The organism is Liquorilactobacillus satsumensis (genome assembly GCF_964065465.1).
Classification (GTDB): Bacteria; Bacillota; Bacilli; order Lactobacillales; family Lactobacillaceae; genus Liquorilactobacillus; species Liquorilactobacillus satsumensis.
In genome coordinates this window covers 2133848-2191518 of record NZ_OZ061606.1, presented here as the reverse complement: position 1 = coordinate 2191518, position 57671 = coordinate 2133848, and the positions used below count along the sequence as shown (strand labels likewise).

The window sequence follows — 57671 nt, the reverse complement described above, 5'->3', positions numbered from 1 at the left end:
GTAACACATCCCATGAACCTCTTTGCAGGACTGCTTGCAGATTTTCTCCGAACATGCGCGGTAAATTTTCAATCAAGCCGCCGCCAGTAATATGACTGATACCATTAAGTAACCCTTGTTCGATGAGCGGCCATAATGTTTTGACATAAATGCGCGTTGGCTCCAACAACTCAGCAGCAAGTGTTTTGCCCCCTAAGATCTCCGGCTTCTCATTAAAATCAAGCTGATGTTCTTTGAAAACAATCTGACGGACTAAGGAAAAACCATTTGAATGCAGCCCGCTCGAAGGCAGTGCGAATAATAGATCCCCTGCTTGAGGACGTGTCTGTGTCAATAACTCGTCTTTTTCTGCAATTCCAACTGCAAAACCTGCTAGATCATATTCTTCTTTGGAATACATATCCGGCATTTCAGCTGTTTCACCGCCATTAAGAGCCGCATGAGCTTGTCTGCAACCTTGTGCAACCCCTTTTACCACTGCGGCAATCCGTTGGGGATCATTGTGTCCAACAGCAATATAATCCATAAAATATAATGGCTGGGCGCCTTGTGCGAGAATGTCATTTACACACATTGCGACACAATCAATCCCAATGGTCTCATGAATTCCAGTCTGTTGTGCAAGTAACAATTTAGTCCCCACTCCATCGGTACCCGAGACAAGAATAGGATGTTTCATCGAACCAAGCGCTCCCAGATCGAATAATCCACCAAAAGAACCGATCTGCCCCAAAGACCCTGGACGTGTCGTACTGGCAACTGCTCCTTTTATTCTGCGAACTAGTTCATACCCTGCGTTAACATCAACTCCGGCTTCTTGGTAACGGCTCATGCTAAACAACCTCTCTTTCTTGCTGCTTCTTCAAAGACTTTAAATAACCTTCACGATAGTCATACAGCGGTGTTGGGTATTTTCCATCAAAGTAAGCAACACAAAGCCCGCCATTAGGTAAGTTACGTCCTTCTGGAAGATCAATTGCTTTAATTAGATTAGGTAGTGATAAGAAAGACAAAGAGTCCGCTCCAATCAATTCACAAATTTCAGGAACAGTATGGTTAGCAGCAATCAATTCAGAACGTGTTGAAATATCAATCCCATAAAAACACGGGAACCGCAGTGGTGGAGATGCAATTAGCATATGCACTTCCTTAGCACCCGCCTCACGCAAAAGTCGGACAATTTGGCGACTCGTCGTTCCACGCACGATTGAATCATCAACCACTGCAACTTTTTTTCCTTCGACAACTCCGCGAACTGCAGAAAGTTTCATTTTTACCCCGCGCTCACGTAATTGCTTTGTTGGTTGAATAAAAGTCCGTGCCACATACTGATTCTTAATTAATCCCATTTCATAAGGATGCCCGCTTTCTTCCGCATAACCACTTGCCGCAGACAGTGACGAATTAGGGACACCTACTACCATGTCAACATCAACTGGTGCCTGACGTGCTAACAAGCGACCCATTTTCTTGCGTGCATTATGCACGGTTACTCCGTGAATAATTGAGTCTGGACGTGAAAAATAGATGTATTCCATTGAACAAATTGTCAGTTGCGTTTTAGGGGTGTACGAATCAATATGCAACCCTGCTTTATCAATCGTAATTAACTCGCCTGGTTGCACGTCGCGTACAAATTGTGCACCAATTGTATCAAGTGCACACGTTTCACTAGCGACCACATAGGCTCCATTTTCCAAGCGTCCAATCGACAGCGGTCGAAATCCATTCGGATCAAGTGCTGCATATAACCGGTTATTACGCAAAAGCAAGAAGGCAAAACCGCCATGAACCTCATTTAAGCTTTGCTTGAGTGCACTGACAAAATCCATTCCCATTTTTTGCCGAATAAGATGGACTAAAATTTCAGTGTCGGAAGTAGATTGAAAAATTGCACCGCCTTCTTCTAATTGCTTTTTAAGCGTTGCTGAATTCGTCAGATTACCATTATGCGCCAAAGCGATGTCTCCATCACCAAAATGAAACAGAAAAGGTTGTACGTTTTCAAGGATATTATTACCACTGGTTCCATAGCGGACATGACCGATTGCAACGTCGCCTACAAGAGCGTCCAAATTATTTTCATTCGCAAAAACTTCAGCCAACAGGCCCCGGTTACGGAAACGGTGCAGCTTTTCGCCATCACTTGAGACGATTCCAGCGCCTTCTTGACCACGGTGTTGCAAACTATGAAGTCCAAAGTAGGTTAATTGGCTCGCCTTGGCTGCGCCAAAAACACCAAAAACACCACACTCTTCATTTAGTCCTTTGATTTCATAAGGCATGGTATTGCTTCCTCCCAGAGTTTTTTTGCTTCTTCTAAATCCAACACAGCTGTGCCATCCTGATACTTGAGTGCAAGTTCCCTTTTGGCCGTAACTTCTCCAAGTAAAACTGCATCCGTACCCAGCAACTGCTTAAAAGCGGCAACCTTTTGAGGTGCTACACTAACAACAAATCTGCCTGGCGTTTCACTAAAGAGCTGTTCACCAGCAAATGGAACTGCAAGTGACAATCCCAACTGACTATGCAAAGTCATTTCGACCAGCGCAACAGCCAGTCCGCCTTCACTCAAATCATGCGCACTTTCAAGCAGTCCCGCTTGATTTGCCTGCAATAATTTGGCTAATCTTTGGACCGCAGTTGTCAGTGAAAAATCATTCAAGCTCCCGCTAAGCTGCCCGGTCAACATCTTTTGGATTTCAGTTCCGGCAAAATCATTCCCAGTCTCTCCCACCAAAAACAGCTGACTGCCGACCTGCTTAACTGTCGGAGTCAAATACTGATGCACATCTGTCAACAGCCCAACCATTCCAACCATTGGAGTGGGATAAATTGCGGTTCCATTACTCTCGTTATAAAGAGAGACATTACCGGAGATAACCGGCGTATCAAGCTGCCGGCAAGCAGCAGCCATTCCTTTAACTGCTTGATGCAATTCCCAATAAACCTCTGGATCATTAGGATCACCGAAATTAAGGCAATCGGTAATTGCTAAAGGTGTAGCTCCGCTAGCTACCAAATTTGTTGCAGCTTCGAGTACAGCAATTTTTCCTCCTACGAAAGGATCGAGATAGACGAGACGTCCATTTCCATCAGTCGTAATTGCAATCGCCTTATTTGTTTGTCTGATCCGAATAACCGCTGCATCACTTCCTGGTCCTACCACTGTGTTAGTTCTGACTTGTGAGTCATAGGTTTCTGTAAAGCTCTTTTTAGAAGCGATTGTGGGTTGTTGCAACATTTTACGCAGCGTAGCAGCAACTGCTAATTTTCCAGGGTGCCATGCAGGTTTGCGGCTTTGTGCCAGCATTCTCGCCGGTTTTTTTTCGCGGCTGCTTTCCTCCAAAACATCGTCTGTCAGACTTGTAACAGGAATATCAGTCACAATTTCTCCCCGATGCCGCAACAAATAGTTTTTCTCCTCTGTTACTCTGCCAATTACGACTGCATCTAAACCAAAGTTATGAAAAAGTTCTTGTACCTGTTTTTCAAAGCCAGCCCGTACGCATAAGAGCATGCGTTCTTGCGACTCACTCAGCATGATTTCATAAGCCGACATTCCGTCTTCACGCTGCGGCACATTATCTAAGTCAAGTGTCATTCCGCTACCTGCCTTAGATGCCATCTCACAACTCGAAGAAACCAGCCCAGCAGCTCCCATATCTTGGATCCCGACCAGCCAATCTTGGTGCTTGCTCGTCAGTAACAAACATGCTTCCAGCAGCAGCTTTTCCATAAATGGATCACCTACTTGGACGGCAGAACGTTGCGTTTCTTTTTCATCACTAAAGTCTGTAGACGCAAAGGTGGCACCATGAATTCCATCTCGCCCTGTTTTAGCACCCACATACATCACAGCATTTCCGACACCTTTAGCTTGTCCCTTTTGCATTTCGCTTTGTTCAATAATGCCAACGCACATAGCATTTACAAGTGGATTATCAGCATAACATTCATCGAAGGTCATTTCTCCACCCACAGTAGGAATTCCCATGCAATTACCGTAACCGCCAATGCCTGCCACCACTTCATTAATCAAATACTTGGTGCGTGAATCCTTGATTTCGCCAAAGTGCAACGAATCAAGTAATGCAATTGGCCGCGCCCCCATACTGAAAATATCACGAATGATTCCGCCGACGCCTGTTGCGGCACCTTCATAAGGTTCAACTGCCGAAGGGTGATTATGACTTTCAGCTTTAAAAACAATTCCTTGTCCATCACCAATGTCAATAATACCAGCACCTTCTCCAGGGCCTTGCAAAACACGTGCATTTTTATTAGGAAATTCGCGTAAAACTGCTTTTGATTTTTTGTATGAACAGTGCTCACTCCACATTACGGCAAATAGACCTGTTTCAGTATAATTTGGCAACCGGCCTAAAAGTTTTTGAGCAATATAATCATATTCTTTTTCGCTAAGTCCCCATTCAAGATATGGTTTTTTTTCCTTAATCTCTTGTGGACTCATTTCCAACTCAACGGTCATTAGCGGATTGCCTCCTTTTGATATCCATTGCCTGCTAAGAGTGCAGTGAAAACTCGTAGTCCATCAACATTTCCTAACAGTGCTTCGACTGCTCGTTCTGGATGCGGCATCATGCCTAAAACATTCCCGGTTTCATTAATAATTCCGGCAATGTCATTTAAACTTCCATTCGGATTTTCATCAGCATACCGAAAAACTACCTGATGTTTGGCTTCTAATTGTGCCAATACATCTTTTTGCGCATAATAGCTTCCATCTGCATGAGCGATCGGTAAATAAATTTTTTCTTTTGCTTGATATTGATTAGTAAAGGGAGTTTCATTGTTTTCAACTGTTAATGCAGTGGTTTTGCAGATAAATTTGAGCCCGTTATTTCGTTTTAATGCACCTGGTAACAGCCCAGCTTCCGTTAAAATCTGAAAACCATTGCAGATACCAAGAACAGGCTTCCCTGCTGCTGCGAATCTCACAACTTCAGGCATAATATTACTGAAACGCGCGATTGCACCACACCGTAAATAATCCCCATAAGAAAAACCGCCTGGAATCATGACTGCGTCAAAACCCGCTAAGCTTTTTTCCTGGTACGAAACATATTGTGCAGTTGCACCACAAACGGAATGCAGTGCTTCGAAGAGATCAACATCGCAGTTAGAGCCTGGGAAAACAATAATAGCGATTTTCATTGTTGTTCCTCCAATAATTCATAACGGTAGGTCTCTAAATTAAAATTAACAAGTAATTGTTCTGAAATCTCACTAACTGTCTGCGCAACACTCTTAGTTGCTGGATCAAGTTGAACATCAAAAAATTTACCCACATTTATCTTTTCAACTTCAGGATGTCCTAAACTCTGAACTGCATCCGTAATTGCCTGACCCTGTGGATCAAAAACCGACTCCTTATATGTGACAAAAATACGTGCTTTGACCGTCATTTGTTGGCCTCCTTGCCTAATTTTGCTTCCAACCGGTTGAGAACTTCCTGATAGACAGCAGTTAAATCTCCCAAGCTACGGCGAAAAACATCTTTATCCATGTGCTGCTTACTCTTAGTGTCCCATAACCTACAATTATCTGGCGAAAATTCATCGGCTAGAATCACTGTACCATCTTTTAAGCGCCCGAATTCAAGCTTGTAGTCGACCAACTGCAAATCAATTGACGCAAACAACGGTGTCAATAACTGATCAACTTTACGTGAAACCTGCCACATATACTCGATTTCTTTTTCAGTCGCAATTTTCAAACCAAAAATTTGTGAGTTATTTATAAATGGATCATCTAATTCATCACTTTTAAAGTAGGATTCTTCAATTGGAGCTGCAAATTTCGTTCCTTCTTTAACATTAAAGCGCGTAGAAAAATGTCCTGCAGCAACGTTACGTGTAACCATTTCTAATGGGATAATCTGCACTTTGCGGACAAGTTCTTCGTCATTTGAAATCGTCTTGATAAAATGAGTATTCACACCTTGAGCATTCAGGTACTTGAAAATTAAAGTTGAAATTAAATTGTTTAGCCTGCCCTTGCCTTCAACTTCTGTCTTCTTTTTGCCGTTTAGTGCGGTTGCCTGATTAGTATAAACAACTCGGAGGACATCTTCATCCTCAGTTGTCCACATTTGTTTGGCTTTTCCAGCATAAATCATTTTTCCCATAATAATCTGTCTTTCCTTTCTTCAAAAAAACGAACTTTAATGTCATTGTTAGGTAAGAACCATCGCTATTTAGTATAAAGATTAACAAGCTTACCGACCCACGTCAAGTAGTAAAAGACGAACTATTTAAAAAAAGTGTCCAATCACATTTTTATTTACTCCAATAAGTCTTTCAATCACATAAAAATCGTACAAAATATAAGCAAAAAACGAACTATTTTTAATATTGGGAGGGGAAAACTTGGATAATTACGCTCAGCACAAATCTCTCTATAATAAAATTAAAGAGTGTGACATAAGTCGGGAAAATTTGAGTACTAACTCGAAATTACGAACATAGCGAGTACTTTGCTATGAGTAATTCGAAGTTAGACGGAGAATTTTGACTTATGGAACACGTTTATCCGGAATAAAAGAGAGAGTGTGACATAAGTCGGGAAAATTTGAGTGCTAACTCGAAATTACGAACATAGCGAGTACTTTGCTATGAGTAATTCGAAGTTAGACGGAGAATTTTGACTTATGAAACACGTTTATCCGGAATAAAAGAGAGAGTGTGACATAAGTCGGGAAAATTTGAGTACTAACTCGAAATTACGAACATAGCGAGTACCTTGCTATGAGTAATTCGAAGTTAGACGGAGAATTTTGACTTATGAAACACGTTTACCCGAAATAAAAGAGGGGGCTGGGTCAAAAGTCCCAAAATAAAGAGCTTCGCCAGAAAAAGTAGTAATTTTTCTGGCGAAGCTCTTCTGATATAATAGAAAATAAAAAAGCATTGGTCGCACCCAACACTTTTAAAAACAATACCCTTACGAAAGGATAATCAAAATGCACAGTAATTATAACATAAATCAGACCGTACTGAGTATTTCAACTGCTTGGGAGCCAAAAGAAAATCATCCTGCCCGGATGATTAACAAAATCGTTGAGTCACTCGAACTCAATGATCACTACCTTTTTGGACGTCCACGTAAATACGACTTGCGTGTTCTTTTAAAATTAATTATATTCGCGTATACCAAAGGAATTTTTAGTAGTCGTCAGATTACTACTCTGGCAGAGGAGAATCTCGCAGCTCGTTGGTTAACGCAGGAACAAGTGCCGGCTTACCGTACAATTTGTCGTTTCCGTGTTTCAACTGAGGTTGAAGTTTTGTTAAATCAATGTCTTCAGAAGTTAACTAAGTTTTTACGTCAACACAATTTGATTACCGAAGTAACCTTTATTGATGGAACCAAAATTCTAGCAGATGCCAATAAGTATAGTTTTGTTTGGCGTAAAAATACGGTACGGTTTGATAAACTCAATCGCGCCGCGATTGTGTCTCTTTTGCAGGAATTAAAAGTGGCGAAATTTAATTGCCAAATTCCAGCAGGAACTGAACTTAGTCTAGAAATGTTAGATGAAGTTATTCTGCGCTTAGAGAATAGCTTAGAAGATCTGGATAAAAAAATTGAAAAAGACCATATTTCCCCAAATCCTGATAAGGCCAGACGGCGAAAATTGAAATCAGTAAAGCGAAAACTTAAGTTACGTCAAGCAAAGTTACTAGAACATAAAAACCAACTTGGAATTTACGGTAAACGTAATAGTTATTCGAAGACAGATCATGATGCAACCTTTATGCGTGTTAAGGAAGATCCGATGCTTAATGGGCAGCTAAAACCTGCTTATAATCTTCAAATCGCCACGAGTGGACAGTTTGTGACTGCCTTCAGTATTTTTCAAAATCCAGGAGATACCAAAACGCTAATTCCCTTTTTGCAGCAACAAAAACAAGCTGGAACTTTAGGTAGATACGTTGTAGCTGATGCAGGATATGGTTCAGAACCAAACTACCAGTATCTTGAAGATGAGCTGCCGGAACACACGGCACTGATCCCATATGGGACAATGCTTAAAGAAAATAGTCGAAAATGGCAGAGTGATGACCGCAAGGTTATGAATTGGAAATACCATCCTAAAGATGACTATTTTATCGACCCACAAGGAGTTAGATTTAGTTTTCATGCTTATCGCAAACGCAAAGATAAGTATGGTTTTGAACGTGAATTTAAGGAATATATAGCGAATAAATACAATGATACTTTTCAAGTTGACCAACAGGCTTTCACCAGCGGTGGAAAGCTTCGTAAAATAAAGATTAATGAAACTTGGGAATATTTCAAAGCTAAAGAACGAGCATTGCTTTCAAATCCTCAAACTGGTTCCATTTATGGACAACGTAAAATTGATGTCGAATCAGTTTTTGGCGGATTGAAGGCTTGTTTAGGCTTCAAAAGATTTATGGTTAGAGGCCTCAAAAAAGTAAAAAAGGAAGTAGGAATTGCCTTGATAGCGATGAATATCAGGAAATTGGTGGCAAGAGTCACCAATTATACTTGTTTTTTAAAACCAAAGAAGAGATTGTCGAAAATCCCAGAACGATTTTCGACAATCTCTTTTATTTTAGAGGACTTTTGACCCAGCCCCCCCTAAAAAGGATAACTAATTATTTTATTTCAACAGGTGCATAGTACGCATCACTTAGGTGTAGCTTGCAAGCTACACCTTCACGTACTTCACAATCTGGTTTCTGTTTACTGATCCAGCCCAACACGTGCAAAGATATCATCCACATGCCGTAAATGCCAGTGATAATCAAAAGCATCATCCAAATCGGCTTTTGAAAGTCGTGCGGTAATCCGCTCATCTTTTTCCAGTAATGGCCTGAACTGAATTTGCTTGTCCCAAGCTTCTGCTGTCTTTGGCTGAATAAGATCATAGGCTTCTTCCCGACTCATTCCAGTGTCAATTAGTTTCAACAATACACGGCCGCTATAGATCAGACCAAAGGTTCTTCCCATATTACGCTTCATATTTTCAGGAAAAACAGTTAATGTATCTAGAATTGTGCCAAAACGATGCAGCATATAATCAATTAAAGTAGTCGTATCTGGTAAAATGATTCGCTCGGCAGAAGAGTGCGAAATATCACGTTCATGCCAGAGAACCATATCTTCATAGGCTGTTACCATATGACCACGCACGACCCGCGCCAAGCCACAAATATTTTCTGATCCAATTGGATTGCGTTTATGCGGCATTGCTGAAGAACCTTTTTGTCCCTTTGCAAAATGTTCCTCAACCTCACGTGTTTCTGATTTCTGTAATCCTCTAATTTCTGTCGCAAATTTTTCTAAACTAGTTGCAATCAGCGCCAATGCAGCTAAATACTCTGCATGCAGATCACGTGGTAATATCTGACTAGAAATTTCTTGGGCCCGAATTCCCAGCTTGGTGCAAACATATTTTTCAACAAAAGGATCAATATTAGCAAAGGTTCCTACCGCACCACTAATTTTACCAGCCTCAACTCCGGCAGCAGCGTGCTCAAAGCGCTCAATATCACGCTTTACTTCAGAATACCAGCGTGCTAATTTCAGCCCAAAAGTCGTTGGTTCAGCATGTACGCCGTGTGTGCGCCCCATCATAACCGTATATTGATATTCTTTGGCTTTCTTAGCCACAATTTCCTTGAAAGCTGCCAGATCATTACGCAAAATTTCATTAACCTGTTTCAACTGATATCCATAAGCCGTATCCACAACATCGGTACTGGTCAAACCATAATGAACCCATTTCTTTTCGGCTCCTAAAGATTCCGAAACACAGCGTGTAAAAGCAATGACATCGTGGTGTGTGCTTTGTTCAATCTCCAAAATCCGCTCAACATCAAAACGAGCATTTTGACGAATTTTTTCAACATCTGCTGCTGGAATATGACCAAGTTTTGACCATGCCTCGTCTGCTGCGATCTCAACTTCGAGCCAGCATTCATATTTTTTCTTATCGTTCCAGATTGCTGCCATTTCAGGTCGTGTATATCTTGAAATCATTATTTTTCCCCTTTAATCCCATACTTTTGTCTGTTTAATTTCTGCCAGCGTTTCATTAATATCATCCGTTAGAATCGTGATATGACCAATCTTGCGATCTCGTCGAAGCTCACCTTTACCGTAATCATGGAAATGCCATTGTTTTTTCTGTGCAACCAGTCGCTTAGCTCCAGCAACGTGCTGACCTAAGACATTCACCATTACTACTGGCTGCAACAACTTGATTTGTGGCAACGGCCAGTTACAAATTGCACGGTTATGCACGTCAAACTGCGAAAAATTGCACGCTTCAATTGAATAATGCCCAGAATTATGCGGACGCGGTGCTAGTTCATTCACATAGAGTTCTTGATCCTCGCCAACGAATAACTCTATTCCCAGAATACCACAAAGATTAATTCCGACAGCGATTTTTTCAGCGATTTCTTGCGCTTTTTCTTGCAAATCCGCAGAAATCCTAGCAGGTACAATGCTTTCGTGCAAAATTTGATTACGATGAATATTTTCACTGACTGGGAAAACACAGAGCGCGCCTGTACTATTGCGCCCTACCATAACAGAACATTCCTTGCCAAAGTTGACCCAACCTTCTAAGATGCATTTTCCCTGACTTAAAAGTTCTGTTGCTGCTGTAAGATCGGCAGGAGTATGTAAAACATGCTGTGCTTTGCCATCATATCCACCCTGACAAGTTTTCAAAACTGCAGGATAACCGATTGTAGCAAGTGCTTCTTCCAGCTGCTCTTTATTTTCAATTGCTCTAAAGGGGGCAACTTTCAAGCCCAGCTTTTTCAGAAAGGTCTTTTCACGCAAACGATCCTTCGTCACCGCTAAAAGATGTGTACCTTGTGGAACCGCTACTTGGTCCTGAACATCTTCAAGTGCTTGAAGGTCAACATTTTCAAACTCATAAGTTAAGACATCTGCACGCCTTGCCAGTTCTTCAATTGCTTTTAAATCTGCATAAGGTGCAACTATCTGAGCATCTGCCGCCTGACCTGCCGAGCAATCTGGATTCGGATCCAAGATAAGCACTCGAAATCCCGCTGCTTTAGCAGAAAAAGTCAACATTTGTCCCAATTGTCCTCCGCCTATAATTCCAATTGTTTTTCCCTGTTCAATCAAACTAGTCAAGTTGCTCACTACTCCTTACTGAAGTGTCATGCTGCTGTTTACGGAAAGCTACTAACTTTTTGGTTATTGCTGGATCTGAAAGTGCAATGATCTGCAATGCTAACAAAGCAGCATTCTTAGCTCCAGAAGTTCCAATTGCAGTTGTAGCCACCGGAATTCCTGCAGGCATCTGTACAATTGACAGCAATGAATCAAGACCATTAAGTGCGTGACTCTGCACTGGGACACCAATTACTGGTAGAACAGTATTTGCGGCAAGCATGCCGGGCAGATGTGCTGCTCCGCCAGCGCCCGCAATAATTACCTTTGTCCCTGCAGCAAGTGCATTCTTGGAAAAAGCGAACATTTCTGCTGGCATCCGATGCGCTGAAATGACCTTCTTCGTATATTCTACTTGGAATTCATCCAAAATTGCAGCAGCTGCTTTCATCGTACTCCAGTCTGAAATACTGCCCATCACAATACTTATTTTACTACTCATGCCGATCCCTCCTACAAGAGACAGCTTATCAAAAGCGTCACAACTTGTCAAAGCTAAAATCGAACTATATTACTATTTTTATAGATTTTATACGCATTATCCGCTAGCTTTGTCTTTTTTGCAGCTTTAAGCTTTCAAAAGTATTTATTTTACTCGCAAATTATCCAAAAAAGAGCGGGACAAAAGGCGTTTAGTTGACGAAAATTAACAACGTCAGGCGGATAATTACGGGATTGAATTGTCTGACTGACGGGATTAAGTGCATCAAATTGCCTTTTGGTGCACGTTTTAGCACTAGCTGTTTGGGAACCAAGAACACAAAAAAAGAGTTCGCGACTTTTGTCCCAAACCCCTTTTTCTGGCTCTAAGCCATTTATTTTCTCTCTTAGTTGCAAACTCACGTCTGTCAATCAAAATTCCAGCCAAGTAGACTATCAAAATACCTAATCTTCAGCCGCTGCCATTGCTTCAAGGATATCTTCTAGGCGATCCCGCTCAGCTTCTGCATTGCGTTTTTTTTCATCGTAAGCTTCTAATAAGTGGCGGCCTCGATTACTCTGGCTAATTTCCTCGCAAACATGGTCGAGTTCAGTAATCTTCTCTACCGCGACCTGATAATCACGCAAAATATCAAGTTTATTGCTCATGACAAAAGCCCCCTAAAAATAATTTATCGACTTGAATAATCTAACACTTTTTGTCATGTTTGTGAACTACTTTATATTACAGTTTGATTACAAATAACCACGTTCTGCCTCGGCACCAACTTTATTCTAGTTGCTATGGCTTTTGATAACAACTGGCGCTAGTTTTTCCTTTTCAATCTTCGCTTCAATTATTGTTTTAACATCCCGTGCAATCATCAGCTCTTCATTTGTAGGAATCATCAAAGCTGCCACACGTGACGTTGGCGTGGAAATAAATTCTGCTACCCCACGCTTAGCATTGGCTTTTTCATCAACTTCAATTCCCAAGAATTCCAAACGCTTCATAATTTTTTCGCGAATATATCCAGAATTTTCACCAATTCCAGCGGTAAAAATAATGCCATCAAGGCCACCCATCTCAGCCATGTAGGCACCCACATATTTGACAACGTCTTTAACAAAAATATCAATTGCCAATTGAGCCCGCTCATCAGTTTTACACTTGGCCTCAATATCTCGCATGTCTGAGGAAATGCCTGAAATCCCTAGTAAACCTGACTTTTTATTCAAATCATAAATCACTTCCGGCATAGAATGCATATCCAGCTTTTGCATCATAAAAGAAATCAACGAGACATCGACATCCCCAGATCTAGTTGCCATTGTGATCCCAGTCAGGGGCGTAAATCCCATTGAAGTATCAAACGACTTGCCATTTTTAACCGCACATAAAGACGCACCTGCCCCTAAATGACAACTAATTAGTTTTAATTGCTTGAGCGGTTTTTCCATCATGTGAGCTGCAACTTGTACAACATAGCGATGACTAGTCCCATGCGCCCCATATCGACGCGCACCGTATTTGTGATACCATTCGTATGGTACGCTATATACGTAATTTTCTTTAGGCATCGTTTGATGAAATGAAGTGTCAAAAACAGCAACTGACACAGCATTTGGCAAAATTTTTCTAAAAGCTTCAATTCCCATTAAATTAGCGGGATTATGAATTGGTGCATACTCCGTCAGTTCATTAATTCTGCGAATAATTCGCGAGTTGACTGCAACGGATTTTTTAAAGTATTCTCCGCCAGCAACTACACGATGTCCTACACCCACGATTTCTGCAAAATCTTGAACAATTCCCAGTTTCAAGAGCAGTTGCAATAAGCGTTTGACTGCCACAGCATGGTCTTTTAACTCTGCTTCTTTGCGATATTCCTTTTCTCCGTACTTAATTTTGATCGTCCCATTTGAAATCCCGATACGATCAAACAGGCCCTGTGCCAGCACCTTTTCTCCTTCCATTTCAAAAAGCTTAAACTTGAGACTCGAGCTACCAGCGTTAATTGCGATGATTTTTGCCATGTGAATCCCTCCAATGCCATTAAAACGTTTTCATACATCTAATATAACAAATTTTGCACGAAATTTCACTAGAAGATCGGTTATTCTTGTTAAAATTCAACTCAATTCCGCTATCTCATTTAGAAATCAGCCTTTAATTATTCCACAAAAGCCATTACAATTGTTTGATAGGAACTTTTTGTGGAGGAATGTCATGCAGTATGAAAAAGAACTTATCACTTTAGTCAAAAGAACCCCTGAATTTACGGAAATATTCCATATTCTAGATAGCTATCAGCTTGGAAAAGCATTGATTTGCGGTGGTGCTTTACGTGATTTGGTATGGAACACGCTCAGCAAACAACCGACTTCGCTTCTTAGAGGAAACATTGATGTCTTATATGGAGATTCTGCAGAAACATATGAGCAGCTGCTAACAAGACGCGCTCTTCTGGGGCAATGCCATTCGAAATATCTGTGGAATTTGCAAAATGTCGTCTTAAACAATTCACAAACGCGGCAGCCATTTGGTAAAACTCCGGAAGAAGCGCTCACAACTCTTCCGGAAACCTGCAGTGCGGTCGCTATTACTTTTGAAGCAGGAACCTTCAAAATTCTTGCACCTTTTGGCTTACAGGATCTTTTTAACATGGAAGTTCACCCTACACCACGTTTTATTAAAGATTCGGACTTGCTTAACCAGTTTAAGCGTCGCAGTGCGCTTAAGGGATGGGAGCAGCGTTGGCCGGTGACGTTTTTTGCTGATTAAAGTCGAAGTGTGACAGCCAGTTGAAAAACTCTGCGTACTAAGCGCTGGAGCACGCACGTAACTTGCTCTTAGTTACAAGTGCCTCCAAGTTTAGACACAGGAGGTTACTGGCTGGAACACGTTAAATAGGTGACAGCCAGTTGAAAAACTACGCGTACTAAGTGCTGGAGCACGCACGTAACTTGCTCTTAGTTACAAGTGCCTCCAAGCTTAGACACAGGAGGTTACTGGCTGGAACACGTTAAATAGGTGACAGCCAGTTGAAAAACTACACGTACTAAGCGCTGGAGCACGCACGTAACTTGCTCTTAGTTACAAGTGCCTCCAAGCTTAGACACAGGAGGTTACTGGCTGGAACACGTTAAATAGGTGACAGCCAGTTGAAAAACTACACGTACTAAGCGCTGGAGCATCTAATTCAAGACAAAAATAAGGACTATGCAAAAGATTAGTTTTGCACAGTCCTTTTTTATTCCGGATAAACGTGTTCCATAAGTCAAAATTCTCCGTCTAACTTCGAATTACTCATAGCAAAGTACCCACGATGTTCGCAATTTCGAGTTAGCACTCAAATTTTCCCGACTTATGTCACACTCCCTTTTTTTCTATCTTTCAATTTCTAAATTAGTACATTTAACTCACTTGCTGGCTGAATTTAGCCGCAAATTACTTATTTTTTTCTTCATTTTCTTTGGCTTGACTTCGCTTACTCAAGAAAGAATGACGCATCCCATAACCAAAGTAAATTACCAGACCGAAAATAAACCAATATAAGGCATATAACTTAGCCCCCATATCAAGTCCCCAGAAAACAGCAAACGCGGCCAAAAATGCTAATGCTGGCATAACAGGGTATAACGGCATCTTAAAACTTGGTTCTGGTAAGTCTTTTCCTTCGCGTGGACGCAGTGCGTAAATTCCCAGAGAAACAAACATAAATGCAATCAACGTCCCAGCTGAAATCAACTGTGCTAAAAAGGCAAATGGGAACACAGCGCCTAAAATAACCCCCACAATCGACAGCACAACTAAGGCACGATTAGGTAAATTATCTTTGTTCAAAGAACCCAGCCATTTTGGAAGCATTCCATCACGTCCAAAGGAATAAAGTAACCGTGAACCAGCCATCATCATCCCGATCAAAGCGGTAAACATCCCCACAACAGCGACTGTTTGGACGACAATTGCAATAATTGGATGACCACTTTCACGCAAAGCCCAGCCAACAGGTTCAGCGTTATTAGCATAGCTTGAGTATTTGAACATTCCTACCATTACAAGTGAAACACTCACAAATAATATCACGGCTAAAACAAGTGATCCCAAAATACCGCGTGGCATTGTCTTTTTGGGATCCTTGGCTTCTGCAGAATTAGCAGCAATTGAATCAAAACCGATATAAGACAGGAAGATTGAAGAAACCCCAGCGTAAATTCCTTGCCAGCCACCAAAAGCAGAACCATCAGCGTTCGGATGATATTTTGGAATAAAAGGAGAATAATTTGAAGCATGAATGGCTGTTAAGCCAACAAAAACAAACAGTAAAATTGCTAAAACTTTAAGTACCACCAAAATATTCTCAACACGTGCTGCGCCTGACACACCACGGGCTAGCAATAATCCTACTAAGATAACCACAATTACAGCGACTAAATCAATTACTCCACCTGAAGTACCATATGCACTAGAAAGTTGTTTAGGTAAGACAAGCCCAAGCGGTTCAATCAAACCACGAAAGTTTGCGGATAACCCAGAAGCCACAAAGGCAACTGCGATAAAATACTCTGCTAACAGTGCCCAACCCGCAATCCAACCAAAAAACTCTCCGAAAATTACGTTGATCCATGAATATGCAGAACCAGCAAAGGGCATTGCAGATGACATTTCAGCATAGGCAAAGGCAACCAACCCAGCTACAATTGCCGCTACTAAAAACGAAAGTGCCACCGCTGGACCAGCATGCGAAGCTGCGACAACTCCAGGAAGCGTAAAGATAGAGGTTGAAACAATTGTACCGACACCCAGAGCCAAGAAATCCTTGACCGTTAAGACTTGACTTAAATGGGAGTCTTTATCTTGATACACATTTGGATCCTCTTTTAACAACATTCGTTTAAAAAAACTTTTCATAACCATTCTCCCTTTAAATAATTTGTAAATATAAGAATTATAACAATTTTATTAAGAAAGTCAAGGTTACAAATCATCGTTTTTTAACGTATGCTCTTCAAAAAGCTTTATCAAAGGATTCAACAATTAGAATCTTTTAATTTCAGTATCTCTGCCACTTACATTTACTAAAATTTTTCATCTAACAGTAAATTCTGCATAAAGATAACTGGTGCACAAATTTGCAAAAATGCATATTTAAGAAAATTGAGCGCAAAATCCAACAACAATTCACGCAAGTCGTTCTTCTTTTGCGGATGCTGCTTGCGCCTAAGTTCATTAGCTGTATCCGTTAATTCTGTGTGTTCTTCTTTGATTTTGCCTCTTCTACTCAAGGTTGCTGTCTCGGAAATTTCATTAAGATTATCACTCTTTTTGCCTTTTTCTCTCGACATATTAAATGGATAGAGCATCACAAAGTTGCTAACTAGGTAATAGTCCAACAAAAGCTTCCAACTACTAGATGATATTAACTGAACACCTGCTAATAAAATCGCAAAAGAAAGTCCTCCACGCAACAGAATGCTTCCGTATTGTTTAAAATTACTCATACATAAAGCCCTCACTTTAAAAGTTTACTGCATAAAAACACTACTTATGCTAACACATCGCTAGAAACAACACAAAAACAAAAAAGATCCAAATACGTAGCTAATATACGTAAATTGATCTCCCCCAAAAAATATAGCTTAATTTTAACGTTAATCACTTTTACTACGCTTTGTCAAAGTCTTTCATCAACTTCTCCGTTAAGTGATTAATATAGATCATTGCTACCGTATACAAATCGAGAAAATAGATTAGGATTCCTAGCGAACCATAGAAAGCCATAGAAACAGCAATCCAGAAAAGCAACTGACTAAGAATCGTCCACTTTCTTCGAGTTGCAATTGTACTTTTAATCTCTGGATCATCTGTCTTTTTCAGAATTTCTGCCTTTTTTTGTCCCAGCTTATCCCGCATCTTCTTCACCGCTACACTGAGCCTGAAATTGTACACCATCAAGAGGACCAGACTGCACAAAGCAAGTAACTCAAATCTTGTCATCGCAGCTTCTCTCCCTTCTTACTAAACTACTAGCACATCGCATTTTGCCATTCGAATTACACTGTCCGTCACTGCGCCCATCAACAAGCGTTCAACTGCCGACAACCCGGTTTTTCCAATCACAATCAAATCAATTGGATAATCAGCAGGAAAGTCTTGTGTAATGACGACGCGTGGAGAACCAAAGCGAGCATGGATTCCAAGATTGGTAAATCCTTCCTTAGCAAATCTATCTTTGAGCTTTGTCAAATAATCTTGAATATACTCAAAGGAAGAATAAATCATATCTCCCGTGCCGCTCATCACACCACCAAAATTAGTCGTAAATTGTTTAACATCAATCACGTTCAAAACCTCAACCCGGCTATCATTTTGTTTTGCAATTTCAATAGCTCGTGCAAGTGCCTTTTCCGCATTTTGTGACCCATCTACAGGTACTAAAATATTACGATATTGTTTTTCCATAGAATCACTCCCCTTGCCTTGTTTCCCTAATGCCATTATACCATTAACAGTTATAAGAATCTTTTAACCTTTATTAAAGGTTGCAATGAAATTACGACAACTTTGTCGAATATTTCCCAGTTCATTTAATAATTCCTGTTTATCTTCCACAGATGCGGAAATTTTTAATAGCAGTTCATGATAAGCTTTGTTAGTAGTATTTTTTTTCAATTCGCTGGCACTCGCTTTTTTAATACTTGTAAAAATCAAGGTTGCAGTATAAAGATTACCCGCAGCCGCTAATTCAATTGCATTTTGTGCCCCATCACGATAAATTCCTGCACGTTCCAGATAATAATTTTTCTCTTCCATCAATAACACCCCGTTCGCGCATGGCTACGCTTTCATTACGCTAAATTTTACTCGTTGCATTCTTATTTTGCAAGACTCGGGTTAGTCGACTTTTAAATAAAATTTGTTCTTCCATTTTAACGCAACCTATTGTATACTATTTAAGTGCTATTAATTCAGCTGCCCTCGTGGCGGAATTGGCAGACGCGCAGCGTTCAGGTCGCTGTTTGGGTTTCCAAGTACAGGTTCGACTCCTGCCGAGGGCATAATAAAAGCCTTTAAATCAAGGCTTCAAAAGTAATTAGGACATCAGCTAAGTATAAGTGCTAGTGTTTTTTTATTGCGTAAAAAAGACTCCTTACGAATTTTCTCCCAACAAGTAGCATTTAACGTCCAAATATAAAAAGAGTCATCTCAATTAAGAGACAACTCAAAGAGAGAAAATGCTTTATTGGGATAAAACACCATCTATACTCTATAATATTACTCAAAGAAAGCTAATGCAACTCTATTTTAGCTAAAGAGACTGTAACTGCTAAATTCAAGTTGCTTTAACCAAAAGACCAGTGCTTGTTGAAACTTTTACGTTTCAGGTCATTGCCCGAACCGTTCCGTAATTTGGACCTAAACAAGTAACCGTCTGATTAAACTACCGCTAAAAACATTTAAAAATGCTAATCTTTGTTGTATAATTCACCGAGGAAAACCTGTGAGTTGCTAGCACAAGTAAACGGGGAAAGTACTTGACTAGGGACTTGCAAGTATTTAAGGAAAGCTATTTCAATTATTTGAGTATTATTTACTAGATTCAGGGGGAGCACATTGAACTTTTTAAAAATTAAAAAAACCGCTGCAGTTATTTTGGGGAGTTTGCTGGGAAGCTATTTGTATCTAGTTCCCTTTTTTTACGATGGCAAGCTACGCGTTGGACACTGGTTAGAAAGTGACGCTAACTTCCACTTGTCTCGGCTTTATGGTTTAAACAATGCATTTTCACACCCAATTAACTATATTTCGTTTAAAGGCGTTGGCCAAGGTGTTAATTATTTTTACCCGTGGCTTACTTTTTACCCAGCCCATTTATTGGCTAATTTGCTACATAATGAAGTCGCCGGCTTCATTGCTTTTTTGTTCATGATTACTTGCCTAACCTTTGTACTTTCCTATTACAGTGCACGGGCGCTTTTTAATAGCGAACGCTGCGCAGTTGTCTTTAGTATAATTTATCCATTTTCTGCTGGGCGTGCCGTAAATGTTTTCCAAAGGGCCGATATTGGCGAAATTATTGCCATGGCTTTTTTCCCAGTCGTGCTGCTTTGTTTCTACAAATTAGTCCTTAAAGCAGCCAATGATTACTGGTTGTTACTCGCGGTTTCCAGTGCATTGATAATATATTCGCACGTTCTTTCAAGCATTTTCTTGTTCTTCACACTCTTATTATTGTTGCTGTGCAGCTGGTCACAAATTTCAAATAAAGCTGCCTTGCTTATTGCTTTTCTTAAAAGTGCCTTTTTAACTTTAGGGTTAACTGCTTTTTTTTGGTTACCTTTATTGCAACAAGTCCATCACCTGCAAATCACACCACCCAGTATTAAAAAACTAGCAGATTCAGCAGTTGATGTTAGTTGGTTATTGACTAATTCCTTAAGTAATTCGATTGGAAATGGTAACTCCGTCCTCGGATTAGTCCTGACAGTTCTTTTTATTGGTGGTGCTTTAAAATTACAGCAAGCGGACTACAATTATCGGGTCCTTTGGTTTGTGAGTGCGTTTCTTCTTTTTCTAACAACCAACTTATTTCCTTGGTTTCTATTTCAAAACACACCCATCAAAATGATTCAATTTCCATGGAGATTCATTGAAATTGCGACCCTGCTGATTTCCGTCAGCGGAACATGGCTTCTTAGAAAGACTCGCAACAGAAATATTTTACTCTTGCTACTTTTAGTCCTTGCTATCCACACCGCAACTTCATTTAATTTACGCAAAGGCGCAGTTGCTGTCATAGACGGTCAAAATTATTTGACCACTGTCAAAAATACTGAATCAAGTGATTATTATCCACTAAAAAGCAGTCAGGGATATCAAGAAACCATTGCAGCTAAACGTTTTATCGTCGATCAGACCGCCCAAAATCTTAAATTTCACGCTTCCAACAAACAAGTTCAACTTCAGATGCTAGCCAAAAATAAAGCCCAAACAGTTGACACCCCTTTTCTGAGATACTTAGGTACAAGCGTCCACGTTGAGGGCAAAAAGCTGCCTGTATCAACTTCGCCAAGAGGCACTGTGCTCATCAAAGTACCTGCTAAAAGTACCCAGGTAACATTGACAAGCTCATATACTAAATTAGGTAATTTTTCAAAAGTTCTTTCTCTGTTTTCACTGGCGATTACTTTTTTAATAGGCTGCTGGAAATACTTTAAATTACTTTCCAATTAACATAAAAATTTGTTAGTAAAAAATTCATCGCAATTTTAAGACAATCTAAAAGGCTGCGACAAAACGTTAGTTTCATCACAGCCTTGATCTTACTTAATTGTCAGTATTACTCACACTAAAGGTTACTGTGCAACCACGTTAGCTGCCTGTGGTCCACGATCACCAGCTTCTTCATCAAAAGTAACTTTTTCACCTTCGTCTAAGGTCTTAAAGCCGTCCTTTTGAATAGCTGAGAAATGCACAAAAACATCTTTACCATCTTCACCGGTGATAAAGCCATAACCTTTATCTGCATTAAACCATTTAACTGTACCATTTTTCATATTATAATCCCCCTAGGATAAAAACCAAACAAACAGACCAACATATGTTAACACCTGAAGGAATTAAAAATAACATGAAACATGATACTTTTTTTTCGTACAAATGCTAAGAACGACTACATATTAGCATATTATCTGCTAAAGAACAACAAGTAACTATAGCATGAACAATTCAATTTCTTATTTTTTACTTTACGTGAATTTTACAATTTAGTTTAAGATCTCTAATAATTCCGTTTTTTAAGGTTTTTTTCTGATATAATTATCTTTGTTAATAAAGAAGGGATGGTAACATTGCTTGACTTTGAATTCATTAAGGAGTTTTTATACTTTATCAGCTGTTCTTCACTCCAAGATGGTCCTTCCGAAAAAGAAGTACTTGCGTTCGCTCTTTCCAAGGGAATTAGCAAACATGAGCTAGGCTACATTGAAATCCTTTTGTACGAAGCCCAATTTACTACTAAAAAACCGCTTCAAATTGAAGGCCATTTCGTCAGTCTGTCTCCCGGCAAGATTACAGCAATTGGTCAAAAAAGCGTAAACTCCGACTCTGATAATGTTATTTCGCTTTAAAAGCTACATAAATTTGAAAAAGCAACACATGTCTATCAAAAAGGACTTTGACGCAAGCCCCTTTTTGATTACACATGACACATAATAACGGCTATATTCTGATCACGATGTTAACTTATCTGAATATGGTCTCTTTTTAGTGGAATAATACTTGTGCGCCTTTATTTTCGGTGTGGCAAAGAAATCACTGTACCGTAACCGTGAAGCATCACATATTTTGGACCCACTACTACATTCACAATTTGTGGAACAAAATGCACACCAATAATTCCATCACCGTTTTTAGCAACTGCTTTTTCGATCAATTTAGTTTTAACCTGAGTATACAATTCTTCGTAACAATCAACTTCATCAATTTGTTCTGCTGTTAAAGTCCTTTTAAGCGTTGCATTAACAACACCTAGAATCATGTAAGACTGATTAATTTCACCTGTAGTAAGAAACATTTGTCCACTTCCCTAATTTTTCATCTGTTATATTTTAATTTTAGAGAAACTTTCCTAAATTAACAACTAAAAAATGCAAATGGTAACTAAAATTGCTGATCTTTCTGACACATGCTATAATTATTTTCATCGTGAAAGGTGGTTACACAATGGATTTTTATATTAACTTAACGAACAATCTCAAACTTCAGATTGACTCAGATACAGTCATCACTGGCTATGTAGTCAAGGGCAATATCAAAGACACACATCTTGAAAAGGTTTTTTCGACCTCCTTTGAAGACTGGAACAAGACCCAGCATGAAGAAAGCAGTAGCCAAGAGATGTTCGACTACCTTGCCTGTATTTTGACGCATATCGATTGGTTCTCAATTGGACGGGCTGATAATCATCCGCAAATATACAGCACTAATAGCGTTCAAAGTATCATTAAATTCTAATTAAGACACTTAAAGCATGCGAAGTTATTTAATAACGACTTCATAATGCTTTTTTTGTGTGCTGATCATAGCTTGTAACTGCTGCAGCAACAGCAATAGCCAGCTAAAAGAAAGTACAAAAGCAATTAATTCAAATGCCGTTAAAGACAAATAACCGATCGGAGAAAACAAAAGCGAAGCCCCCAGCAAAGAAGCCCCAATTGCATAAGACAAATGCTTAAAAGTTGGTTCCATTTGTGGCAGCAAAATTCCGACCAAAGCAATGATAATCAACAGCAGATAGACCATCAGGCTTGCTGCCTGCGTATGCAGCTCATGCAATAGGCCGCGCCCGTTGTTAGCAAATAGGCCTACCCCGCCAAGGCACACCGCAAAAGCAGTTAACAAAATGTGTAGGATGAATAAGCGCCGATTCCTACCAAACTTTTGATCAAGCGCTGCAAAAATAAAATCAATTAGTGCCGCTAGCAATAAGGCCGACGTAATCAAAGTCAAATTAAATTGCCAACTGCTGCTTGCCTGGCTCGTCCCTAAAAAGCTGACATTGTGTTCCCACCAATGTTTATTGCTATTAGTGATCATTGAGGCAAGCGCCCCTCCGATGATCACACAGACAAACAAAATAAAAATTACTGCTGGTGAAAGACGACTTTCTGCATACAGCATAAAATAATTAACGACACTGCAAAATAACAAGAAGATAAAAGAAGAGGTCAAAAGATCAAAAGCAGCTCCTTCAAATAACAACTCCAGCAACCAAAAAAAAGATAGCAGGCTAATCGCCAAAATCAGCACAAACGACAACATAATAGTAAGAAAGCTACGCCAGTAAAGCTTCTCTCCCAACCAAGACTGGATGAGTTTACGATCCTTGAGATAAAAAGAAGCAAAAACTAATGATCCGCTTAACGTCCCTAAAAGAATTGTTAAACTCGCAATCGATTCGTTCCCTGCAAGATTAATAGGTTCCTGTCCTCTTATATAAAAATATCCCCCAAAAAGCACAGTGAAAAAAAGTGCTGGTAAAAAGAAACGCAACGGTGAAATATTGGTATGGTAATCTGTTTGTGTGACAGGTTCAATCACTATTTTCCCTGCAGGATAATGTGAATAGGAAAGCTTGACTTTGTCTCCTTTTTTAACCTTTAACTTTTCTAAAATAGCATCTGGCAATATAATCTTGTGGTTGCTCTTAGTCATCTTTTTCACTCCTGCATTTAATTTACTGCAAAACTCCCCCGAGTTCGCTTTTATTTCCAAAGTAGTCATACAAAAAAACAAGAAGTCGGCACACACAGCACCATCTTCTTGTTAAGCTTCAGGAATTATTCCTACCGCTTTTACTATCTTTAAATAAAAATACGATAATTTCTCTTTGTAATGTTGATAGTCTCCCGCGTTGTTCTTTTAGAATTCAACTTCAACAAATTCCTTAACATATGTTCAAGCTTCTGGTCATCCAATAAGCGTGTTAAAACGTCTTTATCGACCTTGATCGCCAATTTTTCCTTCTTGCTGGGAACCAAAAATGTCTTTGTTTGCTCGTCTTCTGCTAAGACGTTTTCTTCCACTTCATGCATAAAATTCTTTTGCACGCTATGACCTCCTATTGCTTTTTCTAATTTAATTTTACGCTTTTTAACAGCAAAATACAAAATTAAAAAAAACTTATGCAAATTCCAAACACTGAATCCCCTATTTAACTAATTCATAAATTGCCTCAGCATAGATCGCAGCTGCACGTAAAAGATCATCAACCGGAATAAATTCATTTGCTTGATGCATGGTATCCTCTGCTCCAGGAAACATTGCACCAAAAGCCACGCCACGGGGAAGCAATCTTCCATAGGTTCCACCGCCAACAACCATTCCATAACCCTGATTTCCAGTTTGACGTTCATAAACACGCAACAAGGTCTGCACCAATGGATCTTCTGATGAAACATAGTGCGGTTCCTGCGTTTTGCCTGTCAGATTGAGTTCTGCATCCACTTTTTGAAGAACTTTAGCTAGTCCCGCTTGGAGCTGGGTAGGTTTAATTCCACGCGGATATCTGAAATTCAACGTTATTCTGCCACCTTTAGCAGCCTCAAATTCAAAGATCCCTGCATTCATCGTTAAATCACCCATCACGCTGTCAGTAAAGTTGAGTCCAAAGTTACTCATGCGTGAATCTTGATGCAGATAATCGGCAGCAAAAGAAATAAAATTAAGCGCACCGCCACCCAAGCCTAATTGCTTTAAGAATAACGCTAAGTACGTTCCGGCATTTTCACCATTACGGGGTTCTTGTGCATGTGCAGCTTTGCCCACAATCGTAATAGTAACAAGTCCATCTTCTGCCTGTGCCTGACCAGTAATCGGCATATCAGCTACATAGCGTGCCAAAAGTGGCTGCACCTCTGATAATTCTATTCCGCTTAGGCGTGCACTGGCATCCCGTGGAACCATGTTTTCGCGCAATCCAGCGGTGAATGCCAACAGCTTTACCTGTTCTCCATTTCCACCTTGAAAATCAACATTATAAGTCACATTACCCTTTTCACCATTGATTAATGGGAAAAAAGCATCTGGAGAAAAGCCAAAATCAGGGGTTGGCATTTTTTCAAAATAATGCGTCATGCAGCGCCAACCGCTCTCTTCATCTGTTCCGAGAATCAGACGAACTTTCTTACTAATAGGCAGTTGCAACTCCTTGAGCAGCTTAAGCCCGTAATAAGCTGCCATTGCGGGTCCTTTATCATCTGAAGCTCCGCGCGCATAAAGCCGTCCATCCTTGATAACCGGTATAAAAGGATTTGTCTGCCAGCCCTGACCTGCAGGCATCACATCCACATGTGCAAGAATTCCCAAAGTCTCTTTACCGGTTCCATACTCAATATGACCTGCTACATGGTCAACATTTTCAGTCTTGAATCCGTCACGCTGAGCAGCCTCTAAAAATTTCTCCAATGCTGCGCGCGGTCCTGGTCCAAAAGGGGCCGCACCTGTTGCCTGCGTTTCATCCCGCACACTCTCAATCTTGAGCAGCGCTTGTAGATCAGTCAACAACGCTTCCCGTCTTTTTTGGATCTCTTCTTTCCAATTGATCTGCATCTTATCAGCCTCCAAATTTTTACAGCACAACTGTTTATTTATCCACTTGATTGATTTTACCACGACACGCGTAGCTTCTAAAAGTCTTTACCTTATTCCTGTTGTATAATAAAGTGCAATCTTTAAACAAAGGAGCTTAAGAAATGCAAATTCTAGATGAAAAAAGTTTAAAACGTGTTATTCAAGTCCGTCCGCTAAACAGTCATAAAGGCAACTTTGGTAAGATACTCACAGTCGGTGGAACACGCCAATATGGTGGAGCAATTATTATGTCTACCTCGGCTGCGATTCACGCAGGTGCGGGTCTGGTAAGTTGCGCCAGCTCGCCGCTCAATTTAACTGCCTTACACACCATTGTTCCAGAAGCAATGTTTATCGATTCTACCGTTGCAAAGGAGCTGCGCCAAGCAGTTGCTGCTGCAGATGTGATCGTGATTGGTCCTGGATTAGGAACAAGCGCTCATTCCCTTGAAATTTTAAGCACAGTTTTGCAAAACACACATAAAGAACAATTCTTAATTATTGACGGTTCTGCCATTACTCTCTTAGCAGACAACCGGGAACTTTTAGCATTGTTGCACGGGCTCCAAGTTGTTTTTACTCCTCATCAAATGGAATGGCAGCGCCTGAGTGGAATTCAAATTAGCGCTCAGACTAATGCTCAAAATCTTCACGTCCAACAAGCTCTCAAAGCAACTGTCGTCTTAAAAAAGTACCAGACCGTTATTTACCATTTGGATGGTTCGATCGCACAATTAAAAACTGGTGGTCCCTATATGGCCACTGGCGGAATGGGGGACACCTTAACTGGAATCATCGCAGCCTTTTTAGGACAATTTCACACATCTACCCCTGAACAAGTTGTTGATGCCGCCGTCTACATTCATAGCGCTATTGCAGCCGAGCTCTCGCGTTCACGCTACGTTGTCTTGCCAACAGATATTATTGGAAAATTACAGGAATTCATGTTGCACGCTCTTAAATAAACTTTTTGCTTTTTTAACTTAGTGTGTTTAATTACTTAAATAAAGCAAGCTCAGCCGGCGTCAAAGCTCTAACTTGGCCAGCCTTAAGTTGCGGATCTAGTTGGAGTTGCCCAATTGCACAACGCTGCAATTGTAAAACCTTCATTCCAACTGCGCCGAACATTCTTTTAATCTGATGATATTTACCTTCCACAATCACAATCTGCACACTGCTTTTTCCAGTTGGTACATTCCCTTTTAAAAGTGTCAGTTGGGCAGGGCGCGTAACTTCCCCAGTTCGCAGTGTCAGTCCAGCAGAAAATTGGCTGCAAATCTGCGTAGTTACCGTACCAGCGACAAGCGCACGGTATGTTTTTGCGACATGCTTCTTGGGTGACATTAACTGATGGGCGAAGTGCCCGTCATTAGTTAGCAATAATAAACCGGTCGTGTCCTTATCTAATCTGCCGACCGGAAAAATACCCTTTCGCGCTGATTCGGGTAACAAGGAAAGGACCGTTTGCTGTTGTGGGTCGGTGGTGGCTGAAATCACTCCAGCAGGTTTATTTAACATCAAATAGCGCTTACTTTCATAATGAAGCTCGTCACCGAAAGCACTAATCACATCCTGTTGCGGGTCAACGTGTTTTTTGCCACTAGTTGCTTTAGCACCATTAACAGTGATTGCGCCGTCTTGCAGGAGCTTTCTCACCTGGGAACGCGTTCTTCCCAAAGTTGTTGCTACTAGTTTATCAAGTCTCATCTTTTGATCACCTGATTCGAAGCAAGCTGCGCAGATGACCTGCCTTACTTCCTAAAATTTTATCTGCCAAACGGGTCTTCAAACATAGATAAACATAGCAAAAGCCACCCGTTCCAGCGCTAAGAATCAGCGCAAGAAGAGCCTGAACCCGATACTGCATATTTAAGAACAATCCACTAAGCTCTACTGTTCCAAGCGCCACGATAAAGGTCAGCAGCGAAAAGAGCAACAAGGCATCGAACCGTCTGGTAACACGCCGTAAATCAAGCTGATCAGAATAATAGAATCGCCGCAGCATCAACCAGTTAGAGACCATCATCCCGATGGCCGTCGCCATCAGTGGTCCAAACGGCTGGAAAATTGCAGTCAATGGCACCTGCACTATTATTTTGACAATCATGCCAATTGCAAAGTACTGGACTGCTTGTTTATTTTGGTAAACACCCTGAAGTAGCGAAGAAAGTACCATAAATAATCCAATCGGCAGTGCAACATATGAAGAAAAGCTCAACACATAGATTCCTGTCAAATCATACTGATAAAAAACAACATACAGCGGTTTGGCAACTGCCGCCATTCCAAGTGAACATGGCAACATTAGCAATAAGAAAAGCTCAATTGCATCATTGATTTGGGTAGAAATCTGCTCTTGATCCTTTTTCGTATAAGCTTCTGATAATAACGGAATTGCAGTCGCCGCCATCGCAGCAGCCAAAGAGATAGTTATCATAATCAGTTTGTTTGCATTCCCAGCAAAAATCGCGTAAAAATCATCAATCGCTTTAACACTGTAGTTTGTAAAAAACAGCATAATTTTTTTAAATGTAAATTGATCCAGTAAATTATACAAAGTTGTTGAGACCCCAATAATGATAAAGGGAATTGATTCGATTAACAGTGCTTTAATAACCTGTCCATCCGAGACAGAAAGTTGATTTGCACTTTGCCTTGCTAATTCTGCCAGCCGCTTTTTCTTTTTCAAATAAAAGAAACCTAAGAAAAGAAATCCTCCAAGTGCACCAACAAAAGCGGCAAAAGTTGAATGCACAACCCCTGTAACATAGCTGCCTCTAAAGACCTTCATAATTAAATAGGTCGCTGCAAGCATGTAGATAATCCGGGCAACCTGCTCTAGTAGCTGCGACATAGCTGACGGAAACATATCTTGATACCCCTGAAAGAACCCACGTGTCAAGCTCATCAATGGAATAATCGTTAACGCTACTGCAAGTGAACGATAGACGGGAACTACTTTCGGATCACCTTGAGAAAGCAGCGGTGCTACGATCCACATAATTAACGCGGCGCAAACTCCTACTCCCAGCATGAGAAGTACCAATTTTTTATATAAACGTTGTCCTAATGCATACTCATTTTCAGCATTGTAGTGAGCAACCTGCTTAGCAACAGCTGATGGAATTCCCGCAATCGAGATCATCAAAAAAACACTGTAAACAGTATAACCTTGTGTATACAGATAATTAGCCGCCAAATTATCCTTGCCAAACCATGCGTACCACGGAATGATATAAATAGCTCCCAAGATCCGGGAAAAAATACTTCCCATTGTCATCCAAGCGGAGCCACGTAACATCTTTTCTTTTGCCGATTGATCCTGTCTCACGGAATTGTTTTTAATTTCTGCCGTCATTTTTTTATCTTCCACTGACCTGCCTGCCATTTTTCTTCCTGCCTTTTTCATTAATCCAACTTTGTTAATTTTAAACTGTTTTTAAAGTGCATGCAATCACGCGCATTAAATTTACAACTTTTTAAGGAACAAAACCGAAAAAATGTGCATTATCTTTCACAAAAACTAAGAAAATGTTCCCTAAGGCGATAAAAAGTACGGACTAACACGAAATTACGAACAGCGTGCAGCCTTTACGCTGCCACTTCGACGTTAGACAAAGGATTTTGATCTATAAATTATCCGGAATAAACTAAGAGGGCTGTGACAAAGTTAACTTTTGTCACAGCCCCTCTTTTATTCTGGATAAACGTGTTCCATAAGTCAAAATTCTCCGTCTAACTTCGAATTACTCATAGCAAAGTACTCGCTATGTTCGTAATTTCGAGTTAGTACTCAAATTTTCCCGACTTATATCACACTCTCTTTTTTATTCCGGATAAACGTGTTCCATAAGTCAAAATTCTCCGTCTAACCTCGAATTACTCATAGCAAAGTACTCGCTATGTTCGTAATTTCGAGTTAGTACTCAAATTTTCCCGACTTATATCACACTCTCTTTGCCTAACTAAAGCTCTTCTTCACTCAATTTTTTGCGTGGCATAAAACTATACCCAAGTGCCAAGCACAAAAACCAGACTAGCGAAAAGATAACTGAAAGCAGTGTACTTGGATCTAAAGCCAACAAAACGAGCACCCCAAGGAAGAACAAAACTGTGATAATGCTTGAGAACGGATATAAGGGCATTGGGAAACTAGTTTGCTGATCCGTTAATGTAGCTTTATATTTAGCATGGCATACTACTAAAACGATCCAAACAAAAATAAAACTGATGGTTGCAACTCCTGAAATAATCTGAAAAACACTTTTTGGAATTACATAATTGAGTAAAACAATTACCAGTAGTACAGCCGACGAAAAATAAAGCGACTGCGCTGGGACACCCCGTTTGCTCGTTGTGGCATAAGCCTTTGGTGCTTTATTGCTGCGTGCCAATACATATAATGTTCTGCTGGTACTGAAAATTGCGCTGTTGCAAGCTGACAAAGCAGCGGTTAAAACTACAAAATTAATAACTCCAGCCGCCATCTTAACCCCAATCCCCGAGAAAACTTGGACAAAGGGACTTGAAGAGGTCACAATTTCATTCCACGGATAGATGCACATTACCACAAACATTGATCCGATGTAAAACAGTCCAATTCTAATCGGCAGACTATTAATTGCACGCGGTAAATCACGTTGCGGATTCTCAGTCTCACCAGACGTCAGACCGACCATCTCAATCCCGGTAAAGGCAAACATTACCATCGGAAAGGCTGCTAATAAACCATTCCAGCCCTTAGGGAAAAAGCCGCCATGCGCAAAGAGATTATCAAGCGACACTGTATTAGTTCCAATCTTGACTCTTAAAAGAATTAAGAAAATTCCAGTGACAATTAAAGCAATGATGGCTAAAACTTTGATACTGGCAAACCATGATTCAAGCTCACCATAGACACCCACACTGAAAAGATTAAATCCAAGCAGTGTGATAATAATGACTAATGGCACCAACCACTGTGGAATAAAGGGGAACCAATAACGTAGATAGATTCCGCTTGCAGTTAAATCTGCCATTGCCAAGCTTATCCAGCATAACCAATAGGTCCACCCAATCACAAATTCCCAACGATCTCCCAGATACTCGCGGACAAAATCAATAAACGAAGTCAATCGAGTATCAGAGAGTACCAACTCGCCGATCGCTCTCATCATGAAAAAACAAATTATTCCGGCAATCAGATATGCAAGAATTAGTGCAGGTCCTGCTTTTTGAATTGCGGTTCCTGAGCCTAAAAAAAGACCTGTCCCAATTGCACCACCAATCGCGATCATTTGAATATGGCGATGTGTGAGCGAGCGTTCCAGTTCATTTTTCATTTTAAAAAAGTCCTCCTGCTTTGATTAAAAACAATTTTTTTACGATACCTCTCAAGTATATAGATGTCTTAAAAGTATTGCAATCAAATTTTAATGATAATTTAAAAGAATTACTATACCCCCCACTAATAATTTCCAAAAAGGGGTACTGCTTGAAACAGAGGTAATTCATATCAGATAAAACAAAAAGAGAGTGGAACAAAAGAGATTTAAGTGGCTGCACCAACAGCAATAGCTGTTTGGAAAGTAAAGACAAAAAAAGAGTTCGCGACTTTTGTCCCAAACTCTTTTCACTTATTACACTTGGTTATTTTCACTTAACCACAATATTAACTAATTTATCCGGAACAGAAATAACTTTCACAATCGATTTAGCAGCAATTCCCTTTTTGACTTTTTCATCATTCAAGGCAATTTCTTGCAATTGCTCGCGGTCAGTTCCCTTTTGTACAACCAGATGCTGACGCACTTTACCATTAACTTGAACCACAACTTCAACATTATCTTCAACAAGCTTTTCCGGATCAAAACTTGGCCACGCCTCATAAGTAATTGTGCCCACATGCCCCAACTTGGTCCAAAGCTCCTCTGCAAGATGTGGAACTAGTGGTGAGAGCATTTTTACAAAGCCTTCAATATACTCTAAAGGCAATGAGTCTACTTTATAGGCTTCATTTACAAAAACCATCAATTGTGAAATAGCAGTATTAAAATGCAAAACTGCGAAATCTTCACTAACCTTTTTGACAGTCTGATTGTAGACACGTGTCAACTGACCGTCATTGATGGTGGTAATCCGATCACGTAATTCGTCATCTTCGTCAACGATTAAGCGCCATACACGATGAATAAACTTGTTTGCTCCATTTAGTCCATCTTCGCTCCAAGCAATTGATGCATCCAAAGGTCCCATAAACATCTCATACAGTCTTAATGTGTCTGCACCATACTGCTTAACAATGTCATCTGGATTAACAACATTGCCTTTTGATTTCGACATTTTTTCATGATTGTCGCCCAAAATCATTCCTTGATTGACCAATTTTTGGAAGGGTTCTTTCGTTGGAACAACACCAAGATCATAAAGAAATTTATGCCAGAAACGTGCATACAAAAGGTGCAACACTGCATGTTCTGCTCCGCCCACATACAAATCAACCGGCATCCAAGCTTTTAACTTATCCAAAGCAGCCAGCTTACCCTGATTATGCGGATCTACATAGCGCAAGAAATACCAGGAACTGCCTGCCCACTGTGGCATTGTGTTAGTCTCACGTTTGCCCTTTCTACCATTTTGATCAACCACATTAACCCAATCATCTAAGTTGGCTAACGGACTTTCACCGGTCCCGGATGGTTTGATATCTGTTGCTTTAGGCAAACGTAACGGCAACTGATCTTCAGGGACAAGTGTGGTTTCACCATCTTCCCAATGAATTACTGGAATTGGTTCACCCCAGTACCGCTGACGCGAAAACAACCAATCACGCAAGCGATAATTAACCTTTTCTTCTCCGGCTTGTCGCTCTTTGAGCCAGTCAATGATTCGTGCAATTGCATCTTCTTTATTCAAACCATCCAAAAAACCAGAATTGATATGCACACCATCACCTGTATAAGCAGCTTTTTGAATGTCTCCGCCTTCAATAACTGGAATAATTTTCAGCCCAAATTTCTTAGCAAAATCATAATCACGTTCATCATGCGCAGGGACAACCATGACTGCCCCCGTCCCATATGTTGCCAGCACATAATCAGCAATCCAAACTGGAACTTTTTCGCCATTTACAGGATTGATAACGTAACTTCCGGTAAAGACTCCTGTTTTATCTTTGGCTAAGTCAGTCCGTTCCAAATCTGATTTGTGTGACACTTTTTTAACATAAGCTTCAACGGCCTCTTTTTCCTCAGGGGTCGTCAACTCTTTAACAATCTCAAGTTCAGGAGCTAACACAAACGCAGTTGCCCCAAAAATAGTGTCGGGTCTAGTAGAAAAGACTTCAATCTCACGCTTTTCATTGCCTGCCACTTTAAATCTGATGCTGGCTCCAACTGAGCGTCCGATCCAGTTACGCTGTTGCTCTTTAATGTTTTCAGGCCAGTCAATATCATCAAGATCCTTCAACAAGCGATCAGCATATGCAGTAATTCGTAAAACCCATTGTCTCATAGGCTTTCGAATCACTGGGAACCCTCCCCGTTCAGTTTTCCCATCAATTACCTCTTCGTTAGCCACGACCGTTCCAAGGTCAGGGCTCCAATTCACTGGAACCTCGGCTTCGTACGCCAATCCTTTTTCATAAAGCTTTTCAAAAATCCACTGTGTCCATTTATAATAAGAAGGATCTGTAGTATTGATTTCACGATCCCAATCATATGACAACCCCAAAGATTTAATTTGGCGTCTGAAATTATTAATGTTTTGCTTGGTGAATTCTCGCGGAGAATGCCCTGTATTTAGTGCATATTGTTCAGCTGGCAAGCCAAAAGCATCCCACCCCATTGGATGCAGCACATTGAAGCCCTGCATTCTTTTCATACGTGCAATAATATCAGTCGCCGTATATCCTTCAGGGTGTCCAACATGGAGTCCTTGCCCTGATGGATAAGGAAACATATCCAGCGCATAATAATTAGACTTTTTTGGATCTTCTGTTGTTTTGAAAGTCTTATGCGTTTCCCAATAATGCTGCCACTTTTTTTCAATACTACTATGATCGTATCCCATCTTTTACCTTCAGTCTCCTCTCAAAATAAAAAAAGTCCTATATCGAGCCTGTTTTTTAAAAAGCTCCATATAGGACGAAAATACTCGCGGTACCACCTATTTTCCGGTACAAAAATACCGGCTCTCGATCTTGCTAACGGAAGGTTCCGTTCCTGTCTACTTAACGTTCAACAAAAAAACTCCGAGGTGAGTTCAAAAAAATAGCTACATGCGTTAACACCAACCACGCACTCTCTTGAGTAGTAATTTTCTTTACTTTTCCTCATCAACATTACATTATTATTGAAGATATACTAGCAAAAAAGGGTAAAAAAAGCAAGTCGCTAAAGACTTTTCTTATCCTAATTCAGCCTTTAATGCTGCAATTTTATCAGTTTTCTCCCATGGGAGATCTAAGTCTGTTCTTCCAAAATGCCCATAAGCTGCAGTTTGCTTATAGATTGGACGTTTTAAATCAAGCATCCGGATAATTCCAGCAGGGCGCAAGTCAAAAACTTTACGGATTGCCTTTACTAAGGCCTCATCGTTGACTGTTGAAGTCCCAAATGTGTTGACTGAAACAGAAACAGGTTGCGCAACCCCGATCGCATAAGCTAACTCGACTTCAATTTTTGAAGCGATCTTTGCAGCAACAATATTTTTGGCAATATAACGTGCAGCATAACTGGCAGAACGATCAACTTTAGTAGCATCCTTACCTGAAAATGCGCCACCACCATGATGAGCGTAACCACCGTATGTATCAACGATAATTTTGCGTCCCGTTAGTCCAGCATCTCCTTGAGGTCCGCCTATTACAAACCTTCCAGTTGGATTTACAAAATATTTTGTTTTATCATCCAAAAGCTGTGCGGGTATCACTGCTTTAATGACTTTTGCAATAACGTCTTGCCGAATTGTTTCAAGACTTGTGCCTTCATCGTGCTGCGTAGAAACAACTACGGTATCGATTCGAGCTGGTTTATCTTGCTCATCATACTCTACCGTAACTTGTGCTTTTGCGTCAGGTCCGAGATAGCTCAGAGTTTGATTCTTGCGCAATTCCGCAATTTTTCGCATCAATCTATGACTTAAAGCAATCGGTAGCGGCATCAGTTCAGGAGTTTCGTCAATCGCATAACCAAACATCATTCCCTGATCTCCAGCACCAATTTGATCTAATGCATCACCTTCACCTTGGCGCGTCTCTAGTGACTGATCAACGCCTTGGGCAATATCTGGTGATTGACCGTCAATTGCAGTTAATACAGCGCAATTATCACCATCAAAACCGTATTTGCCATCTGTATAGCCAATTCCCTTAATCGTCTCTCTGACGACTTTTTGAATATCAATATATGCCTTAGTTGAAATTTCACCAACAACTACGACTAGACCTGTGGTTACGGTAGTCTCGCATGCAACACGAGAGTCTGGATCCTCCTTTAGTAAAGCATCTAAGATTGCATCACTGATTTGATCAGCAATTTTATCTGGATGTCCTTCTGATACTGATTCGGACGTAAATAAATGTCTCTCTGACACGTTAATTCCCCCATTCAAAAATTTGGTTACAAGGCATCTTCACATGAATGAATCCTATCGGGAATGTGCTGTAACATTAACTATTCTATCACATCAGTATCTAAGATAAAATATCAACTCCACTTTAACCACATAAAATAAATTTTTAAGGACAATAAAAAAGATTAAGACAAAATGTCTTAATCTTTTTTTGAACGGTCCTAGACGGATTTGAACCGACGATCTCCTGCGTGACAGGCAGGCGTGTTAGACCCCTACACCATAGGACCATATAATTGCGGGAGAAGGATTTGAACCTACGACCTTCGGGTTATGAGCCCGACGAGCTACCAGACTGCTCCATCCCGCGATAATTAGAAAGTGACCCGTACGGGATTTGAACCCATGTTATCGCCGTGAAAGGGCAATGTCTTAACCACTTGACCAACGGGTCAAAAACGGAGAAGGAGGGATTTGAACCCTCGCGCCGCTTTCGCGACCTACACCCTTAGCAGGGGCGCCTCTTCAGCCACTTGAGTACTTCTCCATAAAAAATTAGGCTAAGCGGGTGACGAGAATCGAACTCGCGACAACAGCTTGGAAGGCTGTGGTTTTACCACTAAACTACACCCGCATAAAATGCATATGGCGCGGGACAGAATCGAACTGCCGACACATGGAGCTTCAATCCATTGCTCTACCGACTGAGCTACCGAGCCATTACAAACTATGTTAAATACTATTGGTACTAGCGGTCCTAGACGGATTTGAACCGACGATCTCCTGCGTGACAGGCAGGCGTGTTAGACCCCTACACCATAGGACCATAATTGCGGGAGAAGGATTTGAACCTACGACCTTCGGGTTATGAGCCCGACGAGCTACCAGACTGCTCCATCCCGCGATAATAAAAATGAAAAAGGAGGATGAGAGATTCGAACTCTCGCGTGGTTTTACCCACCTGACGGTTTTCAAGACCGTTCCCTTCAGCCAGACTTGGGTAATCCTCCATTATAAAAAGATCAATTATACTATCCACTTCAAAGTACAATGGACCTTGTAGGACTCGAACCTACGACCGGACGGTTATGAGCCGTCTGCTCTAACCAACTGAGCTAAAGGTCCAAGTTCTATCAAGTTGTATATCGCGGTGAAGGGGATCGAACCCCTGACCTCCCGGGTATGAACCGGACGCTCTAGCCAGCTGAGCTACGCCGCGATGTGTATCTTCAAGAGTATGTCTACTCTATCGGGAAGACAGGATTCGAACCTGCGACCCCCTGGTCCCAAACCAGGTGCTCTACCAAGCTGAGCTACTTCCCGATGATAATGCACCCAGTAGGAGTCGAACCTACAACCTTCTGATTCGTAGTCAGACACTCTATCCAATTGCGCTATGGGTGCATAATAATATAATTATGCCGAGGACCGGAATCGAACCGGTACGGTAATCACTTACCGCAGGATTTTAAGTCCTGTGCGTCTGCCAGTTCCGCCACCCCGGCAAATAATATTAACAAGCGGAAGACGGGATTCGAACCCGCGACCCCCACCATGGCAAGGTGATGTTCTACCACTGAACTACTTCCGCATAAAAATGGTGCCGACTAGACGATTCGAACGCCCGACCCTCTGATTACAAATCAGATGCTCTACCAACTGAGCTAAGTCGGCGAAACTCACAAACATAAACAACGACTTAATTATCTTATCATATATTACCATTAATGTCAATATCTAATTAACATTAATGAGTCGTGACAGGCTCGAACTGTCGACCCTCTGATTAAAAGTCAGATGCTCTACCGACTGAGCTAACGACTCGATGGAGGATACAGGGCTCGAACCTGTGACCCTCTGCTTGTAAGGCAGACGCTCTCCCAACTGAGCTAATCCTCCAACATCGCACGGCAACGACCTACCCTCGCAGGGGGCGATCCCCCAACTACTCTTGGCGCTAAGAAGCTTAACTTCTGTGTTCGAAATGGAAACAGGTGTATCCTTCCTGCCATCATCACCGCACTCTTTTTGAGAAAACCTTGTTCCCTCAAAACTAGCTAATATTTCTTCTGCTTTGCGTTAACTTCCAAAAACTCCGTTTTTCTTTTGGTTAAGTCCTCGACCGATTAGTTTTGGTCCGCTCCATACATCACTGTACTTCCACTTCCAACCTATCTACCTGATCTTCTCTCAGGGGTCTTACTTTCCGAAGAAATGGGAAATCTTATCTCGAGGTGAGTTTCGCACTTAGATGCTTTCAGCGTTTATCTCATCCACACGTAGCTACCCAGCGATGCTCCTGGCGGAACAACTGGTACACCAGCGGTGTGTCCATCCCGGTCCTCTCGTACTAAGGACAGATCCTCTCAAATTTCCTACGCCCGCGACGGATAGGGACCGAACTGTCTCACGACGTTCTGAACCCAGCTCGCGTACCGCTTTAATGGGCGAACAGCCCAACCCTTGGGACCGACTACAGCCCCAGGATGCGATGAGCCGACATCGAGGTGCCAAACCTCCCCGTCGATGTGGACTCTTGGGGGAGATAAGCCTGTTATCCCCAGGGTAGCTTTTATCCGTTGAGCGATGGCCCTTCCATGCGGAACCACCGGATCACTAAGCCCGACTTTCGTCCCTGCTCGACTTGTCTGTCTCGCAGTCAAGCTCCCTTGTGCCTTTACACTCTGCGAATGATTTCCAACCATTCTGAGGGAACCTTTGGGCGCCTCCGTTACCTTTTAGGAGGCGACCGCCCCAGTCAAACTGCCCACCTGACACTGTCTCCCGCCACGCTTAGTGGCGCGGGTTAGAGTGTTCATACAACGAGGGTAGTATCCCACCAATGCCTCTGTCGAAACTAGCGTCCCGACTTCTATGGCTCCTACCTATCCTGTACAAGTTGTACAAACACCCAATATCAAGCTACAGTAAAGCTCCATGGGGTCTTTCCGTCCTGTCGCGGGTAACCCGCATCTTCACGGGTATTATAATTTCACCGAGTCTCTCGTTGAGACAGTGCCCAGATCGTTACGCCTTTCGTGCGGGTCGGAACTTACCCGACAAGGAATTTCGCTACCTTAGGACCGTTATAGTTACGGCCGCCGTTTACTGGGGCTTCAATTCTGAGCTTCGCCGAAGCTAACCCATCCTCTTAACCTTCCAGCACCGGGCAGGCGTCAGCCCCTATACGTCATCTTACGATTTTGCAGAAACCTGTGTTTTTGATAAACAGTCGCCTGGGCCTATTCACTGCGGCTGAGCTTACGCTCAGCACCCCTTCTCCCGAAGTTACGGGGTCATTTTGCCGAGTTCCTTAACGAGAGTTCTCTCGCTCACCTGAGGATACTCTCCTCGACTACCTGTGTCGGTTTGCGGTACGGGTAGTTATACTCTTACTAGAAGCTTTTCTCGGCAGTGTGACATCAGAATCTTCGCTACTATAATTTCGCTCCCCGTCACAGCTTGTCCTCAGTTACAAGCATTTAACTCGTAACCAAACTTGCTGCTTGGGCACACATTTCCATCAGTGTGCATTCCTAGCCTCCTGCGTCCCTCCATCGTTCAAACAAATATAACTAGTACAGGAATCTCAACCTGTTATCCATCGCCTACGCCTTGCGGCCTCAGCTTAGGTCCCGACTAACCCTGGGAGGACGAGCCTTCCCCAGGAAACCTTAGTCATTCGGTGGACAGGATTCTCACCTGTCTTGCGCTACTCATACCGGCATTCTCACTTCTAAGCGCTCCACCAGTCCTTCCGGTCTGGCTTCTTCGCCCTTAGAACGCTCTCCTACCACGCAACCTCATGGTTGCATCCACAATTTCGGTAATATGTTTAGCCCCGGTACATTTTCGGCGCAGGGTCACTCGACTAGTGAGCTATTACGCACTCTTTAAATGGTGGCTGCTTCTGAGCCAACATCCTAGTTGTCTGTGCAACTCCACATCCTTTTCCACTTAACATATATTTAGGGACCTTAATTGGTGGTCTGGGCTGTTTCCCTTTCGACTACGGATCTTATCACTCGCAGTCTGACTCCCGGATAAAGATCAGTGGCATTCGGAGTTTATCTGAATTCAGTAACCCAAGACGGGCCCCTAGTTCAAACAGTGCTCTACCTCCACGATCCTAATTTCCGAGGCTAGCCCTAAAGCTATTTCGGAGAGAACCAGCTATCTCCAAGTTCGTTTGGAATTTCTCCGCTACCCACACCTCATCTCAGCATTTTTCAACATACATGAGTTCGGTCCTCCAGTGCGTTTTACCGCACCTTCAACCTGGACATGGGTAGGTCACCTGGTTTCGGGTCTATGTCTGCCTACTCAAACGCCCTCTTCAGACTCGCTTTCGCTACGGCTCCACCCTTGACGGCTTAACCTTGCAGACAAACATAACTCGCCGGTTCATTCTACAAAAGGCACGCTATCACCCGTTAACGGGCTCTAACTACTTGTAGGCACATGGTTTCAGGAACTGTTTCACTCCCCTTCCGGGGTGCTTTTCACCTTTCCCTCACGGTACTGGTTCACTATCGGTCACTAGGGAGTATTTAGCCTTGGGAGATGGTCCTCCCGGATTCCGACGGAATTTCACGTGTTCCGCCGTACTCAGGATCCTGAACTGAGAGTGGCCGCTTTTACCTACAGGGCTTTCACCTTCTCTGGCTGACCTTCCCAGGTCATGCGGTTAACGTCCACTTTGATAACTCAAATGTTCAGTCCTACAACCCCAGAAAGCAAGCTTTCTGGTTTGGGCTGTTCCCCGTTCGCTCGCCGCTACTGAGGGAATCGATTTTTCTTTCTCTTCCTGCAGGTACTTAGATGTTTCAGTTCCCTGCGTGTTCCTCTGACTGATCTATGAATTCGATCAGCAGTAATAGTTGATTAAAACTATTGGGTTGCCCCATTCGGAAATCTCCGGCTCATAGCTTACTTACAGCTCCCCGGAGCATATCGGCGTTAGTCCCGTCCTTCATCGGCTCCTAGTACCAAGGCATCCACCATGCGCCCTTAATAACTTAACCTAACTTTACCTGCGGTAAAGCGGCTATGAGTTTTACGTTAAAGAACTAAATCTTGTTTCAAAACTCGTTTAAAACGCGGTGTTCTCGGTTTGTTAATTTAAATCAGAAAAAATATTATCTAGTTTTCAAAGAACAAGTTTGAGAGTAAACCTCTCAAAACTAAACAAAGTTTCGACGAATGTGCAGTTTCCGTAATTATCCTTAGAAAGGAGGTGATCCAGCCGCAGGTTCTCCTACGGCTACCTTGTTACGACTTCACCCCAATCATCTGTCCCACCTTAGACGGCTGGCTCTAAAAGGTTACCGCACCGGCTTTGGGTGTTACAAACTCTCATGGTGTGACGGGCGGTGTGTACAAGGCCCGGGAACGTATTCACCGCGGCATGCTGATCCGCGATTACTAGCGATTCCGACTTCATGTAGGCGAGTTGCAGCCTACAATCCGAACTGAGAACGGTTTTAAGAGATTAGCTAAACCTCGCGGTCTTGCGACTCGTTGTACCGTCCATTGTAGCACGTGTGTAGCCCAGGTCATAAGGGGCATGATGATTTGACGTCATCCCCACCTTCCTCCGGTTTGTCACCGGCAGTCTCACTAGAGTGCCCAACTAAATGCTGGCAACTAGTAATAAGGGTTGCGCTCGTTGCGGGACTTAACCCAACATCTCACGACACGAGCTGACGACAACCATGCACCACCTGTCATTTTGTCCCCGAAGGGAACGCCTGATCTCTCAGGTTAGCAAAAGATGTCAAGACCTGGTAAGGTTCTTCGCGTTGCTTCGAATTAAACCACATGCTCCACCGCTTGTGCGGGCCCCCGTCAATTCCTTTGAGTTTCAACCTTGCGGTCGTACTCCCCAGGCGGAATGCTTAATGCGTTAGCTGCAGCACTGAAGGGCGGAAACCCTCCAACACTTAGCATTCATCGTTTACAGCGTGGACTACCAGGGTATCTAATCCTGTTTGCTACCCACGCTTTCGAACCTCAGCGTCAGTTACAGACCAGAGAGCCGCTTTCGCCACTGGTGTTCTTCCATATATCTACGCATTTCACCGCTACACATGGAGTTCCACTCTCCTCTTCTGCACTCAAGTCTCCCAGTTTCCAATGCACGACTTCGGTTAAGCCGAAGGCTTTCACATCAGACTTAAAAGACCGCCTGCGTTCCCTTTACGCCCAATAAATCCGGACAACGCTTGCCACCTACGTATTACCGCGGCTGCTGGCACGTAGTTAGCCGTGGCTTTCTGGTTAGATACCGTCACTGCATGAACAGTTACTCTCACACACGTTCTTCTCTAACAACAGAGTTTTACGATCCGAAAACCTTCTTCACTCACGCGGCGTTGCTCCATCAGACTTGCGTCCATTGTGGAAGATTCCCTACTGCTGCCTCCCGTAGGAGTTTGGGCCGTGTCTCAGTCCCAATGTGGCCGATCAACCTCTCAGTTCGGCTACGTATCACTGCCTTGGTAAGCCATTACCTTACCAACTAGCTAATACGCCGCGGGTCCATCCAAAAGTGATAGCCGAAACCATCTTTTAAACAAAAACCAGGCGGTTTTTGTTGTTATGCGGTATTAGCACCTGTTTCCAAGTGTTATCCCCCTCTTTTGGGCAGGTTACCCACGTGTTACTCACCCGTTCGCCACTCAGTTTCTTCGGTGAGTGCAAGCACTCGGTGAAGAAACTGCGTACGACTTGCATGTATTAGGCACGCCGCCAGCGTTCGTCCTGAGCCAGGATCAAACTCTCATTTTAAAAGTTTGTGACTCATTAATTTAATACTAGCGAAATTGACTTCGCAAATGTTTGCTCTTGCACTGCAAGAGCCCTACACATTTGATTTGTCGAAACTTTGTTCAGTTTTCAAAGGTCTACCTTGTCGCTTAACGCAACTACTATATGATAGTTGATCTAACGCCTTAAGTCAAGACTTTTTTTATTTAATAATTTGAAACGTAAAATTTATTGCATACTGCAAACTTAACTTTTACATCTCCAAAAAACACATAAAATAAATACGACCAACAAGAAATATATTACCAGCTAGATAGACCCAGGTCAAGAAAAATTTTAATTCAAATTCAAATATCTTTGTTAATGTCGGCTAAAGCAGTCCGCATCCAAGTGTCTAATCTGTCTGCAATAGGCGTAAAACCTTCTGTGACTTTCCGATTAGTCCAATAGTGCTTATGTTCACACCGAACAAACGGTTCTGGTTGATGTACAAAATCTCTTTCTAAGCATCTCACTGATAAACTGATCTTCTTTGTATATTCATCAATGTCAATTATCATGACCTTAACCTTTTGACCAGTCTTTAAATACTTATGGATATCGGTTACAAACCCATGGCGACACTCAGAGATATGGATCAAACCTTGTGTGTGATCATCTAAGGAAACAAAAGCACCATACGGTTGGATTCCCGTAACTTTTCCAGAAACCACCATTCCAATTTTATATTCCATCGTAAATTCCTTCGCTTCTCAGCTATGGATCATACCTCCTCAAAGACTGCTTCTTTAATTAAAACATCCTCAAGTGGTCGATCAGCATTCGTTTTAACTTTAGCAATTTCATCGACAACCTCTAATCCTGCACGGACTTGGCCAAATACTGTATGTCTGTGATCCAGCCAAGGCGTTCCTCCCTTTTGGTATGCAGTTATTATTTCATCGGGGTACCCGGCTTGCTTCATTTGCTGAAGCATCTGCTGTGGTAAATTTTGACTCTGAACAATGAAAAATTGACTACCATTTGTATTAGGACCGGCATTAGCCATTGAAAGTGCCCCTCTCAGATTAAAGAGTTGCGCGGAAAACTCATCAGGAAACGCTTTTCCCCAAATACTTTCGCCACCACTACCAGTCCCTGTGGGATCGCCACCTTGAATCATAAAATCAGGAATTACTCGATGGAAAATTTGACCATTATAATACCCTTGCTTTACTAAGCTGCTAAAGTTTTCAACTGTCTTTGGTGCGAGTTTAGGAAAAAGTTCAAGTTTGATCTCTCCATGATTAGTCTTTAAAACGACCACTGGATTTTCTGGATTTTGATCTAATTGCGGATAATTCATAACAACATCTCCTTTATATTTGCACTTTTAATTCTACATAATTGTTGAAGAATTTTCCAACATATTTATTTTGAAGCTTAATTATGCTAACCTATCCTAGTGTACACAAGTGAAAGGAGCTTCACAATGTCAAATGAAGACTACTATGATATTACTGTAGTGGGAGGTGGGCCAGTTGGATTATTTGCGGCTACCTATGCGTGCATGCGCCAAGCAAAAACCCAGATTATTGAAAGTTTAGACAAGCTTGGAGGTCAGGTAACTAACCTTTTTCCTGCTAAAAAGATTTATGATATCCCTGCGTTTAGCTCAATCAAAGGCAACGCTTTAATAAATGAATTAGTACAGCAAGTTCAACAGTTTGCACCACAGATCTTTTTAAACGAAAAGGTCCAAGAAATTTCCAAAACAGCTAGCGGTTTTAAATTAGTCACTAATTTAAGAACGACGTATTCCCGAACAATTATTATTGCAACAGGTGTTGGCGCTTTTCAACCACGTAAACTAGCACTTCCCAATGCAAACAGCTTTGAAAATCAGCAATTACTCTATTCTATTTCAGATCCTCAAAAATTTGCTAACAAAGATGTTATGATTGCAGGCGGAGGGGATTCAGCCGTCGACTGGGCACTTGAACTTGCACCCTTTGCCAAAACACTGCACATTGTCCATCGCAGATCAAAGTTTCGTGCCTTGGAAGCAAACGTGGCCAGATTACACGAAACCCAGACCATCTTTGATACACCTTATTTGATCACTGACCTTCAAAAAGGCGCAGATACTAAAATTAAGGTGACCTTAAAAAAGGTTAAGGAAGACAGTACCACTCAATTACGGGCCGATTACTTACTAGTAAACTACGGTTTTGTGACTGATACCAAAATTTTGCAGGACTGGAACCTAGAGACCCAGCATAATTTATTGCAGGTTTCACCCAACATGCAAACATCTACTCCCGGAATCTATGCAGCAGGCGACATCATCGACTATGCTGGAAGAGTTAACTTGATCGCAACTGGCTTTGGTGAAGCACCGATTGCCGTTAATAGTGCAATGCACTATCTTAATCCTGATCTGCGGCAACCGGCTCACAGTACACAATTAATTAAAAAGTTCCCTAAAATCAAATAACAGCACATAAAGGAGAATGTTATGAGTTTTCTGATTGATTTTGTTCTACATGTTGATAATCATCTGGTTTCTTTAGTAAATACATTTGGAGATTGGACTTACCTTTTCCTATTCTTGATCATCTTTGTCGAAACTGGAGCGGTTATTCTCCCTTTTCTTCCTGGCGACTCATTACTATTTGCAGCCTGCGCCTTGGCAGCAAACTCTCAGTATCATCTCAATATCTGGATTTTTGCTTTTCTCTTCCTCCTAGCCCCACTCTTAGGTGATTCCCTTAACTTCATGATTGGCAAAAGAGTTGGTAAAACAATCAAACCAGACTCATTTTTGGGAAGATTTATTAAAGAAGAGGACCTCGAAAAAACAAGAGCATTTTTTGAAAAACATGGTGGGATGGCCATTTCACTGGCACGTTTCATGCCGATCATCAGAACAATGTCGCCTTTTGTGGCTGGTAGCAGTGGGATGCCCTTTCGTCACTTTTTCCGCTATTGCTTAATTGGAGCAGTTGCTTGGATGACGCTTTGCTGCGGTGCAGGTTACTTTTTTGGAAACTTTCCAATTGTCAAACAGCATTTCTCATTAGTGGTCATTGGAATTATTCTAGTTTCTTTAATTCCAGCACTGATTGGAGTACTGCATAAATTCATCAAGGGTAACAAACAACCTGATAAAGACTAACAAAATTCTAATCACTAAAAAACTCCAGCCAGAAAAACTGATTTTACTCAGCTTTTTGACTGGAGTTTTTATTAGTTTAACTCCCAATTATATTTCCATTCCTGCACATCCATTAAACTCACTGCAAAATAGCTTAAAGCTAATTCAAGGACTGCTTTTACCGATTTTTACGAAGACTTTGCTTTCCCCAAAAAATCCCTAATACCAAAAAAATAATTAAAAGAGTAAAGAACAGACCAAAACAAGCTAGAAAAAAGGTATCCGGCAACACATTAATAATGGGGTCTAACTTGGGATCAAATACCCAATCGTTATTTCTAAACAACAGTTCGTGGAAGTAAATAAAAAAATTATTGAAATTAAGGAGCATCATTCCAGTTAATCCGATAACACCCAAAATAAAAAACTGAAACGGGACTATGAGGCGCCATTGTTGTCCTAAACGCCTTAATTTCCTAAAGAAAAAGAAACTAAGCGGCGCAGAACACAAAAGAATCAGATAATTGAACATAAATAAATTCTTAACATCGTAAAAATGCTGCAACCCATTATAGGACATTTGAAAAGCTGAGTGCAGTTCACTTATCCACGGATAATTTAAGAAATCTAAAACGCGCTGATACTCATGGAGTAGCTTAACATCAGACATTCCTGCGCGTTGGCCTAAATGCATTTGCACTACAAAAAGATGATATAAAGGAACAAAATTAACAGTGATGGCGATACTAAATGAAATCAAAAAAAGGAACACACACACTAGCTGCAAAGCCCATTGCAACCGTTCTTTATTCATCTTTAAATTTCCAATCAGCAAGCGAATCAATTTCATAAGTTGGTGCAACCTTTTTTTGTGCAACCTGCGCTTTGGTTGAAACACCTGTATAAACTAGTAGTGTATCTAAACCACAGTTAATCCCTGCGCTAATGTCAGTCATATAATTATCGCCCACCATGATTACATCTTCCTTGGCAAGTCCAATTCTTTGCAAGGCTTTATTCATGATAATCGGCTCTGGTTTGCCAATATATGTAGCTTTTTGCTGTGTTGCACGCTCAACTAATGCAATTAAGGAACCCGCACCTGGAACCAGTCCGCGCTCATTTGGCAAATTTGTATCTGCATTCGTCCCAATGAACTTTGCACCCCGTTTAATGGCAAGTGTTGCCTTTTCGAATTTTCGATAAGTGACATCATAATCCAGCCCAACTACCACATAATCTGGAGTTTCATCCGCAAAAGAAAAGCCACGTTCCAACAACGCGTTTTTTAGACCCAGTTCTCCAATAGCGTAAACACTTCTTTTCTTGGGATCAAGCTCAGCAAGATAATCTGCAGTGGCAATTGCTGTCGTGTATACATTACTTGGCAAGACATGAATGTCAAAATTATCTGCTAAGTTAGCAACCACATCCTCTGGTGACTTAGTACTGTTGTTTGTCACGAATAAAAATTCTCTTTTTCTTGCTTGTAGTTGCTCAATAAATCGCTTAGCAGCTGGAATTTTCATTTTCCCGCGATAGATTGTTCCATCTAAATCAATCAAATATCCTTTATACTTTTTCATTTTGTTTTCCTTTTCTCTGATAATCTTTTTTTACTTGGGTTTTACCCTTTTGTCTAATCGTAAAATGACGTTTGTTGGAACTTTTTTGCGTAACTACTCCAACTTCATTCGGTTCCTTTGCAGCAACACGCTTATGAATCTCAAATTTTTTCTCTACTGTTTCAACGCGTGGATTGCGGTGCTTTTTAGATTTGTTTTGTTTGTTCGGTTTATTAGGCCGCTTTGTCTTAGCTTGTTTGCCTTCAATCGCTTTTTTGTTCTTAGAATGTTTAGTTGCAGCTCCCCCACGCTTCTTTCGCCGCGACTTAGCAGGTTTAACTACTGCAAGATTTTGCAATATAAAGTATGCACATCCAAAATTACAATATTCATACAAGTAATCATCTAAATGATCAATTCTTTGAGACGGGAGCCCTCTTTCAGACTCTTTAGCGTAAAAGCCATGCAATCTCAATTGATCATAGCCCCAATCACCAACAATATAATCATATTTAGTTAAAATCTGACTAAAGCGCTGCTCCAGCCGTTCAATCTGAAAAGCATTTTTAAAATCTTTCACAAGCACATACGGGTGTCCATCAATTGTTAATTCTGTCTTGCTTTGCATTTTTATATCACTTGCATAGGCCTTGAGTGTTTCCGCTTTTTTTGCAAGTTGAGCTTCGCGCCGCTCTTTTTTTTCGCTGTCCATCGTTCACACTCCTTTAAACTGTCAGCATTAATTATACAGGATATTTAGCCGCAAAGTAATCCCCAACTATATCACGTAAAAACCGATCACCCAGATAGTGCGGATGCCCCGCAATCTCTAAAGATGGGAAGAAAGGGCAATAGATAAAATTATCCACCGTGGCAATCTGATAGTCCTGCCCAGGATCTATAATCTGATGATGCCACGTCACACTTTTCGTAAAAGAATCGTATTCGATTCCATCGTACATAATCTCTCCAAAAACCTTACCACGAAATCCGTTTCCTTTGACATGTGCATTGCGGAGATGATTGCGGTTTTTCTCCATCTCTCGAATCAAACGCCACAAATTATATCCGTTCAGGCGGACATTCACGACCCTCATTGGATGCGGTAAAATGCTGTGCAGATGTTCTCTAGTCAATTTTCCTTGATGCAGATCACCCAAAAAAAGCCCTCCATTTAAAATGGCTGCTTGTGTATTAGTAACCTGTTCAAGTGCCTTTAAACTGATTTCCATTAACGGTGATTTTCCAACCCACGAACCCGGAAAATCATGGGGCAAGTTGGCAACAGTCCGTTTACTTAAAAGTTCTGCTCCTCTTTTTTGGTAATTTTCAATCTCTGCCAAATCACCTTGAACTTCTGGTAAAAATTCCGTCTTTTGAACCGCTGCTTTACAAGTTGTTATTTTACCTTCATCAAGTGTCAGAGTAACCTTTCCAACATAGTTTCCCCACTTTCCTGCCGCACAAAGCATTGTTTTTCTAACTTGCTCTCCATGCTCTAACAGGTGATGTGTGTGGCTACCTAAAATTATGTCCAATTCAGGATATTTTTTCGCTAGTGCACGATCAGTATCGATTCCTAAATGCGATAACAGTAATAAAACATCCACTTTGGGTCTTAATTGCTTTATCAACTCAGGCAAGACCTGATCGATGGGAAGCGCTCGCCAGTTATTCATGGCATAAGTTGCTGAAAAAGGAGCCGTACATGCTAAAATACCAATTCTTGTCCCTTTTGTCGTAGTAATGATTTTTTCTTTTTGAACCCAAGAAGGCCGTTCACCAGTTTTTTCATCAAAAATGTTATCAAGCACCACTGTAAAATTTGCATGCCGATACAATTGTGTGAGCTGTGCATGTGAATTGCCAATTCCCTCATTATTACCAATTGTAACTGCATCATACCCAACCTTATTCATTAGAGCAATATTAATCTGGCCATCCGTTGCTTCACTCAGAGGATGCACTCGATCCATTGCATCGCCTAAATCAAATGTTAAAACCGCTCCATTATTTTCTTTATGCTTTTCATGCAGCAAATAGCGCCTGATTTTAGGCCAATTTTCTAAGTGCGAATGCAAATCATTCGTATGCAAGAGCGTAATTGTTTCATGCATCGTTATCCTTACCTCCTAAAATCATCTTTTTTGAAAATCTTTTTTCTTACCTGCAACCATGGTTACAATCTCGTTACTACTTATGGGTGTCCCAAAAGGTCTTTTGGCAATCAGGTAGGCAAGTTCAGGAGAATCAACCCCAACGTTAATATTAGCAGCTGAATTCACACTGTAATGGTGGACATGTCCATGCAGATTAATACTGTTTTTAGAAATTCCCAGCATAAGCGGGTAATGTGTTAAGAAAAATTGAAAATGATCAAATTTTAAAATACAACCAACATCATGAAAAACAAATTTAGGCAATTGATCAGAAAGCAGATAATTATTTTTGCTGAGATATTTAAAAAATGCACGTGTATCATGGTTACCCTTAATCAAAACTAAATGACCATGCAACTGCTGCAAGATTGTAAACATCTTTGCATATTCTGCTTTGCTTGAACGTAAAAAAGCAATATCACCAAGATGATAAACTGTATCATTTTCGGAGACTATCCGATTCCAATTGTCCATTATTGTTTGATTCATTTCCGCAACAGTCAAAAAATTCCGTTGTGCAAAGTGTAGATCCTGCTTTAAGTTGTGATCAAAAAAATGCGTATCCGCAGTGAAAAACTTCATCGGCAAGAGCTCCTCATTAAATAGTCAGTTTTATCTTACAACTTATTGCTGTTTAAAAAAAGAAACGCCTAATTTTTAAAAGCTGCTGCCATTCAATGGTCTACCTCTCAGCTCTTTTACTGTACTACAAATTAGCATTTCTTTTCAGAATATTTAATTTTTAAATGTTGAATTTAAAGTGTTTCCCTAACCACAAAACCAGCAACCATACAACTGCAACTGCTAAAGCCCAGATAGACGTGCTGTCTAAGAGCATACTCCCAGCTACAAGAACTAAAAAGGCAAGGACTACGTAATCACTCCAAGGATATAAAGGAGCCTTAAACTGTTGTCCGCTCTTTTCAAAATCAATTTTGCGATATCGCAGATGTGCCAACACGATCATCCCCCAAATAAACAAGAAACAGGTAGTTGCCACACTCGATATAAACGTAAACAACGCAGTATTTGAAAACACAAAATTAGCTAGCACAGCAATACCAATCGCAATTGCAGAAAAAATCAACCCGTTGGCTGGAACCTGCCTATGAGAAAGTTTGCTCATCTTAGAAGCAAACTTCCCATTCTTTTTATAGTTAAGTGAAAAGATCATTCTCCCAGTACTAAACAAAGAGCTGTTACAAGCTGAAGCCGCCGCGGTAAGCACCACAAAATTAATTATTCCAGCTGCAGCCGTAACTCCGATTCCTTGAAAAACTTGTACAAAGGGACTTTGATCTTCAACGATCTTATCCCAGGGATAAATACACATTAAAGCCACCAACGAACCTACATAAAATAAAATAACTCGCACTGGAATTTCATTAATAGCCTTTGGAATAACTTGTTTGGGATTTTCAGTTTCTGACGCAGTTACCCCGATCAACTCGATTCCAATAAAACCAAAGGTTACCATCTGGAAAGAAGAAAAGAATCCTCGTGCACCAGTTGGAAAAAGTCCTCCAAACGAGAAAAGATTCTCTAAACTAGCATGCCCTGTTGGGGTTTTAAACCTAACCAGTACCAGTACTATTCCGGTGACTATCAAAACGACAATCGCTACTACTTTAATTAAAGCAAACCAAAATTCTGCTTCCCCGAAGAGACCAACCGTGATCAAGTTCATCGTTAACAGCACTACTAGAATTATAAATCCTGGAAGCCACTGGGGCACATTTGGAAACCAATACTTAATATAAAGTCCCGAAGCAGTCACATCTGCCATTGCAATCGTGACCCAACATATCCAATACGTCCATCCGGTAACAAACCCCATTTCTTCACCCAAATATTTGGCAATAAAATCAATGAATGAATGTGAGTTTAAATCAGAAAGTAAAAGTTCACCTAAAGAGCGCATTAATAAGAAACAAATAATTCCTGTAATCAGATAGGCAAATATAATTGATGGACCGGCTAAATGAATTGTTTTACCTGCTCCTAAAAAAAGCCCAGTCCCGATTGTCCCTCCCAGTGCAATTAGCTGAACATGACGACTTTTCAAACTACGTGAAAATTGGTGCTCTTTCTTCATTATAAAATTCAAAACCTTTTCCTCAAATTATTGGGCAACTCTCGTATACATTGTCTAGCCCAATAGTATTAAGTTTACTGTATTTCGAAGTTGAAGTAAAATTCAACAATCTCACTTTACAATGAATTGTCTTCACTCATTTGAAAATTACTCTTTTTCCGCCAATTTGTAGACATCTTCAGCGATCATTAATTCCTCATTCGTTGGGATAACCCAAACTTCTACTTTTGAATCTGCCGTGCTAATCAGCGCAGTACTTGCTTTGGTCTCATCATTAAGCGTCGCTGCTATTTTAATCCCTAAAATTTCCAGCTGCTCACAAATTAACTTCCTAATGACAGGAATATTTTCTCCAATTCCACCGGCAAAAGCTAGCGCATCTACTCGCCCTAATTCAGCAGCGTATGCCCCAATATACTTAACTATTCGATTCACAAAAAGTGAAATTGCAAGTTGTGCGCGCGGATTTTCGTGACGTTGTGCAAAAACTTCCCGCATATCTGGCGAAATACCTGAAACTCCTAAAATTCCAGACTTTTCATTCAAAATTTTTAAAATTTCGGTAGTACTGATGCCCAACTGATCTTCCAAATAGAGCAAAAGCGATGGATCAACATCGCCTGAACGCGTCTGCATCATAATTCCTGAGACGGGTGAAAAACCCATGCTAGTGTCAAGCGAGAATCCTTCTTTAACCGCACAAACAGATGCTCCAGAACCTAAATGCAAAAGAATCGCATTAGTTTTGCTTTTTTCTGCGTGTGAGAGTCGCAAAAGCTCTTTTAAGATAAAACGATAACTGATTCCATGTGCACCAAACTTTTGAACATGGTACTTTTGATAATACTCATAAGGGATACCGTAAAGAAGATTCTCTCTGGGCATTGTTTGATGAAACCCAGTATCAAAAACAGCTACACTTAATGCCTGTGGCAGCTCCGCTCTAAATGCTTTAATAGCCATAATATTTGCAGGATTATGCAGTGGCGCAAGGATCTTCAACTTCTCCATTTCCTGTAAAACAGCATCATTGATCACAGTTGAACGTGCAAACACAGTTCCACCATTAACGAACCTATGTCCAATTCCTTTTATTTCATTTAAATCTGTTACTATTTTGGACTCTGTTAACAAACTCAGCAAGCGTTCAACTGCCTGCAAATGATTGGCACATTCGAATTCTTCATCTATTTTTTGCGAACCAAAAATAGTAGTTTCTTTAGCACCACTTAACCCAATTCTTTCAACTTGTCCTCGAGCTATCACCGTTTTTTGTGGCATTTCGAATAATTTCCACTTAAGTGTTGAGCTCCCGGCATTAACAGCTAAAATTTTCATAAATATTTTCTCTCCAATTATTCAGTTTTTAATGTTTTTTACGATCCAGTCATCAACTTGCTGAATAAACGTTGAAAATGCCCTTGCTTCTTTAAATGAAGGTATCTCTCCTAACAACACTGGCGCAGCTTGTTTTGCTCCACCGCCACGTCTTTGCAGCAACAATAAAGCCTTTTGACTTTTTTGCGAAGAAAATAACTCGACTGGTAAGTTCAATAAACCTTGGAAATGACCTTGTTTTTGGATAACTTTAAGCAATCCTTTGGCTTCTTCACTTTCAAAGAGACCGCGAGGTACCAAAAAGAAAGCATACCCGCCAGGTTTCAATTGCAAAAGTGCTTGTTCAATCAATAAATGATGCGCATATGAATGCCCCTTTTGCGCCTTGGTTTCAAAATTTTCCACATTCTTATCTTGTGGATAATAACCAACCGGCAAATCACTCACTACCATGTCCATTTTAGGAATAACCAAGTCTGTGACTGCATCCTGATGGTAAAATTGTGCGGTAATCCCTTGCAATTGTGAACTCATGCCTGCAATCGCCAAGAGCGTATCGTCATTATCAACGCCATAAAGCTTTAGCTTTTCATACCCATTTTGGGCTAAATGGTTATAAATAGTTGTCAATAAATTGCCTGTCCCAACAGCGATATCTAGTATCTTTTCAGTTTGAGACTTATCTGTAATATGTTCAATCAGATAAGCCACTAAAAATCCAATTGCATCTGGGGTCATTTGATGATTGGCTTGAATCCTGTCGTACTGGTTTGCTTTAACCAATGCAAACTGAAGCACTTGCCTCAGCTCTTCACTGCTTAAAGCAGCCTTCAAAATCCGTTCATAATATTCTTCCAACTGCTTTTTTACTGCTAAGGTAGGGCGTTCGTTCTCAACCATCACGTGGCCATTATCTAAAAGATTATCACCCGATTCAATTAAAGCGTCCAAGTATGACGTTCCCAGTTCTGTTTGCAACAAGGAAATTGTCTTATCAAAATTTTGATAAGCATCTCTTATTTTTTCTATTTTCACAATCCACACCTCACAAATTAAAACTGCTCTACCAGTTTAACGAATTCAACCAGATATTTCAAACATCAAAATTTATAATTCAGTTAATAATGAGCATCATTAAGTTCCAATTCAGCGCCAGAACTTAATTTAACAACAAACAGATGCTCTTTTTTCGTCACGGTTCCCGCAGAATAAATAATAACATTTTCATTGGTGATACCATTAGAAATAGCTAAATTTCGTAAGGTAATTGCTGTATTATAATGAACTGTATTCCTAAGTGTCAATAAGCGCTGATGGTAATACAAAAGTTGCCCACTAAAAATCAACCCAATCACCACAATTAATAGCGTCCCGGAAGAAAGAAGATATGCTTTTACACTTTTTTGCATATAATCACTCCTTTTTACCCATCACAATCTCACAATGATATTTTCTTTTTTGCATCGTGGCATCAATCACCAGCAAATTATCATGGAAAACTGCATCAAATTGGGAAACGTCATAAAGCAATGGTAAGTAACCACCATCTGCACCTGTCATTTTAACCAAATCATTGTAGTAAACTAAGCGATATTCTTTTTGTTTTGTAAGGCTCGAAAAAAAGACAATCTTATCTTGGGTTTTCATAAACTGCAAGGCAAGATTTTCAGCAGAAATTACATTCACAAACTGTTCCCATTCGATCTGTTCACTCTTTTCTGTCGTTGCATTCATGCGCAATGAGGTCTTAAATGCGATGTTAATTGTACCGAGCAAAAAAGCTGTTAATCCCAAGGCCAATAAATATTCAATTAATAAAAACGCACGCGTTCTTTTTTTATTTATCATTGCTCACTTTCCCTAAACTGCGTTTTAGAATAGACATCAAGCAGTCTTTTTTCATCACTACTGAGCCCGCCTTGTCCGACTAAAAGTAGTTTCTTACTAATATTTAGCGTTTTTTGCGAATCTTTTAAGACTGAATACTCTTTTTTTTCATACATTGTAAATTGCCGCTGATTTTCATAAAAAATGATTAATAGGGTACAGACAATCAGCATCTCCAGCAACGTTTCAGCCAACAGATAAGCGCAAAGCTTCCTACTGCTTAACATAATACTTCCCCCATCCAAACTGAACTACGATTTTATAGGTCAACGCGGATAAAGTTGATTTAACAATGATTGTATTTGCGGTCACGTTGCCCGTTTCATTAATTCGTATCAAGCGATAGGCAGGAACCTCCATTGTCTCGGGCAGTTTTATTACTGTTTTAACCACATTTCCTTCCCAAAAAGCAACTTCATGCGCTTTAAATTCGATAAATCCCTTAACACCATGCTGTGGTACCACAATTGTCTCGCGCTGCCATGCATGCTTCAATTGCTGCCAAAAAATTTCTTCCTTAACTCGCGCCGTAATTGTTCCTGCCGGTCGCAAAGCAAGCAGCACGAAAAAAGCACTTAACGCTAAAACTAGGACAGCTTCGACCAACGTAAAGCCAGCTTGTCTGCTACTCCTCAACTGTAATTCCTGCTTTTTTGGCCTGTTCGTATTGTCCACTGCTTAGATAACTTCCTTCTTTCAATTCATCTAAAGTGACATTTTGTTTGTCTGAATGTTCATTTCGGTAAAGATCGGCTTGCGTTTGAACTACATCGGAAAGTGCTCTGTTGCCAACATTTTGAGCACGTTCTCGTTGGCTACTGATGTTCGGTAAAATAATTAAAATTAAAACTCCAATAATAAATAATACGATTGACATTTCTACCAAAGTAAATGCTTGATAAACCTTAACTTTTGCTTTTTTTACTTTTTTCATTGATACATCCCTCCAAGATTTTGATATAGCGGCAGTAGCATACTCAGATAAGTTATAATAATCAACAACGCTACTACTACAAAAAGAAGTGGCTGTACTAATCCAATTAACCGTTCAATGCGCTGCAGCAGCTTCACGTATACAGCTTGGGCGTAAATCATTAATTCATTGCTCAATTCGTCGACCGTATTCCCTTTGCTCAAAAATAAGGTGAACTCTTGTGGAATAAAGCTATAATGACTAATAAACTGATCCATTTCCTGTCCTTTTTTCAAAACTTGTTTTAACTCTTCCCCCATATGAAATAACAGTGTCTCATGCTCGAATTCACTCAAGAAAACACAAATTTTTTTGAGATCTAGCCCACTTTTTAAAAGCAAAGCTAAGTTAAAGGAGATGTAGTAATAACAATACATCCGATACAAACCTCCCAAAAAAGGAAAACGGCAGCGCTGCTCCACACGTTGTAAATAGCCATGGTGTTTCGACCCAAAATATTTTTTATAAACAACCAGCAGTCCCAGTGAACTTCCACCGATAATTCCCAACAATCCGAAAAAACTATAATTTGAAGATGACAAGTTTAGGTTACTAGAAGTCTGAAAAGCACTCAGCTCTGGTTTTAAAAAAACTTGAAATGCAATAATTAAGACCGTGATTAACAGCAGTAAGAAAATCGGATACAGTAACACGGCCCGCAGGCGCTGGCGCTGTTGCTCTTTTTGCTCTAAAAAATTACTAAGTTGCCTAACACTTTCGTACAAAAGCCCATAACTTTCAGCAATATAGAGTTGATTAAATGTCTCTTTATCCAATAAATGTTTTAAACTAGCGCAAAATGTTCCTCCACGTGCAAAGGTGTTCGCAATCCGGTCACATATTTTCTTTTGCTGCGGGAGCAAAATTACAATATCTGCCACCGCCTGCTGTAGTGAAAAACCGGCATGCAACAAGTCAGCTAATGTTTTAAAAAATAGCAGCTGCTGTTTGACCGGCCACCTCTTATTAAAATCAACCTTCCACATATCGTTGAAACGTTTGTCGTGTAATCCACTTTTTAGCCAAACACTCTTCAAGATCTTCCCTCCATTTTTCTGTCATTTCCTGACTACCATTGTGTTCGATAAATTCGGAGATGCTAAAAGGAAATTGATCGAAAAGCACCTTATTGCCACCAGTAACAACTGGCAACATTCTTTGATAACAAACTAACTTCAAAGTTTGTGCAAGATCCTCTAAATTGACCCCAAGTGCCAGCAACCTTCTAATCACACCATAAACATTGACTGCATGTACGGTACTGATAACTGAATGGCCACTTAAGGCTGCATTAATCACATTAGTAGCTGTTTCTTCATCTCTGATTTCTCCAATAATAAAAAGATCGGGTCTGTGGCGCAAAGCCGCTTTAATCAGCCGAGCATAGGTCATTTGTGCTCTTTCGTTAACCTGTAACTGCAAAAAAGCTGGCTCGTAAATTTCAACTGGATCTTCAATACACATCACTTGTTGCTGCAACTGACGAGCAACGTGATACATTGTCGAAGTTTTTCCTGCACCCACAGGCCCCGCCAATAAAATCAAACCCTTTTTTTGAACACCTGTCACTATCTTTTGGTACTGTTCTGGGAAGAAATATCTGCCTGCAATCTTCTTTTCATAAATTAAACGTAGTACCAGGGACTCTCTGCCAGTAAAGTCGCCTACACTTGAAATTCGCCCATATACATGCGTTGCAATCAGTAGCGCTCCTGTCTGTGGTCTGCGATGCTCACTCAGCATCATATTTGCTTGATACTTTAAGTTATTGATAATTTGCGTTCCGAGCGCTTGCTCAATTCTTTCAAAAAAATGAATTCTCCCAGCAATACTAAGTTTGATCACATAATGGTTTGCTTCCGGCAACAGGAAAATATCGCTGGCCTCTTTTTTTAATGACACTGCTAGTAAATCACTTAATTTTTCGACAGACAATTTAACACCTCCTAAGAATAAATACGTAAAAACAATTGTTGTCACCAAAAATGATTTAAATACTTGTTTTTATAAACTCTTGGTTAAAAACAGCGCAAAAAAGAGCTGTAATAAACCTGGAGATCAATTCCAGACTTGTTACAGCTCTTTTAAAAAACGCTCACTATTTTGCTAATACTTGTTTTCGTGTTGGAATAGAAGGGATCGCACCTAAATGTTGCACAGCTAAAGAGGCTGCTTTACTTGCATACCGAACAGCTTCTTCAATATTACTAAAGTCATGTTCTAAAACTGAACTAAGTGCTCCAATAAAGGTATCTCCTGCTCCCGTTGTATCTACAACTTCAACTTTGAAAGCCGGTATTAATCCAGTAAATGCAGGCGTTTGGCAGTACGCTCCTAAGCTTCCAAGTGTAATAATAACATTTTTAATGCCTTTGTTGACCAGTTCAAGTGCTGCCTGACGAGCAGTCTGTTCATCCTTTATCACCACACCCG

At 40.8% G+C, this 57671-nt stretch carries 52 protein-coding genes, 19 tRNA genes, 3 rRNA genes, 1 riboswitch and 1 other annotated feature (2 of these 76 running past the window's edge); of the genes, 9 read left to right on the top strand and 65 right to left on the bottom strand.

Annotation, left to right across the window (positions count from 1 at the left end; translation table 11 throughout):
* The 6 genes in view from purM to purC are tightly spaced (at most 1 nt apart) and all read right to left on the bottom strand, a layout consistent with a single transcriptional unit that may run on beyond the window.
* A protein-coding gene (gene purM, locus AB3Y88_RS10230; protein WP_056961320.1) for a phosphoribosylformylglycinamidine cyclo-ligase crosses the window boundary here: on the bottom strand, positions 1–832 show its 5' portion. It extends 209 nt beyond the left edge of the window; only the first 832 of its 1041 coding nucleotides appear in the window; the start codon lies at positions 830–832; the stop codon falls past the left edge of the window.
* Between the two features lies 1 nt (position 833).
* The gene (purF, locus tag AB3Y88_RS10225) at positions 834–2285 is read right to left on the bottom strand and encodes an amidophosphoribosyltransferase (RefSeq protein ID WP_228888467.1); all 1452 of its coding nucleotides are present in this window, start codon (positions 2283–2285) and stop codon (positions 834–836) included.
* Entirely contained in the window at positions 2261–4492 is a 2232-nt protein-coding gene (gene purL / locus AB3Y88_RS10220; RefSeq protein WP_228888466.1) for a phosphoribosylformylglycinamidine synthase subunit PurL, read from the bottom strand. Before purL ends, purF begins: the two co-directional genes overlap by 25 nt.
* Positions 4492–5178 carry a phosphoribosylformylglycinamidine synthase subunit PurQ gene (gene purQ / locus AB3Y88_RS10215; RefSeq protein ID WP_056961325.1) on the bottom strand — a complete coding sequence of 229 codons (687 nt, stop codon included), beginning with the start codon at positions 5176–5178 and terminating at the stop codon, positions 4492–4494. Before purQ ends, purL begins: the two co-directional genes overlap by 1 nt.
* Positions 5175–5429 carry a phosphoribosylformylglycinamidine synthase subunit PurS gene (purS, locus tag AB3Y88_RS10210; protein ID WP_054755913.1) on the bottom strand — a complete coding sequence of 85 codons (255 nt, stop codon included), beginning with the start codon at positions 5427–5429 and terminating at the stop codon, positions 5175–5177. The genes purQ and purS overlap by 4 nt, the downstream gene beginning before the upstream one ends.
* A complete protein-coding gene (gene purC / locus AB3Y88_RS10205; protein WP_054755911.1) occupies positions 5426–6151 on the bottom strand; it encodes a phosphoribosylaminoimidazolesuccinocarboxamide synthase in 726 nt (241 codons plus the stop codon). Before purC ends, purS begins: the two co-directional genes overlap by 4 nt.
* 834 nt (positions 6152–6985) lie before the next feature.
* Between purC and AB3Y88_RS10200 the strand changes: the two genes are divergently transcribed.
* The gene (locus tag AB3Y88_RS10200) at positions 6986–8620 is read left to right on the top strand and encodes an IS1182 family transposase (protein ID WP_228890261.1); all 1635 of its coding nucleotides are present in this window, start codon (positions 6986–6988) and stop codon (positions 8618–8620) included.
* Positions 8621–8736: 116 nt separating this feature from the next.
* Here AB3Y88_RS10200 and purB read toward each other — a convergent pair whose 3' ends face one another.
* From purB to AB3Y88_RS10175, 5 genes are all read right to left on the bottom strand, one after another.
* Positions 8737–10035 (bottom strand): adenylosuccinate lyase, encoded by a 1299-nt coding sequence (gene purB / locus AB3Y88_RS10195; protein ID WP_056961326.1) that lies wholly within the window; start codon positions 10033–10035, stop codon positions 8737–8739.
* Positions 10036–10047: 12 nt separating this feature from the next.
* Positions 10048–11178, bottom strand: a complete 1131-nt coding sequence (gene purK, locus AB3Y88_RS10190) for a 5-(carboxyamino)imidazole ribonucleotide synthase (RefSeq protein ID WP_261909505.1) — start codon at positions 11176–11178, stop codon at positions 10048–10050.
* A complete protein-coding gene (gene purE / locus AB3Y88_RS10185) occupies positions 11162–11650 on the bottom strand; it encodes a 5-(carboxyamino)imidazole ribonucleotide mutase (RefSeq protein ID WP_054755908.1) in 489 nt (162 codons plus the stop codon). The genes purK and purE overlap by 17 nt, the downstream gene beginning before the upstream one ends.
* A gap of 443 nt (positions 11651–12093) precedes the next feature.
* A complete protein-coding gene (locus tag AB3Y88_RS10180) occupies positions 12094–12297 on the bottom strand; it encodes a hypothetical protein (protein WP_054755903.1) in 204 nt (67 codons plus the stop codon).
* A 126-nt stretch (positions 12298–12423) separates the two neighbouring features.
* Positions 12424–13665, bottom strand: coding sequence for an acetate/propionate family kinase (locus AB3Y88_RS10175; protein WP_228888461.1), 1242 nt, complete (start codon positions 13663–13665; stop codon positions 12424–12426).
* Positions 13666–13858: 193 nt separating this feature from the next.
* On the opposite strand from AB3Y88_RS10175, the gene AB3Y88_RS10170 reads away from it, so the two are divergent.
* Positions 13859–14413 (top strand): nucleotidyltransferase family protein, encoded by a 555-nt coding sequence (locus AB3Y88_RS10170; RefSeq protein ID WP_056961332.1) that lies wholly within the window; start codon positions 13859–13861, stop codon positions 14411–14413.
* A gap of 666 nt (positions 14414–15079) precedes the next feature.
* Here AB3Y88_RS10170 and AB3Y88_RS10165 read toward each other — a convergent pair.
* The 5 genes from AB3Y88_RS10165 to AB3Y88_RS10145 all read right to left on the bottom strand — a co-directional run bounded on the left by AB3Y88_RS10165 (position 15080) and on the right by AB3Y88_RS10145 (position 18445).
* On the bottom strand, positions 15080–16543 hold the full coding sequence (locus tag AB3Y88_RS10165; protein WP_056961335.1) for an APC family permease: 1464 nt from the start codon (positions 16541–16543) through the stop codon (positions 15080–15082).
* A gap of 167 nt (positions 16544–16710) precedes the next feature.
* Positions 16711–17133: a hypothetical protein gene (locus AB3Y88_RS10160; RefSeq protein ID WP_054757957.1), complete on the bottom strand. Its 423-nt coding sequence runs from the start codon at positions 17131–17133 to the stop codon at positions 16711–16713.
* Positions 17134–17296: 163 nt separating this feature from the next.
* Complete coding sequence (locus AB3Y88_RS10155) at positions 17297–17629, bottom strand: hypothetical protein (RefSeq protein ID WP_054757956.1); 333 nt, start codon at positions 17627–17629, stop codon at positions 17297–17299.
* A gap of 21 nt (positions 17630–17650) precedes the next feature.
* The gene (locus tag AB3Y88_RS10150; protein WP_056961337.1) at positions 17651–18094 is read right to left on the bottom strand and encodes a universal stress protein; all 444 of its coding nucleotides are present in this window, start codon (positions 18092–18094) and stop codon (positions 17651–17653) included.
* Between the two features lie 63 nt (positions 18095–18157).
* Positions 18158–18445, bottom strand: coding sequence for a hypothetical protein (locus AB3Y88_RS10145; protein WP_228888457.1), 288 nt, complete (start codon positions 18443–18445; stop codon positions 18158–18160).
* A gap of 161 nt (positions 18446–18606) precedes the next feature.
* Here AB3Y88_RS10145 and AB3Y88_RS10140 point away from each other — a divergent pair.
* A tRNA-Leu gene (locus AB3Y88_RS10140) sits at positions 18607–18690 on the top strand.
* Positions 18691–19246: 556 nt separating this feature from the next.
* Positions 19247–20866: a 6-pyruvoyl-tetrahydropterin synthase-related protein gene (locus tag AB3Y88_RS10135; protein ID WP_228888455.1), complete on the top strand. Its 1620-nt coding sequence runs from the start codon at positions 19247–19249 to the stop codon at positions 20864–20866.
* Positions 20867–20988: 122 nt separating this feature from the next.
* On the opposite strand, the gene AB3Y88_RS10130 is transcribed toward AB3Y88_RS10135, so the two are convergent.
* Positions 20989–21189 (bottom strand): cold-shock protein, encoded by a 201-nt coding sequence (locus AB3Y88_RS10130; protein WP_054757953.1) that lies wholly within the window; start codon positions 21187–21189, stop codon positions 20989–20991.
* A 285-nt stretch (positions 21190–21474) separates the two neighbouring features.
* Here AB3Y88_RS10130 and AB3Y88_RS10125 point away from each other — a divergent pair, with 285 nt between their 5' ends.
* Positions 21475–21762, top strand: a complete 288-nt coding sequence (locus AB3Y88_RS10125) for a hypothetical protein (RefSeq protein ID WP_156653532.1) — start codon at positions 21475–21477, stop codon at positions 21760–21762.
* A gap of 161 nt (positions 21763–21923) precedes the next feature.
* On the opposite strand, the gene AB3Y88_RS10120 is transcribed toward AB3Y88_RS10125, so the two are convergent.
* On the bottom strand, positions 21924–22208 hold the full coding sequence (locus tag AB3Y88_RS10120) for a hypothetical protein (protein ID WP_056961342.1): 285 nt from the start codon (positions 22206–22208) through the stop codon (positions 21924–21926).
* Between the two features lie 149 nt (positions 22209–22357).
* Here AB3Y88_RS10120 and AB3Y88_RS10115 point away from each other — a divergent pair, with 149 nt between their 5' ends.
* Positions 22358–22648, top strand: coding sequence for a hypothetical protein (locus AB3Y88_RS10115; protein ID WP_054757951.1), 291 nt, complete (start codon positions 22358–22360; stop codon positions 22646–22648).
* A gap of 24 nt (positions 22649–22672) precedes the next feature.
* Here the strand turns inward: AB3Y88_RS10115 and AB3Y88_RS10110 are convergent, their stop codons facing one another.
* From AB3Y88_RS10110 to pepV, 3 genes are all read right to left on the bottom strand, one after another.
* Complete coding sequence (locus AB3Y88_RS10110) at positions 22673–23848, bottom strand: DUF998 domain-containing protein (RefSeq protein WP_056961344.1); 1176 nt, start codon at positions 23846–23848, stop codon at positions 22673–22675.
* Positions 23849–23997: 149 nt separating this feature from the next.
* Positions 23998–24243 carry a hypothetical protein gene (locus AB3Y88_RS10105; protein ID WP_054757958.1) on the bottom strand — a complete coding sequence of 82 codons (246 nt, stop codon included), beginning with the start codon at positions 24241–24243 and terminating at the stop codon, positions 23998–24000.
* Between the two features lie 100 nt (positions 24244–24343).
* Positions 24344–25744, bottom strand: a complete 1401-nt coding sequence (gene pepV, locus AB3Y88_RS10100) for a dipeptidase PepV (protein ID WP_228888449.1) — start codon at positions 25742–25744, stop codon at positions 24344–24346.
* A 143-nt stretch (positions 25745–25887) separates the two neighbouring features.
* On the opposite strand from pepV, the gene AB3Y88_RS10095 reads away from it, so the two are divergent.
* Positions 25888–26730: an NAD(P)H-hydrate dehydratase gene (locus tag AB3Y88_RS10095; RefSeq protein WP_228888446.1), complete on the top strand. Its 843-nt coding sequence runs from the start codon at positions 25888–25890 to the stop codon at positions 26728–26730.
* 31 nt (positions 26731–26761) lie between these two features.
* On the opposite strand, the gene AB3Y88_RS10090 is transcribed toward AB3Y88_RS10095, so the two are convergent.
* From AB3Y88_RS10090 to AB3Y88_RS09955, 28 genes are all read right to left on the bottom strand, one after another.
* Positions 26762–27472: a pseudouridine synthase gene (locus AB3Y88_RS10090; protein ID WP_228888444.1), complete on the bottom strand. Its 711-nt coding sequence runs from the start codon at positions 27470–27472 to the stop codon at positions 26762–26764.
* Between the two features lie 7 nt (positions 27473–27479).
* Positions 27480–29153 carry a polysaccharide biosynthesis protein gene (locus AB3Y88_RS10085; protein WP_228888441.1) on the bottom strand — a complete coding sequence of 558 codons (1674 nt, stop codon included), beginning with the start codon at positions 29151–29153 and terminating at the stop codon, positions 27480–27482.
* Between the two features lie 577 nt (positions 29154–29730).
* A complete protein-coding gene (locus AB3Y88_RS10080) occupies positions 29731–31086 on the bottom strand; it encodes an amino acid permease (protein WP_056961355.1) in 1356 nt (451 codons plus the stop codon).
* A gap of 313 nt (positions 31087–31399) precedes the next feature.
* Positions 31400–33814: a leucine--tRNA ligase gene (gene leuS / locus AB3Y88_RS10075; protein WP_228888438.1), complete on the bottom strand. Its 2415-nt coding sequence runs from the start codon at positions 33812–33814 to the stop codon at positions 31400–31402.
* Positions 33815–33881: 67 nt separating this feature from the next.
* Positions 33882–34092, bottom strand: a binding site (T-box leader).
* A 58-nt stretch (positions 34093–34150) separates the two neighbouring features.
* Complete coding sequence (gene metK, locus AB3Y88_RS10070; RefSeq protein WP_054758103.1) at positions 34151–35338, bottom strand: methionine adenosyltransferase; 1188 nt, start codon at positions 35336–35338, stop codon at positions 34151–34153.
* Positions 35336–35417: riboswitch (SMK box riboswitch) on the bottom strand. Its footprint overlaps the gene before it by 3 nt.
* A 116-nt stretch (positions 35418–35533) precedes the next feature.
* Positions 35534–35607 (bottom strand) — tRNA-Asp (locus AB3Y88_RS10065).
* A 6-nt stretch (positions 35608–35613) separates the two neighbouring features.
* Positions 35614–35687, bottom strand: a tRNA-Met gene (locus AB3Y88_RS10060).
* 12 nt (positions 35688–35699) lie between these two features.
* A tRNA-Glu gene (locus tag AB3Y88_RS10055) sits at positions 35700–35771 on the bottom strand.
* Positions 35772–35776: 5 nt separating this feature from the next.
* Positions 35777–35864, bottom strand: a tRNA-Ser gene (locus tag AB3Y88_RS10050).
* A 16-nt stretch (positions 35865–35880) separates the two neighbouring features.
* A tRNA-Gly gene (locus AB3Y88_RS10045) sits at positions 35881–35951 on the bottom strand.
* Positions 35952–35963: 12 nt separating this feature from the next.
* Positions 35964–36036 (bottom strand) — tRNA-Phe (locus AB3Y88_RS10040).
* Positions 36037–36069: 33 nt separating this feature from the next.
* Positions 36070–36143, bottom strand: a tRNA-Asp gene (locus AB3Y88_RS10035).
* Positions 36144–36147: 4 nt separating this feature from the next.
* A tRNA-Met gene (locus AB3Y88_RS10030) sits at positions 36148–36221 on the bottom strand.
* A gap of 16 nt (positions 36222–36237) precedes the next feature.
* Positions 36238–36327, bottom strand: a tRNA-Ser gene (locus AB3Y88_RS10025).
* A gap of 41 nt (positions 36328–36368) precedes the next feature.
* Positions 36369–36442: transfer RNA gene (locus AB3Y88_RS10020), tRNA-Ile, on the bottom strand.
* A gap of 20 nt (positions 36443–36462) precedes the next feature.
* Positions 36463–36536 (bottom strand) — tRNA-Met (locus tag AB3Y88_RS10015).
* A gap of 30 nt (positions 36537–36566) precedes the next feature.
* Positions 36567–36640, bottom strand: a tRNA-Pro gene (locus AB3Y88_RS10010).
* Positions 36641–36647: 7 nt separating this feature from the next.
* Positions 36648–36721 (bottom strand) — tRNA-Arg (locus tag AB3Y88_RS10005).
* A gap of 15 nt (positions 36722–36736) precedes the next feature.
* Positions 36737–36822: transfer RNA gene (locus tag AB3Y88_RS10000), tRNA-Leu, on the bottom strand.
* Positions 36823–36836: 14 nt separating this feature from the next.
* Positions 36837–36908 (bottom strand) — tRNA-Gly (locus tag AB3Y88_RS09995).
* Positions 36909–36915: 7 nt separating this feature from the next.
* Positions 36916–36991, bottom strand: a tRNA-Thr gene (locus tag AB3Y88_RS09990).
* Positions 36992–37068: 77 nt separating this feature from the next.
* Positions 37069–37141 (bottom strand) — tRNA-Lys (locus AB3Y88_RS09985).
* A 2-nt stretch (positions 37142–37143) separates the two neighbouring features.
* A tRNA-Val gene (locus tag AB3Y88_RS09980) sits at positions 37144–37216 on the bottom strand.
* 6 nt (positions 37217–37222) lie between these two features.
* Positions 37223–37339 (bottom strand): 5S ribosomal RNA (gene rrf, locus AB3Y88_RS09975).
* 84 nt (positions 37340–37423) lie between these two features.
* Positions 37424–40341: ribosomal RNA gene (locus tag AB3Y88_RS09970) — 23S ribosomal RNA — on the bottom strand.
* Positions 40342–40546: 205 nt separating this feature from the next.
* Positions 40547–42106: ribosomal RNA gene (locus tag AB3Y88_RS09965) — 16S ribosomal RNA — on the bottom strand.
* Together the 16S, 23S and 5S rRNA genes with 18 tRNA genes alongside form the textbook arrangement of a ribosomal RNA operon.
* A gap of 326 nt (positions 42107–42432) precedes the next feature.
* Positions 42433–42819, bottom strand: a complete 387-nt coding sequence (locus tag AB3Y88_RS09960) for a CvfD/Ygs/GSP13 family RNA-binding post-transcriptional regulator (RefSeq protein ID WP_054757927.1) — start codon at positions 42817–42819, stop codon at positions 42433–42435.
* Between the two features lie 29 nt (positions 42820–42848).
* Positions 42849–43430 carry a peptidylprolyl isomerase gene (locus AB3Y88_RS09955; RefSeq protein ID WP_054757926.1) on the bottom strand — a complete coding sequence of 194 codons (582 nt, stop codon included), beginning with the start codon at positions 43428–43430 and terminating at the stop codon, positions 42849–42851.
* Between the two features lie 126 nt (positions 43431–43556).
* On the opposite strand from AB3Y88_RS09955, the gene AB3Y88_RS09950 reads away from it, so the two are divergent.
* Together AB3Y88_RS09950 and AB3Y88_RS09945 are read left to right on the top strand one after the other, a co-directional pair.
* Positions 43557–44561 (top strand): NAD(P)/FAD-dependent oxidoreductase, encoded by a 1005-nt coding sequence (locus AB3Y88_RS09950; RefSeq protein WP_056959400.1) that lies wholly within the window; start codon positions 43557–43559, stop codon positions 44559–44561.
* 21 nt (positions 44562–44582) lie between these two features.
* The gene (locus tag AB3Y88_RS09945) at positions 44583–45242 is read left to right on the top strand and encodes a VTT domain-containing protein (RefSeq protein ID WP_056959402.1); all 660 of its coding nucleotides are present in this window, start codon (positions 44583–44585) and stop codon (positions 45240–45242) included.
* Between the two features lie 157 nt (positions 45243–45399).
* Here the strand turns inward: AB3Y88_RS09945 and AB3Y88_RS09940 are convergent, their stop codons facing one another.
* From AB3Y88_RS09940 to rbsK, 16 genes are all read right to left on the bottom strand, one after another.
* Positions 45400–46035 (bottom strand): TIGR01906 family membrane protein, encoded by a 636-nt coding sequence (locus tag AB3Y88_RS09940; RefSeq protein ID WP_056959468.1) that lies wholly within the window; start codon positions 46033–46035, stop codon positions 45400–45402.
* Complete coding sequence (locus AB3Y88_RS09935; RefSeq protein WP_228889426.1) at positions 46028–46807, bottom strand: TIGR01457 family HAD-type hydrolase; 780 nt, start codon at positions 46805–46807, stop codon at positions 46028–46030. The genes AB3Y88_RS09940 and AB3Y88_RS09935 overlap by 8 nt, the downstream gene beginning before the upstream one ends.
* Positions 46794–47498, bottom strand: coding sequence for a YutD family protein (locus AB3Y88_RS09930; protein WP_228889423.1), 705 nt, complete (start codon positions 47496–47498; stop codon positions 46794–46796). Before AB3Y88_RS09930 ends, AB3Y88_RS09935 begins: the two co-directional genes overlap by 14 nt.
* Positions 47499–47529: 31 nt before the next feature.
* A complete protein-coding gene (locus AB3Y88_RS09925) occupies positions 47530–48903 on the bottom strand; it encodes a bifunctional UDP-sugar hydrolase/5'-nucleotidase (protein ID WP_056959406.1) in 1374 nt (457 codons plus the stop codon).
* A gap of 21 nt (positions 48904–48924) precedes the next feature.
* Entirely contained in the window at positions 48925–49527 is a 603-nt protein-coding gene (locus tag AB3Y88_RS09920; RefSeq protein ID WP_056959408.1) for a metallophosphoesterase, read from the bottom strand.
* 160 nt (positions 49528–49687) lie between these two features.
* Complete coding sequence (locus AB3Y88_RS09915; RefSeq protein WP_056959410.1) at positions 49688–51040, bottom strand: amino acid permease; 1353 nt, start codon at positions 51038–51040, stop codon at positions 49688–49690.
* A gap of 147 nt (positions 51041–51187) precedes the next feature.
* Positions 51188–52378 (bottom strand): acetate/propionate family kinase, encoded by a 1191-nt coding sequence (locus AB3Y88_RS09910; RefSeq protein WP_054757923.1) that lies wholly within the window; start codon positions 52376–52378, stop codon positions 51188–51190.
* Between the two features lie 21 nt (positions 52379–52399).
* Positions 52400–53413, bottom strand: a complete 1014-nt coding sequence (locus AB3Y88_RS09905; protein ID WP_056959412.1) for a class I SAM-dependent methyltransferase — start codon at positions 53411–53413, stop codon at positions 52400–52402.
* Between the two features lie 83 nt (positions 53414–53496).
* On the bottom strand, positions 53497–53787 hold the full coding sequence (locus tag AB3Y88_RS09900; RefSeq protein WP_054757921.1) for a hypothetical protein: 291 nt from the start codon (positions 53785–53787) through the stop codon (positions 53497–53499).
* 4 nt (positions 53788–53791) lie between these two features.
* The gene (locus AB3Y88_RS09895; RefSeq protein ID WP_054757920.1) at positions 53792–54226 is read right to left on the bottom strand and encodes a ComGF family competence protein; all 435 of its coding nucleotides are present in this window, start codon (positions 54224–54226) and stop codon (positions 53792–53794) included.
* Positions 54223–54492, bottom strand: coding sequence for a hypothetical protein (locus tag AB3Y88_RS09890; protein WP_056959414.1), 270 nt, complete (start codon positions 54490–54492; stop codon positions 54223–54225). Before AB3Y88_RS09890 ends, AB3Y88_RS09895 begins: the two co-directional genes overlap by 4 nt.
* Entirely contained in the window at positions 54479–54901 is a 423-nt protein-coding gene (locus tag AB3Y88_RS09885; protein ID WP_056959416.1) for a type II secretion system protein, read from the bottom strand. The genes AB3Y88_RS09890 and AB3Y88_RS09885 overlap by 14 nt, the downstream gene beginning before the upstream one ends.
* On the bottom strand, positions 54891–55199 hold the full coding sequence (gene comGC, locus AB3Y88_RS09880; RefSeq protein ID WP_054757918.1) for a competence type IV pilus major pilin ComGC: 309 nt from the start codon (positions 55197–55199) through the stop codon (positions 54891–54893). Before comGC ends, AB3Y88_RS09885 begins: the two co-directional genes overlap by 11 nt.
* A complete protein-coding gene (locus AB3Y88_RS09875; protein WP_056959418.1) occupies positions 55196–56275 on the bottom strand; it encodes a type II secretion system F family protein in 1080 nt (359 codons plus the stop codon). The genes comGC and AB3Y88_RS09875 overlap by 4 nt, the downstream gene beginning before the upstream one ends.
* Complete coding sequence (gene comGA / locus AB3Y88_RS09870; RefSeq protein WP_082610380.1) at positions 56211–57173, bottom strand: competence type IV pilus ATPase ComGA; 963 nt, start codon at positions 57171–57173, stop codon at positions 56211–56213. The genes AB3Y88_RS09875 and comGA overlap by 65 nt, the downstream gene beginning before the upstream one ends.
* A gap of 163 nt (positions 57174–57336) precedes the next feature.
* On the bottom strand, positions 57337–57671 hold the final stretch of the coding sequence (gene rbsK, locus AB3Y88_RS09865; protein WP_056959420.1) for a ribokinase. It continues 583 nt past the right edge of the window; 335 of the gene's 918 nt are visible here — the last part of the coding sequence; the start codon falls outside the window, past its right edge; its stop codon occupies positions 57337–57339.

Coding starts and splice junctions, on each gene's coding strand:
- purF (WP_228888467.1), bottom strand. CDS start 2,285: ATGCCTTATGAAATCAAAGGACTAAATGAAGAGTGTGGTGTTTTTGGT.
- purL (WP_228888466.1), bottom strand. CDS start 4,492: ATGACCGTTGAGTTGGAAATGAGTCCACAAGAGATTAAGGAAAAAAAA.
- purQ (WP_056961325.1), bottom strand. CDS start 5,178: ATGAAAATCGCTATTATTGTTTTCCCAGGCTCTAACTGCGATGTTGAT.
- purS (WP_054755913.1), bottom strand. CDS start 5,429: ATGACGGTCAAAGCACGTATTTTTGTCACATATAAGGAGTCGGTTTTT.
- purC (WP_054755911.1), bottom strand. CDS start 6,151: ATGGGAAAAATGATTTATGCTGGAAAAGCCAAACAAATGTGGACAACT.
- AB3Y88_RS10200 (WP_228890261.1), top strand. CDS start 6,986: ATGCACAGTAATTATAACATAAATCAGACCGTACTGAGTATTTCAACT.
- purB (WP_056961326.1), bottom strand. CDS start 10,035: ATGATTTCAAGATATACACGACCTGAAATGGCAGCAATCTGGAACGAT.
- purE (WP_054755908.1), bottom strand. CDS start 11,650: ATGAGTAGTAAAATAAGTATTGTGATGGGCAGTATTTCAGACTGGAGT.
- AB3Y88_RS10180 (WP_054755903.1), bottom strand. CDS start 12,297: ATGAGCAATAAACTTGATATTTTGCGTGATTATCAGGTCGCGGTAGAG.
- AB3Y88_RS10175 (WP_228888461.1), bottom strand. CDS start 13,665: ATGGCAAAAATCATCGCAATTAACGCTGGTAGCTCGAGTCTCAAGTTT.
- AB3Y88_RS10170 (WP_056961332.1), top strand. CDS start 13,859: ATGCAGTATGAAAAAGAACTTATCACTTTAGTCAAAAGAACCCCTGAA.
- AB3Y88_RS10165 (WP_056961335.1), bottom strand. CDS start 16,543: ATGAAAAGTTTTTTTAAACGAATGTTGTTAAAAGAGGATCCAAATGTG.
- AB3Y88_RS10160 (WP_054757957.1), bottom strand. CDS start 17,133: ATGAGTAATTTTAAACAATACGGAAGCATTCTGTTGCGTGGAGGACTT.
- AB3Y88_RS10155 (WP_054757956.1), bottom strand. CDS start 17,629: ATGACAAGATTTGAGTTACTTGCTTTGTGCAGTCTGGTCCTCTTGATG.
- AB3Y88_RS10150 (WP_056961337.1), bottom strand. CDS start 18,094: ATGGAAAAACAATATCGTAATATTTTAGTACCTGTAGATGGGTCACAA.
- AB3Y88_RS10145 (WP_228888457.1), bottom strand. CDS start 18,445: ATGGAAGAGAAAAATTATTATCTGGAACGTGCAGGAATTTATCGTGAT.
- AB3Y88_RS10130 (WP_054757953.1), bottom strand. CDS start 21,189: ATGAAAAATGGTACAGTTAAATGGTTTAATGCAGATAAAGGTTATGGC.
- AB3Y88_RS10125 (WP_156653532.1), top strand. CDS start 21,475: ATGGTAACATTGCTTGACTTTGAATTCATTAAGGAGTTTTTATACTTT.
- AB3Y88_RS10120 (WP_056961342.1), bottom strand. CDS start 22,208: ATGTTTCTTACTACAGGTGAAATTAATCAGTCTTACATGATTCTAGGT.
- AB3Y88_RS10115 (WP_054757951.1), top strand. CDS start 22,358: ATGGATTTTTATATTAACTTAACGAACAATCTCAAACTTCAGATTGAC.
- AB3Y88_RS10110 (WP_056961344.1), bottom strand. CDS start 23,848: ATGACTAAGAGCAACCACAAGATTATATTGCCAGATGCTATTTTAGAA.
- pepV (WP_228888449.1), bottom strand. CDS start 25,744: ATGCAGATCAATTGGAAAGAAGAGATCCAAAAAAGACGGGAAGCGTTG.
- AB3Y88_RS10095 (WP_228888446.1), top strand. CDS start 25,888: ATGCAAATTCTAGATGAAAAAAGTTTAAAACGTGTTATTCAAGTCCGT.
- AB3Y88_RS10090 (WP_228888444.1), bottom strand. CDS start 27,472: ATGAGACTTGATAAACTAGTAGCAACAACTTTGGGAAGAACGCGTTCC.
- AB3Y88_RS10085 (WP_228888441.1), bottom strand. CDS start 29,153: ATGGCAGGCAGGTCAGTGGAAGATAAAAAAATGACGGCAGAAATTAAA.
- AB3Y88_RS10080 (WP_056961355.1), bottom strand. CDS start 31,086: ATGAAAAATGAACTGGAACGCTCGCTCACACATCGCCATATTCAAATG.
- leuS (WP_228888438.1), bottom strand. CDS start 33,814: ATGGGATACGATCATAGTAGTATTGAAAAAAAGTGGCAGCATTATTGG.
- AB3Y88_RS09960 (WP_054757927.1), bottom strand. CDS start 42,819: ATGGAATATAAAATTGGAATGGTGGTTTCTGGAAAAGTTACGGGAATC.
- AB3Y88_RS09955 (WP_054757926.1), bottom strand. CDS start 43,430: ATGAATTATCCGCAATTAGATCAAAATCCAGAAAATCCAGTGGTCGTT.
- AB3Y88_RS09950 (WP_056959400.1), top strand. CDS start 43,557: ATGTCAAATGAAGACTACTATGATATTACTGTAGTGGGAGGTGGGCCA.
- AB3Y88_RS09945 (WP_056959402.1), top strand. CDS start 44,583: ATGAGTTTTCTGATTGATTTTGTTCTACATGTTGATAATCATCTGGTT.
- AB3Y88_RS09940 (WP_056959468.1), bottom strand. CDS start 46,035: ATGAATAAAGAACGGTTGCAATGGGCTTTGCAGCTAGTGTGTGTGTTC.
- AB3Y88_RS09935 (WP_228889426.1), bottom strand. CDS start 46,807: ATGAAAAAGTATAAAGGATATTTGATTGATTTAGATGGAACAATCTAT.
- AB3Y88_RS09930 (WP_228889423.1), bottom strand. CDS start 47,498: ATGGACAGCGAAAAAAAAGAGCGGCGCGAAGCTCAACTTGCAAAAAAA.
- AB3Y88_RS09925 (WP_056959406.1), bottom strand. CDS start 48,903: ATGCATGAAACAATTACGCTCTTGCATACGAATGATTTGCATTCGCAC.
- AB3Y88_RS09920 (WP_056959408.1), bottom strand. CDS start 49,527: ATGAAGTTTTTCACTGCGGATACGCATTTTTTTGATCACAACTTAAAG.
- AB3Y88_RS09915 (WP_056959410.1), bottom strand. CDS start 51,040: ATGAAGAAAGAGCACCAATTTTCACGTAGTTTGAAAAGTCGTCATGTT.
- AB3Y88_RS09910 (WP_054757923.1), bottom strand. CDS start 52,378: ATGAAAATTTTAGCTGTTAATGCCGGGAGCTCAACACTTAAGTGGAAA.
- AB3Y88_RS09900 (WP_054757921.1), bottom strand. CDS start 53,787: ATGCAAAAAAGTGTAAAAGCATATCTTCTTTCTTCCGGGACGCTATTA.
- AB3Y88_RS09895 (WP_054757920.1), bottom strand. CDS start 54,226: ATGATAAATAAAAAAAGAACGCGTGCGTTTTTATTAATTGAATATTTA.
- AB3Y88_RS09890 (WP_056959414.1), bottom strand. CDS start 54,492: ATGTTAAGCAGTAGGAAGCTTTGCGCTTATCTGTTGGCTGAAACGTTG.
- comGC (WP_054757918.1), bottom strand. CDS start 55,199: ATGAAAAAAGTAAAAAAAGCAAAAGTTAAGGTTTATCAAGCATTTACT.